This is a genomic window from Clavibacter sp. VKM Ac-2873, from assembly GCF_015351075.1.
GTDB lineage: Bacteria > Actinomycetota > Actinomycetes > Actinomycetales > Microbacteriaceae > Clavibacter.
Genome location: NZ_JADKRS010000006.1, coordinates 56,147 through 112,666 on the forward strand (window position 1 = coordinate 56,147; position 56,520 = coordinate 112,666).

A 56,520-nucleotide genomic window follows, 5' to 3' on the forward strand; every position below is an offset into this window, starting at 1 on the left:
GGCCCTGGATCGCGCGGGCCGCGATGAGCGCGGGCATGCTCCACGCGAACCCGCACAGCACGGATCCCACGAGGAACAGGCCGATGCCGACGAGGATGATCGGCTTGCGGCCGACGGTGTCGCTGAGCTTCGCGTAGAGCGGCACCGACACGGCCTGCGCGAGCAGGTAGATGGAGAACAGCCAGGGGAACGAGGCGAAGCCGCCGAGGTCGTCCACGATGGACGGCACCGCGGTGGCGAGGATGGTCGAGTCGATGGCCACGAGGCCCGTCGTCAGCATCAGGGCGATGAGGATGGGGCCGCGCTCGGATCGGAATCCGACGCCAGTGGTGTCAGTCATGAGCCTCCCGGGTCGAACGGTGAACGGCCGCAGGGCCGACGGCATTCCCGCGAGGCGAGGATCCCATGTGGTCGACTGGGGGCACTCCCATCGGAAGGACCCCCGTGACGTTCCGCGCGCCCGACGCATTCACCACCCGCCCCACGCTCCGCGGCACGTTCGGCATGAGCGCCTCCACGCACTGGCTCGCGTCCGGCACGGGCCAGGCCGTGCTGGAGCGCGGCGGCAACGCCTTCGACGCCGCGGTCGCGAGCGCGTTCGTGCTGCACGTCGTGGAGCCGCACCTCAACGGGCCGGGCGGCGACATGACCGCCGTCGTGCACGTCGCGGGGGAGGCGGCGCCGAAGCTGCTCATGGGGCAGGGATCCGCGCCCGCCGCCGCGACGCCCGAGCGATTCCGCGCCGAGGGCCTCGACCGCGTGCCCGGGGCGGGCGCGCTCGCCGCGGCCGTGCCCGCCGCCGTGGACGCGTGGTTGCTGCTGCTCCGCGACCACGGCACGTGGGAGCTCGCCGACGTGTGGGCGTTCGCCATCGGATACGCGCGTGACGGGCATCCCGTGCTCGAGAGCGTCCGCCGCACCATCGCGGGCGTCGGCGACCTGTTCCGCGAGCACTGGTCGGCATCGGCCGCGTTCTGGATGCCGGACGGCGAGGCGCCCGCCGCGGGGTCGCTCGTGCGGAACCCGGCGTGGGCGGCGGCCATGGAGCGGATCCTCGCCGAGGCGTCGGCCGCGGCCGGTGCGGACGCGACGCGCGAGGCCCGCATCGAGGCCGCGCGCACCGTGTGGGCCGAGGGCTTCGTCGCCGAGGAGATGGTCGCGAGCGTGCAGGATCCGCACCGGCACTCCACGGGCGCCGACCACGCGGGCCTGATCACCGCCGCGGACCTCGCCGGCTCCCGCGCCTCGTGGGAGGACGCGGTCTCCATCGGGTTCCGCGGGCTCCGGATCTGGAAGACGGGCGCCTGGGGCCAGGGCCCGGCGCTGCTGCAGGCGCTGATGATCCTCGACGGGTTCACGGACGACGAGATCGACCCGGCGACGGCCGCGGGGATCCACCGCATCATCGAGGCGCAGAAGCTCGCGCTGGCCGACCGGGAGGCCCACTACGGCGACGCCGTGCCGGGCGGCGCGCCCCTCGACGTGCTGCTGTCGCCCGGGTACGCGGCCGAGCGCCGCGCGCTCATCACGGACCAGGCGTCGCACGAGCTGCGGCCCGGCCGCATCGACGGCGTGGAGCCGTTCCTGCCGCCGCTCATGGTCGAGGGCGACGCGCCCGCGTCCGCCGGCGGCACGGGCGAGCCCACCGTCTCCCGCACGGGCGAGACCCGCGGCGACACCTGCCACCTCGACATCGTCGACCGGTGGGGCAACATGATCTCCGCCACCCCGTCCGGCGGCTGGCTCCAGTCGTCGCCGTTCATCCCGTCGCTCGGCTTCTGCCTCGGCACGCGCCTGCAGATGACGTGGCTCGAGCCCGGCGGCCCCTCGTCGCTCGTGCCCGGCCGTCGGCCGCGCACGACGCTGACGCCGACGCTGATCACGCGCGACGGCGAGCCCGTGGAGGCGCTCGGCTCGCCCGGCGGCGACCAGCAGGACCAGTGGCAGCTGCCCTACCTGCTGCGCACGATCGTCGGCGGGTTCTCGCCGCAGCAGGCCGTGGACGCGCCGACCTTCCACACGACGAGCGTCCCCGGATCCTTCTGGCCGCGCACCTGGACGCCCGGCGGCCTCGTGGTCGAGGGCCGCGTGGGCGACGACGTGATCGCCGACCTGCGGGCGCGCGGGCACGAGGTGGAGGTCGTCGGCGACTGGACGCTCGGCCGCCTCTCGGCCGTGACCCGGGATCCCGCGACCGGCCTCCTGGGCGCGGCGGCCAATCCCCGCGGTGCGCAGGGGTACGCGGTCGGACGATGACGCTCGACCGGCAGATCGCCTCGGCGCTCATCGCGGACCACGCCCGGCGACGCGTCGGCAGCGACGCGGCGCTGCGGGCCGCGTCGGCGCCCGGGCGGTTCGTGGCGGAGCCCGACGCCGCGACGCCCGCCGTCGGAGTCGTCCTCGGGACCTCGGAGCAGCGCAACGCGACCTGCGGCGACGTGGTCGACCTGCGGGTGCTCGCGGTGGATCCCGCGCATGCGCCCGTCGACCCGGGATCGCCCGTGGATCCCGCCGAGCCGATCGCCGTCCGCTGGCACGGCCGCGGCTGCACGGTCTCGCAGGCGTCCGCGTCCATGCTCGCCGAGCTCGTGGAGGGCCGGACGGCCGCGGAGGCGACGGCCCTCGTCGTCGAGCTGCGCGCCCTGATCCGCACGCACGAGCTGCGGCCCGGCGCCGAGGACCGGCTCGGCGACGCCATCGCCCTCGCGGACTCCGGCCGCTACCCGCTCCGCGGCACGTGCGCGCTGCTCGCCTGGCACGCGCTCGAGGAGGCGCTGGCCCGCTGAGGCGGGTCCGTCAGCCGTGCGCGCACGTCTCCTCGGCCGCGGTCTGGCCCGTGACGTCCTTCGGCAGCACGGTGCCGGCGTCGGGGGTCGGGCTCGCGGTGCCGGCGGACGGATCCGCGGAGGGCGCCGGCGTGGCCGTCGGCGCCTGCACGCCGCCCCCGATGGAGCCGGGTGCGAGGCTGAAGTCCGAGTCCGAGGTGACCGCGCTGATGAGCTGGGCGCCGGCCTGGGTGTCGGGGTCGACGCGCTGGTCCGCGCGTCGGATGCTCGGGTACTGCACGAAGGTGAAGCGGTCCGCGGGGATGTCCTTGACGGTGAGGGCGATGGAGGCGATGGCCGCCGGGCTGTCCATCGAGGTCGAGAGGCTCATGTTCTCCACGACGGCGCGGGCGATCTGGTAGACCTTCGCGGGGTTCGTCAGGGTGCCGCTGCTCGTGACCGAGCGGACGAGGGCTCCGAGGAACACCTGCTGGTTGCTGATGCGATCGATGTCGCTCGCATCGCCGACGCCATGGCGCGTGCGCAGGAACTCGGCGGCCTCCTTCCCGTGGATGACGTTGACCCCGGCGGGGAGGTCGAGGTCCGTGTTCTTGTCCTTGATGGGCTTGGCCAGGCACACGGGCACCCCGCCGACCGCATCGGAGACCGCCGCGACGCCGTTGAACTGCACGACGCCCGCGTAGGGGATGTCGATCCCCGTGATGCTCGAGATGGTGCGGACGACGCAGCCGAGCCCGCCGCGGCTCAGCGCGGTGTTGAGCATGACGTGCGTGGCCGCCGGGGAGTCCGCGCCGCCGTCGTCGCTCGCGCACGACGGGATGTCGACGAGCATGTCCCGGGGGAAGGAGATGGCGGTCGCCCGGCTGTGGTCCGCGCTGATGTGCACCAGGACGGTCGCGTCGTTGAGGCGGCCCGTGCCGACGATCTTCGGGTCGCCGTACCCGTCGCCCTGGCCCTCGCGGCTGTCGCTGCCCACGAGCAGGATGTCGGCGGCGCCGTCGAGCCCGGCCAGCGACGGCGGGAGGCCGCGGCCGTCCGAGATGTCGACGGAGTTGGCGGAGACGGTGCGGCTGAGGTCCCACGCGGCGATGGCGGTGATCGACCCGGCGCTGACCAGGACGACCGCGAGGATCGCGGCGAGGAAGCCGACGACCGGTCGGGCCGCACCGGGCCGGCGCAGTCGTCCGTGGCGGGCGATCCCGGCCCGCGGGGGTCGCGCCCCGCGGGGAGAGCGCCCTGCCGGAGGCTCGTCGTCGAAGGCCACGTTCGCTCCTGTGCTCGGGTCGTGTCGCGCGCGTGAGGGGGTGGGTCCGGTCGGCGGACCCGCGCGCGGGATCACCGTACTGCGCGGCGGTGCCGCCGAGAGCGGTCCGCCGCGGGTTCGCAGGGTGGGCGCGGCGGACGCGCCGGATGGCGCGGATCCATCGTCGGGTCAGGATCTCCGGTCGACGTCCACGCCCGTGCTGAGGTCCGCCGCGTCCACCCGCTGCGCGCCGCGCGCGGCGAGGTACGCGCGGGCCCCCGCGTCGCCGCGCACGCCGGCGGCGAGCGGCTCCCAATGGTCGCGGCCGAGGAGCGCGGGATGGCCGGGGCGTCCGCGGAAGACGGCCTGGCGCAGGGTCGCCGCGTCCACCGGCCCCGCCTGGAGCACGCGGCGGACGGTGGCGGCGTCGAGGTCGGGCACGTCCACCGGCACGACGGCGAGGGCGATGGGCGGCGGATCCAGGGCGGCGGCGGCCCGGAGCGCCGCGCGCAGGGAGGCGGACATGCCGTCGGCCCAGTCCTCGGCGCGCACCACGACCGCGCGCGCGGACTCCGGCAGCCCGCCGAGCAGCGCCGCGGCCTCGTCCGCCCGCGCGCCGAGGACGACGAGCACGGGGGAGCAGCCGGCGTCGGCGAGCGCCCGGATCGCGGTGGCGAGCCACGGCGTGCCGTCGGGATGCGCGGCGAGCGCCTTGGGAACGCCGAAGCGGGTGCCCGCGCCGGCGGCCAGCACGACGCCCGCGATCCGCGGTGCCGGTCGTCCGTCCGCGTCCGCGTCCCGTGATCCCGCCATCCGCCCATGCTAGGAGCGCGCTCGCCGTGCCCTCGCCCCGTTCCGCTGGGGTCGCTGGCGAGACGGCGCCCTCAGCCGGTCGGCTGCCGGTCAACCCGCCGACACCCGCCGCCCCTGCACGTGCACGCCCGCGATGGCCGGCTCGCGCAGCCCCATCAGGAGGGTGAACAGGATCTGGTCGGTGGCGCGCGCGTCGTCGTCCGCGCGGATCCCGTGGGCCAGCGTGAGCGCGAGCGGCTCCCAGAGGTCGGGGGTGATGGTCAGGAAGTCGGCGTCCTTGCCCACGTCGAGGTTGCCGTAGCGCTCCTCCATGTCGAGGGCGCGGGCCCCGGCGAGCGTGCCCGTGAAGAGCAGCTCCGCCGCATCGATCTCCACCCCCGCGTCGCCGGGCTCCGACAGGTGCACCTTGAACGCGTCGTTGAGCACGCGCGCGACGAGCCACTCGTCGCCGGCGCCCACGTCGGATCCGATCGCCACGTTCACGCCCGACGCCACCGTCCGCCGCCACGGCATGGTGCCCGAGCCGAGGAACTGCTGCGACGTCGGGCAGTGCGCGATGCTGCTGCCGGTCTCGGCGAGGCGCGCGAGCTCGGAGTCCTGGCAGTGCACCGCGTGGGCGAACACGCTGCGGCGGCCGAGGAGGCTGGATCCGCCGCGCTCCGACCCGGGCAGGAAGAGCCCGTCGTAGGTGTCGAGGTAGGTGTCGGTGCCGAAGACCTGCCGGACGGCGGCGATCTCGCCCGTGCCCGGCCGGTCGTTCTCGTTGAGGTGCGAGTGGAAGTGGACACCCTCGCCGCGGGCCACGTCGTAGAGCTCGCCGAGTCCCCGGAGCGTCGTGGGCGTCACCGACAGGCTGAACCGCGGCACGATCGCGACCTGCAGCGTCGCCGTCGTCGCGTCGCCCGTGTCGACGGCGTGCCAGCGGTCGATCTCCGCGCAGGAGAGCGCGATCGCGTCCTCCTCGGAGGTGAGCAGCGGGGTCGCGGGGCCGGAGCCGACCGTCTGGATCCCGCGGCCGCTCACGAGGCGCAGCCCCGCGTCGCGGGAGGCCTCGAACAGGGCGTCCTGCGCGTGCGGGAAGGCGGATCCGAACACGAGCGCGCTCGTCGTGCCCGCCATGATCCGGCGGCGCGTGAAGTCCGCCGCGATCGTGCGCGCGAAGCCCTCGTCCTCGAGCCGCGCCTCGGACGGGAACACGCACGTGTCGAGCCATTCGAGGAGCTGGCCGCCGCCGTGGGCGCTCGTCGTGTAGGTCTGCGGGAAGTGCACGTGCGCGTCGACGAAGCCGGGGATCAGGAAGTCGGAGGCGTCGCCGTGCACGGGGGCGTCGGCGAACGCGGGCGGGAGCTCGCGGAACGGGCCGACCCACGCGATCCGGCCGGCGTCGTCGACCGCGAGCGCGCCGTCGGGCACCGAGACGAGGTGGCGACGGGCGTCCTCGACGCGCGGGGAGCCCGTGATGTGGAGGACGTGCCCGCGGTGCACGGCGCGGCAGGCGGCGGCGCGGGCGGGCGGCGCGGGGTGGGTGGTCCGGGGTTCGCTCATGCGGGAGGATCCGTTCGCTCGGCTGGTGCGCGGCGGTGCTGGACGGCGGGAGCCCGGAGGGGATCACGCGGCGGGCCGGATCCTGCGGAGCCGCGGCGTCGCGGCGCGCGGGATCGGGAACCCGGTCGATCGTCGACCTCGGGGAGGGGCACGCGCTCCGACACGCCGCGAGCCTGGACGGCGCTCAGGAAGCGGTGACCCCTCGCGAGATCGTCAGGCGGGAGGTCGTCCGGCCGGTCCGGCGGCCGGGGACGGGTCGGGATCGGCGTCCACCGCGCTCCCCGTAGCGGCGTCCGCGTCGAGCCCTCCCGCCGTCTCCGCGTGGAGCAGCGGCTGGAGGAGCGCGTCGATGCGGGCGACCCGACGGCGCCGGACGACGGCGAGACCCGCGACGGCCGCGGCGATCAGCGCGGGCAGCGTCCACGCGAGGGGCGGCCCGCCGAGCACGCCCACGGCCACGGTGCCGCCGAGGAGCGCCGCGGCGACGAGCATCGCCCACGGTCCGCCGAGCTGGTCGTGGACCTCGCGCCGGCGGAGTAGCAGGAACCGCCACGAGTCGGCGTCGGCGTCCGCGGGGAGCCGACCGTCGTCGATCGCCTCGGAGACGTCGACCCAGCGCATCCGGGACCGGGTGCCGCGGCGCCGGATGGACAGGACCGCCGTGAGGATGAGGCCGACGACCACGCCGACCGTGAGCGTCCCGAGGATCCGCTCGGTGCCCACCTCCTGCCCGAGCGCGACCCGCCAGTAGGTCGTCATCGCCGGGTAGGCGAGGGCGATGCCCATCGCGGGGACGATCGCGGGGGCGTCGGCCAGCCTTCGGCGGGCGCGCCGCACCCGACCGTGCGCGGGGGCGGCTGAGCCCGTCATGGTCGGGCGCCCGTCACGAGACGGCGCTGCCTGCACGCCGCGTGCACGGCGGCGACGGACCCGCCCGCGGATGCGGCGACGGGGCGGGCGGGGTGGGTCATCGTCTCTCCTCGTGGGTGGTGCACGATGCGGCGGTGGCCGGTCGGGCACGCGGTCGGCGCGGCAGCGGGCCGAGCCTATCCAGCAGTCGGGGGAATGCGGTCGTCGGGCGACGGCGGCGCCCAACCGGCCCGCCTCTCCTCGTCGGCTCGCACCGACTCCTGCAGCCGGATCAGCAGGGCGTCGACGGCGTCGCGGCGGCGACCGCGGGAGACGATGAGCACGGCCGACCAGGAGACGAAGACCGCGAGGACGACGAGCCCGGCGATCGCCCGGTCGCCGCTCGCGCCGTTGAGGAGGGTCAGCGCGACGATGACGACCAGCCCGAGCGGCACGATCCATGACTCCTGCCGGATCTCCGCGCGCCGGCGCTCCAGCGCGGCGAGCCACGCGGCCGCATCCGCGCCCGGGCGGAGCTCCCCGTCCTCCGCGGCCTCGGACACCTCGACCCAGCTGGGCGCGCCGACCTGTCGCCGACCGCGGGAGCGGCGCACGCCGACGAAGAGCGCGCCGGCCAGCAGGCCGAGCCCCACGCGGAGGAGGAGCGCCCCGCCGGTCCCGTTCCACGCCCCGAAGTCGAGGAGCGTGAAGTAGCCGAAGTAGAGCGCGGCGACGGCGAGCGCCTGCACGGCCCAGGGCGCGTCGGCCCACGCCCGGCGGATCCGCCGGTGCAGCGGCTGCGGGCGGTCGGGTGCGGTCGATGCCATGGGTCCCCCTCGGATGGACGCGCGGCACCGGGGGAGGATCCCCCCGGCATCCGCGTCCCACCCTACGCAGGGGCCGTGCGAGGCTTGACGCGGGCGATACCATCGCGCGCCGTCCGGCCGCCGCCCTCCCGCCCGTCCCGCGCCCGCTCGCCGGCGCTCCCACCGGAGGTGCCGTGCTCGAGATCGCCGCCGGGGTGCTCGACGCCCTCGCCGACGGCCGCCGCCTCGCCGTCGCGTGCGTCACCGACGTGCTCGGCAGCGCCCCGCGCACGGCGGGCACCGCGATGGCGGTCGACGACCGGGGCCGGGTGATCGGATCCATCTCGGGCGGCTGCGTCGAGGGCGCGGTCGTCGCGGTCGCGGCGGGCGTGCTCGAGGACGGGGTGCCCGCGCTCACGTCCTTCGGCGTCAGCGACGACGACGCGTTCCAGGTCGGCCTCACCTGCGGCGGGCGGATCGGCGTGGTGGTCGTGGAGGTCGCGCCCGGCGACGACGCGCGATCGCCCGTCCCCGACGCCGTGCGCGGCGCCCTCGAGGACGCCCGCGCCGGCCGTGCCGCGTCGCTCGCGCTCGTGCTGGACGGCCCGGCCGTCGGCACGTGGATCACCAGCGCGGCCGACCCCACGGTGGATGCGGCCGTGGGCGTCGACGCCGCCCGCCGGATCCGCGCCGGGCTCGCGGCGCGCCTCGCCGCCGGCCGCTCGGGCACCACGGACGTCGACTGCGCCGACGGGCCGCTGCGCGTCCTCCACCTCGTCGCCGCGCCGCCGCCCCGGCTGCTGGTCTTCGGCGCCGTCGACTTCTCGGCCGCGCTCGCCGACGCGGCCGCGCTGCTCGGCTACCGCGTGACGGTGTGCGACGCCCGGCCCGCGTTCGCGACCCGCGCGCGCTTCCCGTCCGCGCACGAGGTCGTCGCCGAGTGGCCGGACGAGTACCTGGCGCGCACCGAGGTCGACGCCCGCACCGTGATCTGCGTGCTCACCCACGACGACCGCTTCGACGTGCCCCTGCTGGTGCAGGCGCTGCGCCTGCCGGTGGCCTTCGTCGGGGCGATGGGATCCCGCACCACCGACGTGCGCCGCCGCGCGCTGCTCGCGGACGAGGGCCTCGGCCCGGAGGAGCTCGCGCGGCTGCGGTCGCCCATCGGCCTCGACATCGGCGCGTCGACGCCCGAGGAGACGGCCGTCTCGATCCTCGCGGAGGTGCTCGCCGCGCGTGCCGGCACCGCGGGCGCGCCGCTGACGACGACCACGGGGCCGATCCACCGGGAGCGGCCGTGACCGCGGCGTCCCCGTCCGCGTCCGCGGGACCGACCCCGCCCGGCCTCGCCCGCCGCCTCGGCCTCCTCGACGCCACCGTGCTCGGCCTCGGCGCGATGATCGGCGCCGGGATCTTCGCCGTCATGCCCGCGGCGGCGCGCGCGGCGGGCGACGGCCTCCTCGTCGGCCTCGCGATCGCGGCGGTCGTCGCCTTCTGCAACGCCACGGCGTCCGCCCAGCTCGCCGCCCGGTACCCGTCTTCCGGCGGCTCGTACCTGTACGGCCGGGAGCGGCTCGGCGCGTGGCCGGGCTTCCTCGCCGGCTGGTCGTTCGTCATCGGCAAGACCGCGAGCTGCGCGGCCATGGCCCTCACGTTCGCCGCGTACGCGGTGCCCGCGGCGTGGCAGCGGCCGGTGGCGGCGCTCGCGGTCGTCGCGCTCGCCACGGTCGGCTGCCTCGGGGTGACCCGCACGGCCCGGCTCGCGCGCGTGATCATCACGGTGGTCCTCGCGGTGATCGCGCTCGTGCTGGTCGCGGGCCTCGTCGCGGGCGGGCCCGCCGCCGCGGGATCCGTCGCGGGCGTCGTCGACACCACCCCCTACGGCGTCCTCCAGTCGGCCGGCCTCCTGTTCTTCGCCTTCGCGGGGTACGCGCGCATCGCGACCATGGGGGAGGAGGTGCGCGATCCCGCCCGCACCATCCCGCGCGCGATCCTCCTCGCGCTCGGCGGCGCGCTCGTCGTCTACGCGCTCGTCGCCGTCACGCTCCTCGGGGTGCTCGGGGAGGCCCGGCTCGCCGGATCCCCCGCGCCGCTCGCCGAGGTCGTGCGCGACGCGGGCTGGGGGTGGGCGGTGCTGCTGGTCGGGGTGGGCGCGGCCGGCGCGTGCCTCGGCGCGCTCCTGGCGCTGCTCGCGGGGATCGGGCGCACGTCGCTCGCCATGGCGCGCGAGGGCGACCTGCCTCGCGCGCTCGCCGTCGTGCACCCGCGGTACCGGGTGCCGCAGCGGGCCGAGATCGCGGTGGCCGCGGTGGTCGTGGTCCTCGTGCTCACGGTGGACCTCCGCGGCGTCGTCGGCTTCTCGTCCTTCGGCGTGCTGCTGTACTACGTGGTCGCCAACGCCGCCGCGTTCACGCAGGCGCGCGCGGACCGGCGGTACCCGCGGGCCCTGCAGGTGCTCGGCGTCGTGGGCTGCCTGGTGCTCGTGGCGACGCTGCCGGGGTCGTCCATCGCCGTGGGAGTCGGCGTGCTGTCGGTCGGCGTGGTCGGGCGCGCGGTCGTGCTCGCGCGTCGTCGGCGCGCCGCGGCCCGCTGACCGCGTCCCGCGCCGCTACTCCCGCGTCCCGCGCTTCCCGAGCGTCGTTGGGCTGTCGAACCGCGGCTGCGGACCGCCGCCGTTGAGGAGCCGCCACACGCGGTCGCGCGACATCGGCAGGTCGTGCAGGCGGATCCCGATGGCGTCGCGCACCGCGTTCGCGAGCGCCGGCGCGACCGGGTTGTAGGGCGCCTCGCTCATCGACTTCGCGCCGTGCGGCCCGAGGTCGTCGTGCGTGTCGGCGAACAGCACCTCGGTCACGGGCAGGTCCGCGAGCTGGGGGATGTGGTAGTTCCGCAGCACGTCCGTGAGGATCCGCCCCGCGCCGTCGTGCACGACCTCCTCGAACAGGGCCGTGCCGATGGCCTGCGCCGTGCCGCCCTCGACCTGGCCCCGCAGCTGCGCGGGATTGAGGACGGTGCCGGCGTCCACCGCCTGCACGGAGCGGAGGATGCGCACCTCGCCGGTCGCGGGATCGACCGCCACCCGGAACGCGTGCACGTTGAACGCGAGGGAGCGTAGCGCGCCGTCCTCGTGCGCCTGGGCGGCGAGGCCGTCGGGGCCGACCAGCTCGGCGACGGGCACCGCGACGCCGTCGGCGACGAGCGCGTCCGGCGTGAGGGCGAAGGCCTCGGCGGCGATCCCCGTGCGTGCGGCGGCCGCCTCCCGCAGCATCCCGGCGAGCGCGGTCGCGGCCACGTGCACGGCCTTCCCCGCGACGACCGTGCCCGCGGATCCGAACGCGCCCGTGTCGTAGCGGGTGACGTCGGTGTCGGACTGGCGGATGCGGATCCGGTCGGGCGTCGTCCCCAGCGCGGTCGCGGCGAGCTGGGCGTGCACGGTGGTCGTGCCGTTGCCGAACTCGGCCGTGCCGACCGACACCGTCACGACGCCGTCGGCGGCCATCGCCACGGTCACGTCGGCGAAGTGCCCGCGCGGCGGCATGGTGGCGATCATCGCGGCGGCCATGCCCTCGCCCACGAGCCAGCGGTCGCCGTCCGGCACCGGATCCCCGCCGCCGTCGGCCAGCGCCCGCTCGGCGAGGTCGAGGCACTGGTCGAGACCGTAGCTGCCGCCGAAGCCGAGGTCGGGGCCCTCCGCGTGCGTGATGATCAGCGGGTCGCCCGGCACGACCGCGTTCCGCCGCCGGATCTCGAAGCCCGAGATGCCGAGCCGCCGCGCGAGCTCGTCGAGCGCGGACTCGATCGCGAAGATCACCTGGCCGAGGCCGTAGCCGCGGAACGCGCCCGACGGCAGGTTGTTCGTGTACACGCTCTGCGCGTCGACGCGCTTGGCCGGCGAGCGGTACAGGGCGATCGACTCGTTGCAGCCGTGGAACATCACGCCGGGGCCGTGGTTGCCGTACGCGCCCGTGTCGCTCAGCACGTCGACCGCGAGCGCCGTGAGCACGCCGTCGGCGGTCGCGCCGACCGTGACGCCCACGCGCATCGGGTGCCGCGCGGGCGAGAGCGTGAACTCGTCCGTCCGCGTGAACTCCAGCTGCACCGGGCGCCCGGTCGCGAGCACGGCGAGGGTGACGACGTCCTCGGTGAGGATCTCCTGCTTGCCGCCGAACCCGCCGCCGACGCGCGCCGTGAAGACGCGCACCTCGTCCGGCGAGAGCGCGAACAGCCGGCAGATCTCGCGCTGCACGAGGAAGGGCACCTGCGAGCTGGTGCGGAGCACGAGGCGGCCCTCCTCCATCCAGCCGACGGTCGCGTGCGTCTCCAGGTGCGTGTGGGCGACGCGCTGGGTGGACCACGTGCCGCTCACGACCTCGTCGGCGCGGGCGAGGCCCGCCGCCACGTCGCCGTGCTCGCCGTGCATCTCCGCGACGACGTTGCGCTGCGGGTCGGCGAGGCGCGAGACGGCCGGATCCTTGTCGCCGTGCACGAGGGGAGCGCCCGGCCGCCTGGCCTCCTCGGGGTCGAAGACGGCGGGGAGCACCTCGTAGTCGACCCGCACCAGGCGGACGGCCGCTTCCGCGATCCCGACGTCGTCGGCGATCACGGCCGCCACGCGCTGCCCGCGGAACCGCACGACGTCGTCGAACACGCGGCTGTCGTCGGGGTCGTCGAAGCGGTCCTCGTGGCGGGCGGACGAGTACAGCGTCGCGGGGGAGTCGTGGTGCGTGAGCACGGCGTGCACGCCCGGCAGCGCGAGCGCCGCCGACGCGTCGATGGAGCGGATGCGCGCGTGCGGGTGCGGGCTCCGCACGAGGCTCGCGTGCAGGAGGCCGGGGACGGCGACGTCGAGCGTGTACGGCTCGAGGCCGCTGACGACGCGCTCGCTCGCGGGCGCGTGCAGCGACGTGCCCACCCGGCCGGTCTGGGCGCGCTCGGCGGCGCGTGCGCCGTCGTGCGCCGCCGGGGATCCCGTCGCCCGCACCGGCCCCAGCCCCTCGGGTCGCGCCCCGCCGCAGCCGTCCGCGTGCGCGTGGTCGGGGCCGCCGTGCTCCCCGCGGATCGCCTCGTCGATCGCCCGGTACCCGGTGCACCGGCAGAGGCTGCTCTTCATCAGCCGCGGGAGGTCGTCGAGCTCGTCCTCGGCGAGGGACGCCGCCGTGACGACCATGCCGGGCGTGCAGAACCCGCACTGGAACCCGGCCGCCTCCACGAACCGCTCCTGCACCGGATGCAGGTCGCCCGGGGTCCCGAGCCCGGCCGCCGTCGTGACCTCCCGACCCGCCGCCCGGAACGCCGGCAGGATGCACGACTGCACGGCCTCGCCGTCGAGGAGCACCGAGCATGCTCCGCAGTCGCCTGAGTCGCAGCCCTTCTTGACGCTGAACACCTCGTGAGCGCGCAGCCAGGTGCGGAGGCTCTGGCCCGGCGCCGGCTCTCCCGGGATCTCGCGGCCGTCCACGGTCATGCTCACGGGCGGGCTCCTGCCGTCGTCGTGGCGGCGGCGGCGGAAGGGGTGCCGCGCTCGCCGGAGGGGGGTCCGTCGCCGGAGCCGGTCGCATCGCCGGCCAGCTCCGCGCGGATCTCCGCCGCGAGCAGCGCGCTGACCGCGCGGCGCCAGTCGGCCGCGCCATGCGCGTCGGTGAACCAGGATCCGATCGCCCGCACGTCGTCGGCGAGCGCCGCGGCGGGAGGGAGCGCGGGGTAGCGCAGCTGCTCCGGCCGGAGGGTGGCCCCGGTGACGGTGAGCGTGAACGCGCCGCCCTCGTCGAGCCGGCCGATCACCACCGACCCGGACCGCCCGATGGGCGACAGCGCGATCTTGCGGAACGCCGTGCGCGCGCGCAGCGACGCCGCCGGCACGTGGATCGACCGGAGCACGTCGCCCGGACGGAGGGCGGTGGTGCGGTCGCCGGTCACGAGCTCGGCGACGGGCATCCGCTCGTCCTGCGCGGGCGCGTCGGCGGTCGCCGCCCGCCAGATCAGCGCGTCCGCGTCGAGCGCGGACGCGAGCGCGGTCATCGGGCCGGCGGGCAGCGCCGAGCAGACGTTCCCGCCCACGGTCGCGACCCGCCAGACCTTCGTCGACCCGAACAGCGCCGTGCACGCCTGCAGGAAGAGGGGATGCGCCGCCCAGCCGTCCCGCGGCGCGATGCCGGCCACCTGGGCGATGGTGCACGTCGCGGCGATCTCCAGGCCGTCGTCCGTGACCACGAGCGGCTCCCAGCCGAGCCCCTGCAGGTCGACGAGCCCGGTGAGGTGCGGGTGCGGCTCGGCGAAGATGCCGGATCCGCCGGCGAGCGCGGCGACGCCCGGCCCGAGGGCGGCGAGGTCGTCGCGGGTCCGGGCGGGCACGACGGAGCGGACGGTCGGCTGGTCCATGGGTCTCCTCCCGGGCATCCGGGTCGACGGCCGCGGATCCGGGGAGCGCGGCCGTGCGTGGGGTGTGACAGCGATCCTCGCATCCGCCGCGCCCCGCCCCCGCCCGCGCGCCCCCGAGTTGCCCTCGTCGCGGCCGGGCTGCCACGCTGTCGAGGAGATCCGGGGAGACCATGAGGATGCGCACCACCGTCCACGCCGCCCGTCCGCGCCGCCGATCCGTCGAGCGCGGACGATGGTGACCGCGCCCCGTCGCGCGCGCCGCGAGCTCCGGGCCGCCGCGGTGCTCCTGCTCCTCCAGGGCGTGCTGATGGAGGGCCTCGTCGCCGTGGGGCTCGTCGTCCTGCTGGTGCTCGGGATCCCGCAGGCGGTCATCACGGACCACGCGGAGGTCTTCGCGCTGCCGTACCTCCAGGACCAGCTCTACCCGATGATGGCGATGAGCGGGATCTTCGCCGCCCTCCGCATCACCGCGGGGATCGGCCTCTGGCGCGACCGGCTCTGGGGCCTCGCGCTCGCGGGCGTCATGTGCGGGGTGACCCTCGTGCTGATGGTGTTCCTGCTGCCGGCCGGACTCCTCGACGGCGTGCTCTCCGGCACCGCGCTCGTCCTCCTCCTGCACGCGCGGCTCGGGAGCGACGCGGCGGGCACCGCGCGGCCGGCGATCGCCCCGACCGAGAGCCCGTGATCCGGTGATCGCCCCCGACCGGGGGCGCGCACCCCGGCTCGGTAGAATGGCGAGTCGCCACCCGTCGGGTCCGGCGCGCGCATCAGGCACACGAGAAGCACCAAGGGGATGATCCATGGCGGGCAGCGCACGGCAGTTCAACGTAGCGCTCGAGCCGACGGTCGATCCCGCCACCAGCGAGGAGGAGTACTCCCGCCAGGACGACGCGGTGGCGCCCGCGCCCGCCACGTGGCCCACCACGCACCACCGCCCGGACGTCGTCATCCGCAAGGGCCTGGCCACGCTCGTCAACCGCACGCTCACGCCGCACCAGGCGCTCGTGACCGACCTCCTCTTCATCCGGGACGCGCTGCTCGCGACCGGCATCGACTTCTGGCTCATCCGCGGCAACGACGAGCGTCCCGTCATCGCCATTGACGTGCAGAACCGCGACACCGTGGTCCGCGCCCTCGTCGCCGCGTGCGCCGACGAGCCCCTCTACGCGAAGACCGTCGACGGCCGCCGCCGCCCGCCGCTGCTCGTCGCCGACGGCCGCCTCACCGACAACCCCGACGCCGGGATCTTCCGCCTCTACCGCCCGCGGATCGAACCGGCTGGCCTCCTCGCCTACGGCGCGTCCACCGCGGTCGAGCTGCAGTTCTTCCGCTTCGAGGGCGAGAACATCGTGTGGCCGGTCGAGAACTCGCTCACGCGCGAGATCCTCCCCGCCGCCGAGGTCGTGCCCGCCACGGTCCAGATGTACGGCTACGAGTGGAAGACGCTCCGCGGCATGTTCGACGCGCAGGCGTCCGACATCACGTTCGACATCGACATGGTCTTCTCCTGGGTCGACGGCAACGACCCCGAGTTCCAGAAGCGCCGCGCCGAGCGCATGAAGGACGTCGTGGTCGGCGAGGGCGACGACTCCGAGGCCCGCTTCCGCCAGATCGACGAGCTCAAGTACGCCCTCCGCTCCGTGTACCTGTTCGCGCCGTGGGTGCGCCGGATCTTCATCGTCACCGACTCCCCGAAGCCGTCGTGGCTGGCCGACCACCCGGGCGTCACGTTCGTGCGCAGCGAGGAGTTCTTCACGGATCCCGCCGCCCTGCCCACGCACAACTCGCAGGCCGTCGAGTCGCAGCTCCAGCACATCCCCGGGCTCAGCGAGCACTTCCTCTACTCGAACGACGACATGTTCTTCGGCCGCCCCGTGCAGCCCGGCATGTTCTTCTCGCCCGGCGGGATCACGAAGTTCATCGAGGCGGCCACGCGCATCGGCCTCGGCGACAACGACTCGGACCGCAGCGGGTTCGAGAACTCCGCGCGCGTCAACCGGCGCCTGCTCATGGAGCGCTTCGACCGCCTCATCACCCGCCACCTCGAGCACGCCGCCACCCCGCTGCGCAAGAGCGTGCTGCTGGAGCTCGAGCAGGAGTTCGCGGAGGACTTCCACCGCACCCAGCTCAGCCGCTTCCGCTCGAGCACGGACATCTCGGTCACCAACTCGCTGTACCACTACTACGCGCAGATGACCGCGCGGGCGGTGCAGCAGGAGAGCGCCAAGGTCACCTACGTCGACACCACGTCGCGCGCCGGGCTGGATCTCCTCCCCGGCCTCCTCAAGCGCCGCTCGCAGGACTTCTTCTGCCTCAACGACGGCTCCTTCCCGGAGGTGCCGGCCGACGAGCGCCAGGCGCGCGTGCAGGACTTCCTCGAGCGGTACTACGGGATCCCGGCGCCGTGGGAGGCGGAGTTCCAGGACGCCGACGGCGCCCCGTCCGCCGGCGCCGTCGCCGCTCCCGCCTCGCCCGTCGAGTGAGCCGCGCGGGGAGCCCCGCCGACCGCACGCCGTACGAGGTGCTCGGCGTGGATCCCGCGGCCGACACCGCGACGCTCCGCGCCGCCTACCGCCGGCTCGTCCGGGCGACGCACCCGGACACGGGCGGCGAGGCGCACCTGTTCCACGCCGTCCAGCGCGCGTGGGAGCTCGTGGGGGATCCGGCCGATCGCGCCGCGTACGACCGCGGCCAGGGCCGGGCGAGCACCGCGGACGACGACCCGCTCGGCCCGGACGACGCCGGGTACGCGCCCGCGCCCGGATCCGGCACCCGCGTCGGTGCCGCCGTCCACGGCATCGCGGGCGCGCTCGCCCGCGCCCACTACCTCGACCGCGTGGCGTCATGGCAGGGCGTCGCGCCGGGCGCGGACCTCGGCGTGGATCCCTGGTCGCCCGAGCTGGTGCGCCGCGCCCCGCGCGACATCAGGTGGCTTCTCGCGAAGGCGCTGGCCGAGGAGGCGACCGCGCGCGCCGCGGCGTCGCTCGGCATGGGCGCCACGATCTTCCACGACGTCCGTCCGCTCGACGGCGCGGGCAAGGTCGACCACGTCGTGCTCGCGCCCGCCGGCCTGTTCGCGCTCAGCTCCGAGGACTGGGGCGCGGCCGTGCAGCTGGTGCGCGGCGAGCTGCAGCCGGTCGCGCCGGATCCCGACGGCGCGCTCGCGCCGGGCGACGCGCCCGTGACGTGGCTCGTCGGCGCCGCACGCGCCCTGGCGGCCTCGGCCGGCGTGCGGTTCGCCGCCGCGGTGGTCGTCGTCCCGGACGACGCGCTCGCCCAGCCCGTCGAGCGCGTCGAGCGGGGGCGCAACCGCGGCGCGCTCGTCGTCCGCCGATCCGTGCTGCCGCGCGTGCTCCGCGACGGCGTCTCGGAGGAGGGCCGGCTCAGCGTCGCGGATCCCTACGCCGTGCGCGCGCTGCTCCGCGAGCGGCTGACGCTCCTGGGGCCCGCCGCGGGCTGACGCCGGCTCAGGCCGGCAGGTCGGTGGGCGCGGCGGTCGACGCGCGCCCCGCTGCCCGGCCGCCCGCGGGCTCAGGCGGCGGGGGAGAGGGGGGAGTCGAGCTCGTCGACGCAGCAGGCGAAGGCGTCGGCGAGCGCCTCGAGCTCCCGGGCGTCGGGGCGCGGATCCGGGAAGAGCGCCCGCGCCTCTCCGGCGTCCCGGCCGGCGAACAGCAGGGCGCGCTCGTGCAGCCGCTTGTCCCCGGCGGCGACGCAGGCGTGGCCCATGATCCCCACGTGCTGCTCGACGCGCTCGTCGAGGCCCGCCGCGCGGGCGTGCGCCACCCGCCAGAGGATCGGGGTGCGCGGGTTGTGCAGCGTCGTGCTCGCGACGACGCGGTCGACGGCCGCGTCGAACTCCTCGACGGGGAGGAACTGCTGCCCGATCCGGGTCTGGGCCCGGATGAGGAGGCAGACCTCGACGGCCGTGGCGGGCGGTCGCGACCCCGGTCCGCCCTCGGCGGCCGGCGCGGCGTCGTCGAGCGCCACGGCGTAGTCCAGCGCCGCGTCGAGCAGCGGTCCGCCGCCCTCGCGGCTGTCCTCCGTCGAGCGCCGCGCGAGCTCGAGGGCCTCGCGCTCGTCGCCGACGGCGACGAGCGTCTTGAGCAGAGAGATCCTGCTGCGCAACCGCAGCATGAACATGGCGCCGCCGAGCACCGCCGGGCTCGCGTCGCGGCCGCGCACGAGATCGACCCCCAGGATCTCGTCGCGATCCGGCTGCCGGCCGCTGGACAGCTCGTGCACCTCCCGTAGGAGCGCGATCGCGGCGCGTGGCTGACCGGCGTACCGCAGGAGGTCGGCGTGGTTGATGACGCATTCGACGCCGTACCGGATCGCGTCGGCGTCCGTGCGCAGGAGCCGGTCGGCCGCGGCGATCCCGCGGTCCAGCAGCGCGGACGCCCGCTCCGCCTCGCCCGAGCGGGCCAGCACCAGCGTGAGCGTGTTCAGCGCGAGGAACAGGTGGTCGGGCGTGCGGTCGTCGACGCCGTCCACGTAGCGCCGGGCGTTGTCGACCAGCTCCGAGGTGCGCCACAGCTGGGGCGGCGTGTCGATGAGGGTCTCGTTGATCATGCGGTGCTCGACCTCTTCCCGTGGGGCGCCGGCTGCCCGGCGCGGGTGATGCGCCATGCCGGCGCGCCGCGTCCCGAGGCCGTGGGCAGGGCCGCTGGCCGGATCGAGACGGGAAGCCCACGTTAGGGCGCGCGCCACCCGGGGCGCTCATCCCGTCCACACCCGGCCCACGCACGAGCGCGCCGCCCGCGATGCGGACGGCGCGCTCGGAGACGGCGGATCAGTCGATGCGCTTCAGGCTCTCGAGGCGGCCGAGGAGGTCGCGGTCCTGCGCGTCGAGGTCGCCCTCGGCGGCGACGATGCGGATGGCGGCCTCGAAGTCGAGGTCCTGGTCGTCGGCGACGCCCGCGACGTCGGCCACGACCCAGAGGAAGCTGACGAGCTCGGGGAGGATCTCGGAGAGCACGGCGTCCGGGAAGATCGCCGCGGCCTGGCGGAACATGCGGTCGGTGGCCGGGCCGCCGAACGCGTGGTCGAGGTCGGCGACGATGCCGTCGTCCTCGTCGAGGTCGGTGGAGATCCAGTTGGCGACGTGCTCGCCGTCGAGGTGGATCGCGGAGATGAAGAGGGGCTCGCCACCCGACTCGCTCTCGACGATCTCGGTGATCGTGTAGCCGGCGACGCCGGGAGGCGTGAGAAGGGAGTCGTCATCCATGCGCTCATGCTATCCGTGGCGGGGCGTCCCCCGGGCCCCGAGTCCCGCGCTCCCGGGCGGATCCGCGCCCCTCCCGCGGGTAGCCTCGACGGATGACCTCCGCCGCCGACCCCGCGCCCTCCGCGGCGACGGCGGCGGCGACCGGGCAGCAGCCGCGCGCCCTGTCCGAGGTCCGGGATCCCGCTGCCTGGCGCGAGCGCGCCGCCCGCCACGCCGACAGGGCCGACGCCTTCTCCGCGGGCTTCCGCGCGCGCCGCCTCGCCGGCCGCACCCACGAGGTCGACGACTTCCTCTTCACCTACTACCCGCACAAGCCGTCGCTCCTCCGGCGGTGGCACCCGGGCGCGGGCGTGGTGCTCCCGGGCGCGGCCGGCGACGAGCGCGCGGCATGGCGCTGGTACGTCGCGGACGACGACCGCGCGGCCGGCGGCGTGCGCGTCGACGCGTCCGCGTACCTGGACGCGCGCGGGTCCACCGCGTCGTTCATCGAGCGGATCCTCGGCCGCACCGCCGCGCGCCCCGGCCGCTTCTCCTGCTTCGGCCTGCACGAGTGGGCGATGGTCTACCGGGTCGGCCCCGGCGAGCAGCGGCACGAGAAGCTGCCGCTGCGCCTCGGATCCGCCGCCACCGACGAGGTCGTGGAGACCCACAAGCTGGCGTGCACGCACATCGACGCGTTCCGCTTCTTCACGCCAGATGCCGTGCCGCGGAACGCGCTCGCGCCCACGCGTGAGACCCAGCCCGACCTCGAGCAGCCCGGCTGCTTGCACGCCGGGATGGACGTGTACAAGTGGGCCACGAAGCTCGGCCCGCTCGTGCCCGGCGAGCTGCTGCTCGACGCGTTCGAGCTGGCCCGTGACATCCGCTCGCTCGACATGCGCGCCAGCCCGTACGACGTGTCCGGGCTCGGGCTCGAGGCCGTCCGGATCGAGGAGCCCGCGGGCAAGGCGCGCTACGCGGCCGAGCAGCGCGGGTTCGCGGAGCGGTCGAACGCGCTGCGGGCGCGGATCCTCGACGAGCTCGCGCACGCCCGCCGCCTGGCCGCCGTCGGGCTCTAGCGCCCGCGCATCCCCTCGGGGTCGCGCAGCCGCTCGATGTCGCGCCGGTCGCGCTTCGTCGGGCGCCCCGCGCCGCGGTCGCGCACGATCGTGGCCGGCGCGGCGTCGCGCGGCGGCGGCGGGGGAGTGAGGTCGGTCATGGCCTCCGCGGCGATCACCGGCCCCACGCGCTTCACGAGGGTGCGGCGCACCACGAGGATCCGCTCGGCGCCGGCCACGCGCACGCGCACCTCGTCGCCCGGCCGCACCGACTGCGACGCCTTCGCGCGCTCGTCGCCGACCTTCACGTGCCCGGCCCGGCAGGCGGCGGTGGCCTGGGACCGGGTCTTGTAGACGCGCACGGCCCAGAGCCAGCTGTCGACCCGGACGGCCGCCTGCGCGGACGGCGCGGCGCCCACGGGAGGCGGGGCGGCGTCGGACGGCATGCTCCGACCCTAGGCGACGCCTCCCCGGTACGCTGGCCCGAGCATGTCGATCTCCCGCCGCACCCTCCTCACCGCGTCCGTGTCGGGGCTGTCGCTCCTCGGGCTCGCGGCGTGCACGCGGACTACGCCCCCGCCCGCCACCCCGACCGCCGTGCCCTCCGCGACGCCGTCCCCGACGCCCACCGCGGGCGCGGCCGGCCTCCCGGAGCCCGTCGCCTTCGCGCGCTCCGACTGGGCAGCCGACCCGTTCGCGCGCGGATCCGGCAGCTTCCTCCGTCCGGGCGCCACCACCGCGGACCGGGAGGCGCTCGCCCGGCCCATCGATGACCGCGTGTTCTTCGCCGGCGAGGCCACGAGCGCCGACCGCCCCGGCACGGTCGCGGGCGCCCACGCCTCGGGGCTCCGCGCGGCGGGGGAGGTGGATCGCGCCGGTGCCGGATCCGAGCGCGTTGCTGTCGTCGGCGCCGGCATCGCGGGCACGGCGGCGGCCCGCGCCCTCCGCGACGCCGGGCACGACGTCGTCCTCGTGGAGGCGCGCGCGGAGCTCGGCGGCCGGATCCGCGCGGCCGGCGGCACCAGCTTCCCGCATCCCGCCGAGCTCGGCGCCCTCTGGGTCGCCGCCGACCGCGACGACGTCCTGCGCGACGCGCTCGAGGCCGCCGGCATCACCCGGTACGGCCTCGCGCTCGTCGCCGAGGACCGCGGCCCCGACGGCCAGGTGCTGGCTCCGTCGAGCGCGGGATCCGACGCGGTCGCCGCCGCGCGCGCCTGGGCCCTCGCGCAGCCGGGCGCCGTGAGCCTCGCCGCCGCCCTGCGCGCGACCGGCGCCGACGCGCTCTCCACCGAGGGAGGGGCCGCCTCGCCGGCGGCTCGCCTCGCCTCGCTCCTCGCGACCGACGTCGCCATCGCCCACGGTGCCGCCCCCGACGAGCTCTCGGGGGCCCGCGGCCTCGACGAGCAGTCGCCCGTCGGCAACGTCGCCGTCACCGGCGGCTTCGCGGGCCTCGTGCAGCACCTGCTGCGCGACCAGGACATCGACGTGCTGCGGGAATCCACCGTGACCCGCATCGCGTACGGCAACGGCCGGGTGGGGCTGCGGCTCGGATCCGGCGAGTCGCTCTCGGTCGACCGCGTGGTCGTCACGGTGCCGCTCGGCGTGCTGCAGGAGGGCGCGATCGCGTTCGACCCGGCGCTGCCGTCCTCGCACGACGTCGCCATCCGCGCGCTCGGACCCGGCCGCGCCGACCGGATCTGGCTGCGCTTCGCCGAGCCGTTCTGGTCGACGACGGCGACGGTCTGGACCTCCCACGACGAGGACGGCCGGTCCACCCGCTGGTACAACCTCATGCCGATCTCCGGCGAGGCCGTGCTCATGGCCGAGGTGGGCGCGGCGGCGGCGGAGCGCATCGCGGCCATGGACGACGACGCGCTGCGGGAGTCCGCCCTGCGCAGCCTCGCGCCGTTCGCGGATCCGGCGCTCCTCGCGACGTCTTCCGCCACGCCGGCGCCCGACCCGAGCGCGACCTCGACGCCCTAGGCCGGATCCGGGCCCGGTGCGGATGCGCTCCGGAGCGCGTCCCGCCGCCGCACGGCGTCGGCGATCTCGCGGCGGGTGGCCTCCGCCGCGTACGGCAGGAGGTCCTGCAGCCGGGCGTCGAGGAGCAGCTGCGCGTGCTCCCCGTCCAGGTCGAGCAGCGCGCGGATCCGCGCCACGGCGTCGGCCCGTGAGGCGGCCCCGGCGAGCTCCGCGACGAGGGGCCCGAGCGCGTCGGCGGCCGCGACGCGCGTCCGCAGCCACGCGATGCGCCCGTCGTACGACCGGAGCAGGTCCGCGTCCGTCGGCGGCCGTCCCGACCGGGCGGCCGGGCGGCGGCGCGCGATCGCCTCGGCCGTGATGCCCACGCGCAGGGGACCGGCCGTGCGCGCGGACGGCCCGACGAGCGCGACGTGCAGGTCGTGCGGCCCCGGGCGGAGGGCTGCCCAGCCGCCGGCCGCGATCGCGACCGGGACGCGCGTGCGATCTCCCGGATCCAGCGCCACCGCGGCGCGCGGCCCGCCCGTGACGGCATAGGAGATCCCGGGCGCGGGCGCGCCCGGCTCCGTGAACGCGCCGAACGCGAGGAAGGCCTCGCCCTCGCGCGGGGCCCAGCGTTCGGCGCCCGCGTTCACCACGTCGACGACCGGGGCCTCCGGATCTCCGCCGTCGGTCATCACGGTCGGCCAGCGCAGCTCGAGGGCGGGAGGCGGCACGTCATCGGATGCGGTCATGCTCCAGGCTCGCACGTCCGTCGGCGCGCGTCCGGGCGCGGGGGCGTCAGCGCTCCGCGGCCGCCTTCTCGCGCCTGGAAGTCGGGAGCGTCGCGGTCGTCGTGGTCGGCGCGGTCGACGCGCGCTCGGGCCGTTCCGCGACGGCCGCCTCGTCCGCCTCGCCGCCGTCACGACGCACCCCCCGCCGGGTCCCGCCGCCCGCCGGCCGTACGCGGCTCAGGGCCACGACGAACGCGGACACGCCCGCGAAGACCCCGGCCACGAGCGCCAGCCATGCGGTGATCTCGAACGGGACCCCGACCTGCGCGGGGTCCAGGAAGAAGTAGGGGTACCAGCCGACGCGCGGCCCGCGGACCTCGGTGAAGGCGCACCAGGCGACCGGGAAGAGCATCGCCCACCCGACCGCCGTCCAGGTGACGCGCGGACGGCCGGGCGCGATGGCCCAGTCGAGGAGCGCGTACGCGGGGATCACGAAGTGCAGCAGCCGGCTCGACCACGGCACCTCGACGTAGTACGCCTGCGAGCTCGACTCGAGCACGATGAGGCCGAAGACCACGCCGGACACCACGACGTAGCTCAGCACCACGGCGCGCACGGCGGCCATGAGCGGGGGTTCGGCGCGGCCGCGCAGCGCGTGCAGGCCGGACGCCGCGAGGACGACGACGCCGGCCATCCCGCTCTGCGTCGTGAAGTAGCTGAACCAGTTCTCGGCCGCGAAGGACGTGAAGCCCTGCACGTAGTCGAAGTCGGCGACCAGCGCGGCGACCACGACGATCGCGGCGACCACGCGCACGCCACCGAGGATCCTCTGCACGTGTCTCCGATCGCAGCCGACTCCGGGCAGGTCCGCCGCGTCCAGTCTACGAACGAGGTCTCACGATCGGCTCCGTGCCCTCGCGCGTCGCGCGCGGGAGCGGCAGGATGACGCGCATGAGCCCTTCATCGCGATCCACCAGCCAGCAGGTGCAGTTCGCCTCCTTCGGCGGCGTCGACGTCCTCGAGGTCGTCGACGTCCCCCGGCCGTCGCCCGGCCCCGGCGAGGTGCTCGTCGAGGTCTTCGCGGCGGGCATCAACCACATCGAGGCCTACATCCGCCAGGGCAGGTTCCCCGACGAGGTGCCGACCGCCTTCCCGAACGGCCAGGGGAGCGACTTCGCCGGCTGCATCGCGGCCGTCGGCGAGGGCGTCACGCGCTTCAAGAAGGGCCAGGACGTCCTCGGCCACACCGTCATGGCCGCGCACGCGTCGCACGTGATCGTGCCCGCGGGCAACGTCGTCCTGAAGCCCGCGCAGCTCCCGTGGGAGGTCGCGGGGGGCCTGTTCCTCGCGGGCCTCGTCGCGCACGACGTGCTGCACGCGGTCACCGTGGGCGAGGGCGACACGCTCGTCGTCACCGCGGCGGCCGGCGGCGTCGGCAGCATCGAGGCGCAGCTCGCCATGCGGCGCGGCGCCCGGGTCATCGGCACGTGCGGCGAGCGGAACTTCGACTACCTGCGCCAGATCGGGGTCACGCCCGTGGTCTACGGCGACGGCCTGGCCGACCGGATCCGGAAGGCCGCCCCGAACGGCGTGCAGGGCTTCGTGGACAACTTCGGCGGCGGCGAGCACGTGGCCGAGGAGCTGGGCGTGTCGGGGAAGCGCTTCAGCTCGAGCGACGACCGGCGCGAGCTCGAGCTCGAGGCCGTCCTGCCGCCCGTGGAGGAGGACGACGTCCACCGCTCCCGCACGCTCGCGACCGTCGCGGACCTCGCGGCCAAGCGCGAGGTCGACGTGCTCGTCTCGGGCTTCTACCCGCTGGCCGAGGTGCAGGAGGCGTTCGACGACCTGGAGCGCAGGCACGCGCGCGGCAAGATCGTGCTCGGCATGCGGCCCGTGCACTACCCGGGCGACCGGCGCAGCACGGCGAAGGCGCGCGACGTGGCGGAGGGCCGCGCCTGACGCGGAGCGGGTGACGTCCGCCGGCGGGTTCCCCGCCGGCGTCAGCGCGCGACGACCTCGGCGGGCTCCGGCTCGGCCGGGGCCTCGATGTGCGCCTCGCGCCAGCGCAGCAGGTCGCGCACCGCGGGCGACTCGTCGCACTCGAGCATCGCGACGGCCGCGCGCGGCGTCCGGTCGTTGACGGCGAGCCAGGAGCGCACGCGCTCGGAGGTGTCGCCGACCAGCATCGTGAGCACGGCCGCCGGCGCCTGGGGGTTGCGGGCGAGGCACGCGCGGACGCCCTCGTCGGCGTCGCGCGCGAGCGCCCGCTGCACGTCGAGCGGCGCGTGCAGGCTGCTGGCCACGCTCTCCCGCACCTTCGGGTCGCGGTGCTCCGCGAGCAGGCGGAGCCGGCGGATCTTGCTGGGCGTGACCGCGGGGGCGGGATGCAGCGCGGCGGCCTGCTCCGCGGTGAGGACGGCGGGCGCGGTCCGATGCAGGGCCTCGAGCTGCGCGGCGGTGGTGAACCTGATGCACGACATGCCCCGACGCTATCGAAGGTGCCCGTGAGATGGTGGGTCCATGACCGCCGATCGCCCGCCCGAGCCCCCGCGCGGGGCGCATCGCGACAGCGGCGACGCGTGGGTCGAGAGCCCGGACGGCCAGCGGTTCTGGGGCGCGTTCGGCGCGGCGGGCCTGCTCGTCCACGACCCGGATCGCGGCGTCCTCCTCCAGCACCGCGTCGCCTGGAGCCACCACGGCGGCACGTGGGGCCTGCCCGGCGGCGCGCGGCACGCGGGCGAGTCCGCGGTCGACGGCGCCGCGCGCGAGGCGGCGGAGGAGGCCGGGGTGTCGCCCGCGGGGATCCGGCCCGTGCTCGCGACCGTGCTCGACCTCGGCTTCTGGAGCTACACGACCGTCACCGCGCGCACCATCCGCTCGTTCGAGCCCCGCGTCGCCGACGCCGAGAGCATCGAGCTGCGCTGGGTGCCGGTCGAGGAGGTCGACGGCCGCGAGCTGCACCCGGGCTTCGGGCGCGCCTGGCCGATGCTGCGCGACGAGCTCGCGCGCGAGGTCACGCTGGTCGTCGACACCGCGAACCTGCTCGGCTCCCGGCCGGACGGCTGGTGGCGCGACCGCGCCGGATCCACCTCCCGCCTCCTCGGCCAGCTCGACGCCCTCGCGCGCGACGGCCTCCCGGCCGCCGACCTCGGCCTGCCCGGCGACGTGCGGTGGCCGGACGTCGTGGCCGTCGTGGAGGGGCACGCGCGCGACGCGGTCCTGCCCGCGGAGCCCGCGGCGGATCCCTCCTCGCCGACGCTGCGGGCGCCCGGCGTCGCCGTGGTCGAGGCCGCGGCGGACGGCGACGGCGAGATCGTGCGCGTCGTCGGCGCCGCCCGGGATGCCGGTCGCGAGGTCGTGGTGGTCACGGCGGACCGGGGGCTCGTCGCCCGGGTCGAGGCGCTCGGCGCCCGGGTCGTGGGGCCCGGTCGGGTCCGCGCGCTGCTCGACGCGCGCGCGGACCGCGACGCGGGCTAGGCCGCGGGAGCCCGCTCGGCCGTCGTCGGCACGGGCGTCGCACCCGCCGGCAGGGCGGCGGACGCCGCGTCGACGATCGCCGACCGCCAGAGCGCGTGCAGCGCCTCCGCGGTCGGCCGGTCGCGGGCCGCGAGCACCCCGCCCGTCGCCGGGAACAGCGTGTCCTCGCCCTCCGCGTCGAGCACGACGCCGCCGGCCTCGCGCACGATGAGCGTGGCCGCGAGGTGGTCGACCGGCCCGAAGGAGCCGATCACCGCGCCGGCGCCGTGGCCGAGCGCGATGCCGGCGACCGTGAGGGTGCCGGATCCCATGACCCGCAGCGTGCACCAGCGCGCGGCGAGCGCGTCGAGCAGCGGCAGCATCCCCGGCCAGGGCGCGTGCCCGGCGAGCTCGGTGCTCACCATGCGGCCGCGGAGCGGATCCGCGTCCCTCGCGTGCACGCCGCCCGGCTCGGCCGTCAGGTCGAGGCGCGCGCCGGCGGACCAGGCGCCCTCTCCGGCGGCGGCCTCGACGACGGTGCCGCGCCACGGATCCGCGACGACGCCCACCACGGGCGCGCCGTCGACCACGAGGGCGAGCGAGAAGCTCGTCCACGGCACGCCGTTCGCGAGGTTCGCGGTGCCGTCGACCGGGTCGAGGTACCAGCACGGGCGACCCGGCACGGCCTCGCCGCCGTACTCCTCGCCGACGAGCACGTGGTGCGGGAACTGCGCGGCGACGACCGCGCGCACGTCGCGCTCGACGGCCCGGTCGATCTCGGTGACGTGGTCGGCGGGGTTCGCCTTCGTCGTGACGGCGCCGACCGCGTGGGAGCGGACGTGGTGCATGGCGCGCGCGGCGAGGTCCCGCGCGGCGGCGCGTGCCCGGGCGCGCTCGGTCGCGGGGGCGGACGCCCGCGCATCCGCGGCCGCCGGATCCACCTCCCGGCGCGCGAGCACGTCGAGCAGCGTCGCCAGCTCGTTCGTGGTGATCGCGTCCACGCCGATCGACGCGAGCCACTCCATCTGCGACGGGTCGTCGACGGTCCAGCAGCCCACGCCGGCCCCGAGCGCGTGGACGGCGTCCACCAGCGCGCGGCCGACGATCAGGTGCGGCATGTTGACGACCGCGGGCCGGAGCTCCGCGAGGTCGTCCGCGGTGGGCGGCTGCGGGTCGGCCCAGGGCAGCCAGATCACGGCGGTCGGGTCGAGCTCGCGGATCGCGCGCATGCCGTCGAGGTACCCGCACCAGGCGACGCGCGGCGAGCGCGGAGCGGCGGCCACGACCGCGTGGGCGGCGGCGGCCGGTTCGCCGGACGCCATGTCGATGACGAGCTCGACGTCCGTGCCGGCGAGGAGCTCGAGCGCGTCGACGAGGAGCGGGATCCGCAGCTCGCCGCCGCCGAGCGCGCGCACGTCGGCGAGGTCGAGGTCCCGCACCTGCGCGTCGACGCCCCAGAGGCGGTCGAGCGTGTCGTCGTGGAGGAGGACGACCTGGCCGTCGCGCGTGACGTGGACGTCGACCTCCACCGTCCGCGCGCCGGCCTCGGCCGCCGAGCGGAGGGCGGCGAGCGTGTTCTCGCGGTGCCGGGAGGAGTCGCCGCGGTGCGCGGTCGCGGCCGTCATCGCGCGTCGTCCGTCGCGATCGGCGCGGCGGACGCGGCGGCGGGCATGTGCGCGGCGGCCGGTGCCCGGTCGGGCACCAGGATCCCGTCGCGGTAGTGCCGCACCGCGCGGAGCGTCACGGGCCCTGCCTCCCCGACCGCGGGCGCGGATCCGGTGACGAGCGCCCGCACCTCCACGCCGCCCGCGTCGAGCACGAGCTCCTGGAAGTGGCCGTGCGGCAGCACGCGGCGGACGACCACGGACGTCGCGTCGGGCTCCGGCTGGGTGCCGCGCGGCGCGTAGGCCACGTCCTCGGGGCGGACGGCCCAGACGTCCGCGTCCGCGGAGGTCGGGACGAAGGCCGCGGGCGGGCCGGCCGTGAGCGTCTCGGGCGTCGTGCCCTGCAGGCGCGGCGCCGGCAGCAGGTTCATGCTGCCGATGAACGACGCGACCACGAGGGTCCGCGGCCGGGCGTACAGCTCGGTCGGCGCCGACACCTGCTCGATGCGGCCCTGGTGCATGACGGCGACGCGGTCGGAGATCGCGAGCGCCTCGTCCTGGTCGTGCGTCACCATCACGGTGGTGATGCCCAGCCGCTGCTGGATGTCCCGGATCTCCTCGCGCACCTTCACGCGCAGCTTCGCGTCGAGGTTCGACAGCGGCTCGTCGAGGAGCAGGAGGTCGGGCTCCTGCACGATCGCGCGGGCGAGCGCGGCGCGCTGCTGCTCGCCGCCGGAGATGTGCGCGGGACGCGAGTGCGCGTGGTGCGCGAGGTTCACCGTCTCCAGCGCCGCCATGACCCGGCGGGCGACCTCGTCCTTGGGCAGCTTCCGCAGCGTGAGCGGGAACGCCACGTTCTTGAACACCGTGAGGTGCGGCCAGAGCGCGTAGTTCTGGAACACCATCGCGCTCGGCCGCTTGTCGGGGCCGGACGCGGTGACGTCGCGGCCGCCGATGACCACGGATCCGCGGTCGGGCTCGAGGAAGCCCGCGATCATGCGGAGCGTCGTGGTCTTGCCGCAGCCCGACGGGCCGAGGAGCGCGACGAGCTCGCCGCGCGCGACGTCGAGGTGGAGGTCGTCGACGATGGTGCGGCCGCCGAGGTCCTTGGACAGGCCCTGGATGACGAGACCGGACGGCGAGATGCTCGCGGTGCCGTCGTCGTGCGCGCGCGGGGGAGCGACGGTCGTGGGGGATGGGGCGGATGCGGTCATGGCCGTCCTAACGGATCTGGAAGCCCTCGGCCAGACGCCCGCCCATGATGTAGCGGCGGGCGAGCAGGAGGAGGGCGACGGAGGGGATGGACAGCAGGATCGCGAACACGGCGGCCACCTGCTTCGGGTAGTTGAGGACGAGCGAGTACATCTCGGTCGGCATCGTCATGAAGACGGGCGCGCCCACGAGGTAGGTGCCCTGGGCCTCGTCGAACGCGGCGAGGAACGACATGAGCACCGCGACGAGGATGCCCGGCAGCGCGAGCGGCAGGGTCACGCGCAGGAACGTGCGCGTGCGTCCGGCGCCCGCGTCGCGCGCAGCCTCCTCGAGGGAGCGCGGCACGGCGCTGAACGCGGCGGCCGGGATCCAGGTCATGAAGACGACCGTGCCGATGAGCTGCACGATGACGATGCCCGCGACGGTGTTCATGAGGTGCAGCCCGTAGAAGAGCGACGCCATCGAGACGAAGAGGCCCATCTTGGGGAAGGCGTTCGTCGCGAACAGGCCGACCAGGAGGATCCGCCTGCCGGGGAACTCGTAGCGCGAGAACGCGTAGGCGGCGGGGAGGCACACGATCGCCGACACCAGCACCGTGAGCGGCGCGAAGTACAGCGAGTTCTTCACGGCCGCGGCGAGCTGGGCGTCCTCGAAGATCACCGACCACCAGTGCAGGGTGAGGCCGGCGGGAAGGAGGCTCGGGTAGTCCCACGACGTGGCGAACGCGTGCGCGGCCAGCCAGACGAGCGGTCCGAGGATGAACACGGCGACGAGCGCGAACAGCGCGGCGGTGGCCAGCGTGCGGGGGATGGCGAGTGCGCGCATCAGACGCGGCCCTCCTTCTTGGCGGAGCGGAAGTTGGCGCGCACGTAGAGGAACGCGATGCCGGAGGCCATCACGAACACCACGACGGCCATCACGATGGACTGCTGGGGCTGGTTGAACGACGTGAAGTACTTCGAGATGTCGACGCCGAGCATGCTCGGCGCGTTGGCGCCCGTGAAGTACGGCACCGTGAAGGATCCGAGCACGCCGATCGCCGTGAACGTCGTGGCGATCACGAGCGGGATGGCGGCGAGCGGCACGAGGATCCGCGTGATGATCGCGAGCGTGGAGGCGCCCGCGTCCTTCGCGGCCTCGATCATCGCGTCCGGGACGGCCTGGACGCCCGAGGTCGCCATGAGCGTGGCGAAGGGCAGGCTGGTCCACACGGATCCGATGACGACCGCCACCGTGGTGTACCCGTAGGTCGGCCCCTCGAGGCCCACGAGCGCGAACACCGTGCGCACGAACCCGTCGCCCGAGTAGAAGGTGAGGATCGCCCACGACGCGATGACCACCGGGATGAACAGCGGCACCACCGCGAGCCCCGCGAACAGGGTCGCGAGCCGGCCGCCGCGGAGGCGAAGGTTGATGGCGATCGCGACCGCCATGACCAGCACGATCACGGTGGAGAGCACCGTCACGCCGACGGTCATGCCGAGGTCGCGGAGGAAGCGCGGGTCGCGGAACACGTCCGCGTAGGCGTCGAACGTGCCCCACCACTCGGTCGCGGTGTGCGTGCCGAGGCCGATGGAGGCGATGGTGCTGTTGAGCCCGCCCGTGTGGCCGAGGCTGAAGCCGATGGCGAGCACGACGGGGATCCCGACGAACACCGCGAGCAGCAGGGCGGGCGGCAGCGCGAGCGCCAGGCCGATGCCGGCGCGGCGGGCCTCCGAGGAGACCCGCCGCGCTGCACCGGCCCGGGCGCGGAGCCCGGACCGGACGGCCGTCACTGGCCGGGGACCTTCTGGTCCCAGAGGTTCGACATGTCCTGGCCCATCTTGCTGTAGTAGCCGGGGCGCAGGGTCGACGGGTCGGCGGCGGCGAAGGTGTCCTTCAGATCGGCGGGCACGTCGTCGAGGGAGATGACGGGGTAGCCGGCGATCGTCGAGGCGATGACCGCCTGCCCCTCGGCGGAGAGCACGTAGTCGGCGAGCTTCTGCGCGACGTCCTGGTGCGTGGCGGTCTTCGGGATGCCGAGGTACGACGCGCTGCCCGTGAACGACGGGTTGGAGATCTGCGTGTACTTCACGGTCGACGGCAGCGTGCCCGTCTTCTGCGCGGTGATGACCTGGTCGCTCCACACCGGGGCCATCTCGATGGCGCCCGTGCCGAGGAGGTCGAGCACCTGGTTGTTGCCGTTGGGGTAGACGCCGTCCTGGTACATGGAGGAGCCGAGGCTCTTCAGCTCGTCGAAGCCCTTGTCCCACGCGCCCTCGAGCGACTGGTCGTAGCCCGTCGTCATCTTGTCGCGGGTGCCCTGGTCGACGTACTTGTCGAGGACGCTCGTGACGAAGGCGGCGCCGGATCCGCCGGTGGAGGGGGAGTTGTAGGCGAACTGGCCGGGGTTGTCGGTGATCCACTTCAGCAGCTCGTCGAGCGACTTCGGCGGCGTGCTCACCTTGGTGGAGTCGTAGGCGAGGAGCACGGATGAGGCGCGGTAGGGGATCCCGAAGCCGTTGCCCGCCTTCACGGTGGCGTCCGGCACGGTCGCGAGGTTGGGGATCGTGGAGGAGGAGACCGGGGCGAGCAGGTCGGCCGAGCCGGCCGCCTGGATGAAGCCCGCGTCGATGAGGTCGTAGCCGGGGTCGGATCCGCCCTGCACCGAGCTCGTGAGCGTGGCCATGGTCTGCGCGTCGTGCTCGCCGTGGAGGTCGAGCGTCGTGGTGACGGACGCGCCGGGGTTCGCCTTCTCGAACGCGGGGATGATCCCGTCGTTCCAGAGGCTCTGGATGTTGGTGTCGCCGGAGATGAAGACGCGGGCAGTGCCCGATGCGTCGGTGACGGCGTGGTTCTGGGCCTGGGCCTGCGTGCTCGTGGTGGGAGCGCAGCCCGCGAGCGCGACCGCGGCGGACGCGGCGGCGGCGAGGGCGAGGAGGGAACGGCGGGGGATCACGGGTCGGGTGTCCTTCTGCTGGGGGAGCGATGCGGATCGCATCGTTTCGATGGTGCGGTGCCGCGGTGGCCCCGGGGTGAACGGGACGTGGCGATCCAGGTCCCCGGCGGCGAACGCGCGCGGTGGCCGCCCGGGCCTCAATAGGGTGAGGCGCATGAGGAGGAACTCACCGCGCACCTCCGTGACCTTGGCCGACGTGGCCGCCCTGGCGGGCGTCTCCACCTCCACGGCGTCGCTCGCGTACCGCAGCACCGGCTCGATCACGCCCGCCACCCGCGCCCGGATCCTCCGCGCCGCGGCCAGCATCGGCTACGCGGGGCCGGATCCCACGGCGCGGTCCCTGAAGAGCGGCCGCACCGGCATCGTGGGGGTCGTGGTCGCCGGGAGCATCCGCCGCGCGTTCCAGAACCCGGTCGCGCTCGCGACCATGGCGGGCCTCAGCGAGGCGCTCGACGAGCTCGACGTGGGCCAGCTGCTGCTGCCGGGCCGGCGGGAGCCGCGCGAGGGATCCGCGCCCCTGCTCGAGGGCATGCCCGTCGACGCGGTGGTGTTCCTCACGCGCGGCGAGGAGGTGGACGCGCTGCTGCCCGGGCTGCGCGCGCGGCGGATCCCCATGGTCGGCGTCGAGGGTCCCCACGGCGAGGGCGTCGCCGTGGTCGACATCGACGACGCCCGCGGCATGGGCGAGCTCGCCCGCCACGTGCGCGCGCTCGGCCACCGCCGCGTCGCCGTGCTGATGCGCACCACGCGGATCGAGGAGGACGGCCCGCCCGGCCCCGTGATCCCCGTGGGCCGCGGCCTCGAGGAGATCGTCAACCGCACGATCCGCGAGCGGCTCCGCGCCGCGCGCAGCGTCTTCCCCGACGCCGTCCGCGTCGAGGCGGGCGGGCGCGACCTGGAGGCGGGGGAGCGCGCCGCGGGCGTGCTGCTCGACCTGCCGTCGCGGCCGACGGCGATCCTCGCCCAGAACGACATGCTCGCCGCGAGCGCCATCCGCGCCGCCGCCGCCCGCGGGCTGCGCGTGCCGGAGGACATCACGGTCACGGGCTTCGACGGCGCGCACCTGCCGTGGCTCGAGCACCGCCTCACGACCGTGGAGCAGCCGCTGCACGACCGCGGGGTGCGCGCGGGGCGCATGGTGGGCGACCTGCTGGCGGGCCGGGCGCCGGCGGACGTCGTGCTGCCGGTCCGCGTGCGGATCGGCGACACGGCCGCGGCGCCCGCCTGACGCGCCGCGGCGCCCGCCACCCGTCGGGCGCTACCGTCCCGCGGGGTCCGTCACGAAGTCGATGAGCTGCTCGACCCGGCCGAGCAGCGCCGGCTCGAGGTCCTGGTACGAGCGCACCTGCCCGAGGATCCGCTGCCACGCCCGCGCGATGTCCGCCTGCTCGTCGTGCGGCCAGCCGAGGGCCGCGCAGATGCCGTGCTTCCACTCGACGTTCCGCGGGATGACCGGCCACTCGCGGAGCCCGAGCCGCCCGGGCTTCACCGACTGCCAGACGTCGACGTACGGGTGGCCGACGACGAGCGCGTGCGCGCGGTGCGGCCCGCGCGCGACGGCCTCGGCGATCCTGCTCTCCTTCGATCCCGGCACGAGGTGGTCGACGAGCACGCCCACGCGACGCCCGCGGCCGGGGCGGAAGCGATCGAGCTCCTCGTCGAGGTGGTCGACGCCCTCGAGGTACTCCACGACGACGCCCTCGATGCGGAGGTCCTCGCCCCACACCTTCTCCACGAGCTCCGCGTCGTGCCGTCCCTCCACGAAGATCCGGCTGGGGAGCGCCACGCGGGCCTGCCGGTCGGCGACCGCGAGCGAGCCGGAGGCCGTCCGCGCGGGGCCGGCGGGCGCGGCGCGGGGCACGCGCAGGGCGACGGGCTCGCCCTCGAGGAGGAAGGACCCGCCGAGCGGGAACGTGCGCTGCTTCCGCCTGAAGTCCTCGAGCACGACCATGCCGGACTCGACGCGCACGATCGCGCCGCAGAACCCGGTGGACAGCTCCTCGACCACGAGGTCGCGCGTCGCGTCCTGCGGCCGTGGCGCCTTCTTCGCGGGACCGCGCCAGCCGGGGGCGAGCACGTCCTGTCCGTAGCGGTCGTCGGCGGGGGGAGGCGGCGTCATCCTCCGAGGCTCTCACGGGACGCGTCGCGCACCCGGTCGACGAGCCGACGCCACGGGCCGTCGACCGCAGCCTCGCCGAGGCGCGCCTCGCGGTCGCCCGCGCGCACGAGGTAGACGAAGCGGTCGGCGCCCGGCGCGGGCACGGCGGGCTCGTCCCACGGGCAGGCGTCCACGAGGTCGCCCCACTCGGCCGCGCCGTCGTCCACGCGCACCGACCAGGTGCGGGTCATGCCCGCCACCCCGCCCGTGCGCGACACGGCGATCTCCACCTAGACCTCGATCCCGACGCCCTCCCACGCCGCCTGGACCGCGGCGACCTCGGACGCGCCCTCACCGTACCGCGCCGACGCGGCGTCGACCGTGGCCCGGGCGAAGGCCGGGAAGTCGGCGTCCGCGCGCACGGCGCCGGCCTCGATCACGTCGTACCAGACACGGCCGGCGCCCTCCCAGGCCTCGCCGCCGATGGCCGTGGCCGCGAGGAAGAACGCGCGGTTCGGGATCCCCGAGTTGATGTGCACGCCGCCGTTGTCCTCCCGGGTCTCCACGTAGTCGTCCATGTGCGCCGGCTGCGGGTCCTTCCCGAGCACGTCGTCGTCGTACGCGGTCCCGGGCGCGCGCATCGAGCGGAGCGCGATCCCCGTCGACCGGTCGAGGAACAGCTCCGCGCCGACGAGCCAGGTGGCCTGGTCAGCGGTCTGCCCGAGCGCGTGCTGCTCCACGAGCACGCCGAACACGTCCGAGATGGACTCGTTGAGCGCGCCCGACTGCCCCTGGTAGACGAGGCCGAGCGTGAGCTCGGTGACCCCGTGCGCCAGCTCGTGGCCGATGACCGTGAGCGAGCGCGTGAAGGGCGCGAACACCTCGCCGTCCCCGTCGCCGAACACCATGCGCGTGCCGTCCCAGAACGCGTTGTCGTACTCCTCGCCGTAGTGCACGGTGGCGAGCAGCGGCAGGCCGCGGTCGTCGAGCGACTCCCGCTCGTAGACCTCGGAGAAGAGGGAGTAGGTGGCACCCAGCCCCGCGTAGGCCTCGTCGACCTGGGCGTCGCCCGTGTCGGGCGCGCCCTCGACGCGCACCGTGCGACCCGGCAGCTCCTCGCGGTTCCCCGCGTCGGAGATGGTGCGGTGGATCCCCGACGGGTCCCGCTCGGCGAGCACCGCCGCGTCCGGCGCCGCGCCCGGCCCGCGCCGGTCGTGGATGAGCGGCCCCTGGTCGCGGAGGGCGCGCCGGGCCGCCTGGCGGGCGGCGGACATGCGGTCGGGGTCGGCCTCGGCGAGGCGGGTCAGCAGGTACGGCGGGAGGATGGTGCGTCTCATGGTCCGAGACTCGCACGGGGTGGCGACATCGTCGCGGGCGGCAGCGGATCCGGCGCGGGGGTCGCGCGACCGGGCCCCGTCGCGTACGGTGCGTCAGCTCGTCCAGCGGTACCCGAGCTCGGGCCGGCCGGGCGTCCCGTAGCGCGGCACCCGCTCCACCTGGCCCACGTCGGCCAGGTACTCGAGGTACCGGCGCGCGGTCACGCGCGACACGTCGAGCGCGCCCGACACCTCCGCCGCGGAGACGCCCTCGGCGGCGGCGGTCGCGGGCCCGTCGCCGCGCGCGATCCCGCGCACGAGGTCGAGCGTCTCCGCCGACATGCCCTTCGGCAGCCGGGTGTCGGACGCGGGGGAGCGCAGCGCCGCGAGCGCGCGGTCCACCTGCAGCTGGGTGGTGCTGCCGCCGCCCGCGCCGAGGCCCTCGCGGTAGCCGACGTACGCCGCCATCTTCTCGGCGAAGGCCGCGAACGTGAACGGCTTGATGAGGTACTGCACGATGCCCGCCGTCACCGAGCTGCGCACGACGGCCTGGTCCCGCACCGCGGTCACCGCGACGACGTCGGTCGCGCGCCCGGCGGCCCGCAGGCGGCGGCACACCTCGAGGCCGTGCATGTCGGGCAGCGTCATGTCGAGCAGCACCAGGTCGATCCCGTCCTGCCCGGCCTCCGCCACGAGCCGCAGCGCCTCGCCGCCCGTGTGCGCGACGCCCGCCACCTGGAAGCCGTCGAGACGGCCGACGTAGAGCGCGTGGGCCTCGGCGGTCAGCGCGTCGTCGTCGACGACCAGCACGCGGATCACGCGGGCACCCCGCCGTCGCGGGTCCCGGCGTCGTCGCGGAGGGCAGCCGGGTCGGCCGCACGGGCGCCGTCGGGATCCGCGGGCAGCACGACCCGCACGCGCGCCCCGCCCAGCCGGGCGTCGGCGTCGCCGACCTCCACGCGCCCGCCGAGCCGCGCGGCGGAGCGCGCCACGAGCGCGAGCCCCACCCCGCGCGGTCCGGCGTCGCCCTGCTTGGTCGTGACCCCGAACTCCAGCACGCGCGGCCGCACCGCGGGATCCACGCCCGGACCGTCGTCCGCCACCTCGACGACGAGGCCGCCCGCGTCCGTCCGCGACAGCGACAGCTCCACCCGTCCGCGGTCGTCCCCGCGCGCCGTCGCCACGGACGGGTCGGCGGCCGCGTCGATCGCGTTGTCCACGAGGTTCCCGACGATCGTGACGAGCTCGGTCGCCGGCACGCCCGGGTCGCCCGTGCCGGCGGCCACGCGCACGGACAGCTCCACGCCGCGCTCGGCCGCCTGCGCCGTCTTGCCGCGCACGAGCGCCCGCACGACGGGATCCGCCTCCGCCGCCAGCCCGCCCTCCGATGCCCGCCGATCCGTCTCGAGCTCCGCGGCCGCGAGCGCGAGCGCCTCGCGCGGCCGCTCCAGCTCGATGAGCGACACGATCGTGTGCAGCCGGTTGGCGAACTCGTGGGTCTGCGCGCGCATGGCGTCGGAGAGCGTCCGCAGCGTCGCGAGCTCGCCCGAGAGGCGCTGGATCTCGGTCCGGTCGCGCAGCGTCGTCACCGTGCCGAGCCGCGCGGCGCTCCCGGTGCGGCCCGTGGGCAGCGCGGGCCGCTGCGTCACGACGAGGACGCGCCCGCCGGGCAGGTGCACGACCTCGTCGGCCGTGGTCCCCTCGACGAGCAGCCGCTCGATCGCGGGCGGGAGCCCCAGCGCGCGGACCTCGACGGGACCGGTGGCGGGATCGAGCTCCAGGTCGAGCAGCTCGGCCGCCTGGTCGTTGTGGAGCACGAGCCGCCGGTCGCGGTCGACGAGCACGATGCCCTCGCCGACGGAGTGCAGCACCGACTCGTAGTAGGCGAGCATGCGCGCCATCTCCTCGGGCCCCAGCCCCCACGTCGTCCGCTCGAGCGAGCGGCTGAGGAGCACGGCCCCGGCCGCGAGGAGGAGCGCGAGCGCCCCGACCGTGCCGACGAGCCCGGGCAGGCGCGCGCCGAGCACCTCGGTGACGCGGTCGACGGTGACGCCGGCGGCGACCAGCCCGACGATGCCCCCGTCCGCGTCGCGCACGGGCACGACCGCGCGCACGCTCGGCCCGAGCGTCCCCGTGAAGGTCTCGGTCATCGATCGCCCGGCGAGCGCGGGCCCCGTCGTGCCGAGGTACCTCCGGCCGATCTCGTCGGGGTCCGGGTGGGTCACGCGGACGGTGTCGCGGTCCATGATCGTGACGAAGTCGACGCCGGTGTCGCGCGTCACGTCGAGCGAGTAGTCGAGCAGGGCGCCGGTGGGATCCGCGGACGCGAGCCCGTCCGCCACCCGCGGCGAGTCGGCCACGGTCGTCGCGACGGCCAGGCTCCTGTCCGCCGCGGCCTGCTCGGCGCGCTGCCGCGAGTCCGCCCAGAGCGCCGCGGTCGCGACGACGGCGACGAGGAGGAGGACCGCGAGCTGGACGACGAGCAGCCGGGCGGCGATGCCGCGGGGGAGGCCCACCCGGAGGCGGCCCGTCCGCGGGAGGCGGGGCCGGTCGGCGACCGCGCGTCGCGCCATGCTGCCCCCTCGCGTCCGCGGCCGGCACCCGGCAGGAACATTATGAACACAACCCCGGAGCGCCCCCGCGCGTGGGCCATCCTGACGAGGACCGCCTGGCCCACCCGTGCGCCGGCGCCGCTCACGAGACAAGGACGTCCCATGACCCACCCCTTCGCCGCGCTCCGTCGCCTGGACCGCCAGCACTACCTCTACATCGCCGTCATCGTCGCGGTGGTCCTCGGCGTCACGGTCGGGCTCGTCGCCCCCGAGACGGGTGTGGCCCTCAAGCCCATCGGCGACGCGTTCGTGGCCCTGATCAAGATGATGATCGCCCCCATCATCTTCTGCACCATCGTGCTCGGCGTCGGCTCGGTGGCGAAGGCGGCCACGGTGGGCCGCGTCGGCGGCCTCGCGCTCCTCTACTTCATCGTCATGTCGACGTTCGCGCTCGCGATCGGCCTCGTCGTCGGCAACGTCATCCACCCGGGCGACGGCCTCGACCTGAGCGGCCTGCGCGCCCCGGCCGGCTCGACGGAGGCGACCGGCGAGACGGACTTCCTCCTCTCGATCATCCCCACGTCGCTGCTCTCGTCGCTCACCTCGGGCAGCATCCTGCAGACCCTCTTCGTGGCGCTCCTCGTCGGCTTCGCGCTGCAGCAGCTCGGGAAGCGCGGCGAGCCTGTGCTCGAGGGGATCCGCGACATCCAGGTCCTGGTGTTCCGCATCCTCAGCATGGTGATGTGGGTGGCCCCGGTCGGCGCGTTCGGCGCCATCGCGGCGGTCGTCGGCGCCACCGGGTTCCAGGCCGTCATCAGCCTCGCGACCCTCATGATCGGCTTCTACATCACGTGCGCGCTGTTCATCGTGGTGATCCTCGGCACGCTCCTCTGGCTCGTCGCCCGCGTCAGCATCTTCAAGCTGATGCGGTACCTCGGCCGCGAGTACCTCCTCATCGTCTCGACGTCGTCGTCGGAGGTCGCGCTGCCCCGCCTCATCGCGAAGATGGAGCACGTGGGCGTCTCCAAGCCCGTCGTCGGCATCACCGTCCCCACGGGCTACTCGTTCAACCTCGACGGCACGGCCATCTACCTCACGATGGCGTCGCTCTTCATCGCGCGCGCGCTCGGCAGCCCGCTGGCCCTCGGCGAGCAGGTGTCGCTCCTCGTCTTCATGATCATCGCCTCCAAGGGCGCGGCGGGCGTCACGGGCGCCGGCCTCGCGACCCTCGCGGGCGGCCTGCAGTCGCACCGGCCCGACCTGGTGGACGGCGTCGGGCTCATCGTCGGCATCGACCGCTTCATGTCCGAGGCGCGCGCCCTCACGAACTTCACCGGCAACGCCGTCGCGACGGTCCTCATCGGCACCTGGACCCGCGGCATCGACGCCGACCGGGTCGCGCTCGTCCTCGCCGGCGGCGACCCCTTCGACGAGAAGAGCATGGGCACCGAGCACGGGGCCGGGCTGAAGGCCCCGGCCCAGGCCCTCGAGGCGGATGTCACGCGGTCGGGCGAGCTCGGCGACGAGCCCCGCGCCTCCTCGCGCTGACGCGGACGGGGGCCACGCCCGGGTGCCGCCCACCGTGGTCCCGGCCGTGTCCGATCCGTTACGCTGTCAGGTCACAGGAGGTACCACCATGGATGGACGCGAAGAGGGTCACGGCGCCACGCGCGTGCCCGAGCAGTACACGAGCACGGACACCACGGCCACCTTCCGCGATGAGCTCGGGGCGGCGCTCGCGGGCCTCGACGGCGCCATCTCCGCCGAGGAGAAGGACGCCGTCACGGCGCTCCCCTCGGGATCCGCCCTCCTCGTCGTCCGCCGAGGTCCGAACCAGGGTGCGCGCTTCCTCCTCGACGCCGACGTCACGGTCGCCGGCCGCCACCCCGACGCCGACATCTTCCTGGACGACGTCACGGTCTCCCGCCGTCATGCGGAGTTCGTCCGCCAGGGCACGTCGTTCCAGGTCAAGGACCTCGGATCGCTCAACGGCACCTACTTCGACGGCGTGCGGATCGACACCGCGCTCCTCCAGGACGGCGCGGAGGTGCAGGTGGGCAAGTTCCGCCTCACGTTCTACGCATCCCGGACCGACCTCGTCGGCCGGACGACCGAGTAGTGCCGGCGTCCGCCGCCCGGTCGACGCCAGCCCGCACCCCCGGTCTCCTCAGCATCGGGCAGGTGCTGGCGCGCCTCACGCCGGAGTTCCCCGACCTCACCAACAGCAAGCTCCGCTTCCTCGAGGAGCAGGGGCTCGTGCAGCCGTCCCGCACCGAGTCCGGCTACCGCAAGTTCAGCCCCGCCGACGTCGAGCGCCTCCGCACCGTCCTCGGGATGCAGCGCGACCACTACCTCCCGCTCAAGGTCATCCGCTCCTACCTGCACGACCTCGACGCCGGGCTCTCGCCTGCGCTCCCCGGCGGCACGCCCGTCCCGACGGTCTCGATGCTCGACCAGGAGCGTCGCTACAGCCGCGCGGAGCTCGTGCGTGAGTCCGGCGCCACCGCGCCGCTCCTCGGCGACGCCATCACGGCCGGCGTGCTCATGCCGGCGGAGGTCTACGGGGAGGAGGCCGTGCAGGTCATGCGCGCGCTCGTCGAGCTGCAGCGCACCGGCATCGAGCCCCGCCACCTCCGCGGATTCCGCCAGGCGGCGGAGCGGGAGCTGAGCCTCATCGAGTCGGCCCTGGTGCCCGTGTCGCGCCGCCGCGACGCGTCGAGCCGTGCGCACGCCGCGGAGCTCGCCCGTGAGATCGCCACGCAGCTCGAGGTCGTGCGGGGGAGCCTCATCCGCTCCGCGCTCGGTCGCCTCTCGTCCTGACCTCGCTCGCGCCGATGGGCGGGGCCGGTAGGCTGACGTGTCCGCACGGGGCCGTCCGCACGCAGGAGGGGCCCGTCGGGACCGGTCGATGCGCACCCCCGACGGGGGCGCCGTGGAGGGCCGGGACGACACGCCGGGCGCTTCCGCCGGATGTCGTTGATCGGGCCCGCGGGCCCCGCTACCGTGAGAACACGATCCCGACGAACCGACCCGAGCAGCGCGCGAACCCCACCGGGGCGAACGCTGAGGGGTGGAAGGCAGAACGATGAGCGACTCCACCCCGGACTCCGGGCGCTACGACCTCGGTCTGCTCTTCACCGACGGCCTCCCCGAGATGGATGCGAGCGCCGGATACCGCGGCGCCGTCGCCGCCCGCGCCGCGGGGATCACCTACCGTCAGCTCGACTACTGGGCCCGCACCGGCCTCGTCGAGCCCACCGTCCGCGGGGCGTCCGGCTCCGGCACCCAGCGCCTCTACGGCTTCCGCGACATCCTCGTCCTCAAGCTCGTCAAGCGCCTCCTCGACACCGGCATCTCCCTGCAGCAGATCCGCACCGCGGTCAACCAGCTCCGCGAGTCCGGCGTGGTCGACCTCGCGCAGACCACGCTGATGAGCGACGGCGCCAGCGTCTACCTCTGCACCAGCAACGACGAGGTCATCGACCTCGTGAGCCGCGGCCAGGGCGTCTTCGGGATCGCCGTCGGCAAGGTCCTCCGCGAGGTCGAGCACTCCCTCGTCGAGATCGACACGCAGACCGTGGATCCCACCGACGAGCTCGCCGCCCGCCGCGCCGTCAAGGCGTCCTAGGTCCCAGCGCCCGCTCGATCCCCCCGGCTGGCCCGCGCGGTCGTCGTCGTCGTGCTCACGCATCGCGCCCGGCATCGCCGATCGCCGACACCTGCGTGGTGGCATCTCGTCCCGCGTCCCGCAGACGACGATCGCCCCCCCTCGAGGAGGAGCGGCGATCGGGGAGCCGGCGGTCAGCGCGCGGCGTTCTCCGCGTAGTCGCCGATCTTCGCCGTGCGCATGATGCGCTCGAGCAGCTGGTCGAAGTTGCGGGCCATCTCCTGCGCGCTCTCGCCCGGCCACACGTGCAGCGGCTTCGCGGCGCCCTGCGCCTGCTGGAGCGACGTGCGCTCGGGCAGCTGCGGGCTGAGCACGAGCGGACCGAACATGTCGCGGAGCTCCTTGATGCGGAACTGGTGCTCGAGCGACTGGACGCGCGCGCGGTTGACGATGATGCCGAGGGGCTGCAGGCGCGGCGACAGGCCGCGGCGGATCTCCTCGATGGCGCGGAGCGCGCGGTCGGCGGCGGCGACGGAGAAGAGGCCGGGCTCGGTGACGACCGTGACGCGGTCGCTGGCCGCCCACGCGGTGCGCGTGAGGGCGTTGAGGGAGGGCGCGCAGTCGATGAGCACGAGGTCGTAGTCGGCCTCGACGTTGGCCAGGGCCTCCTCGAGCTTCCAGATGTCGCGGATGCTGGGGTGCGGGCCGTCGAAGTTGATGGCGGACGGGCTGCCGATCATGACGTCGATGGTGCCGGTGCGGCCCTTGGTCCAGCCGCTCGGCGCGATGGCCGCGCGGACGATCTTCTCCTTGGGGGAGGCCAGCACGTCGGCGACGTTGAGGTGGCCGGCGACCTGGATGTCCATGCCCGTGGACACGTCGGCCTGCGGGTCGAGGTCGACCACGAGGGTCCTCAAGCCGCGGGAGAAGGCGGCGGACGCCAGTCCCAGGGTCACTGTGGTCTTTCCCACGCCCCCCTTGAGGGAGCTGACGCTCAGTACATGCACGTGGGAGAGGCTACCGTCGATACTCTGGGAAGACCTAAACGCGGGGGTCCCGAAGCCCCTCTCGACGGAAGGCCCCGCCATGTTCGAGAAGATCCTCGTCGCCAACCGTGGGGAGATCGCGATCCGCGCGTTCCGTGCCGCGGTCGAGCTGGGCGCCCGCACGGTCGCCGTCTACCCGCACGAGGACCGGCATTCGCTGCATCGCCTCAAGGCGGACGAGGCGTACCTGATCGGCGAGGAGGGCCACCCCGTCCGCGCGTACCTCGACGTCGACGAGATCATCCGCGTGGCGCTCGAGTGCGGCGCGGACGCCATCTACCCGGGCTACGGGTTCCTCTCGGAGAACCCGGGCCTGGCGCGCGCGGCCGCGGCCAACGGCATCGTCTTCATCGGCCCCGACGCCGGCGTGCTCGAGATGGCCGGCAACAAGGTCACGGCCAAGGAGCACGCGACCGCGGCGGGCGTGCCCGTCCTCGCCTCGACGCCGCCGTCGACCGACGTGGATCTCCTGCTCGAGCGGGCCCAGGGGATCGGGTTCCCGATCTTCGCCAAGGCCGTCGCGGGCGGCGGCGGCCGGGGCATGCGCCGCGTCGAGCGCGCGGAGGACCTGGAGGACGCGCTCCGGGCCGCGATGCGCGAGGCGGACAGCGCCTTCGGCGACCCGACCATGTTCCTCGAGCAGGCCGTGCTCCGGCCCCGGCACATCGAGGTGCAGATCCTCGCCGACGCCACCGGGGAGACCGTGCACCTCTTCGAGCGCGACTGCTCGGTGCAGCGCCGGCACCAGAAGGTCGTCGAGATCGCGCCCGCGCCGAACCTGGATCCCGCGATCCGCGACGCCATGCACGCGCACGCCGTCGCGTTCGCGCGCAGCATCGGCTACGTCAACGCCGGCACGGTCGAGTTCCTGCTCGACACGGACGGGCCGCGGGCGGGCCAGCACGTCTTCATCGAGATGAACCCGCGCATCCAGGTGGAGCACACGGTCACCGAGGAGGTCACCGACGTCGACCTCGTGCAGTCGCAGATGCGCATCGCGGCGGGGGAGACCCTCGCGGGGCTCGGCCTCCGCCAGGACGCGATCGTGCTGCGCGGCGCGGCGCTCCAGTGCCGCATCACGACGGAGGACCCCGCCCAGGGGTTCCGCCCGGACACGGGCAAGATCACGACGTACCGGTCGCCGGGCGGCGGCGGGATCCGCATCGACGGCGGCACGGTCGCGACCGGCGCGCAGATCAGCCCCCACTTCGACTCGATGCTCGCGAAGCTCACCTGCCGCGGGCGCGACTTCCCGGCCGCCGTCACGCGGGCCAAGCGCGCCCTCGCCGAGTTCCGGATCCGCGGCGTCTCCACGAACATCCCGTTCCTGCAGGGCGTGCTCGACGACCCCGACTTCCAGGCGGGCGACATCAGCACGTCCTTCATCGACGAGCGTCCCGGCCTCGTCCGCAGCAACGTGTCCAAGGACCGCGGCACGAAGATCCTCAACTGGCTCGCCGACGTCACCGTCAACCAGCCGAACGGGCCGCGCACCGCGGTCGTCCGGCCCGCCGACAAGCTGCCCGACGTCGACCTCCGGCAGCCGGCGCCCGCGGGATCCCGCCAGCGGCTCCTCGAGCTCGGACCGCGCGGCTTCGCCGAGGCCCTCCGCGCGCAGACCGCCCTCGCGGTCACGGAGACGACGTTCCGCGACGCGCACCAGTCGCTGCTCGCCACGCGCGTCCGCACGCGCGACCTCGTGGCGGTCGCGCCGTACGTCGCGCGCACGACGCCCGAGCTGCTCTCCGTCGAGGCCTGGGGCGGAGCCACCTACGACGTTGCGCTGCGCTTCCTCGGCGAGGACCCGTGGGAACGGCTCGCGTCGCTGCGCGAGGCGCTCCCGAACGTCGCGATCCAGATGCTGCTGCGCGGCGCCAACACCGTCGGCTACACGCCGTACCCCACCGAGGTCACCGACGCCTTCGTGCAGGAGGCGGCGGCCACCGGCGTCGACGTCTTCCGCATCTTCGACGCGCTCAACGACGTCGAGCGGATGCGGCCCGCCATCGACTCCGTGCTCGCGACCGGCACCACCGTCGCCGAGGTCGCCCTCTGCTACACGGGCAACCTGCTGGATCCGGCCGAGGACCTCTACACGCTCGACTACTACCTGCGGCTGGCCGAGCGCAGCGTGGCGGCGGGCGCGCACATCCTCGCGATCAAGGACATGGCCGGGCTCCTGCGTCCGGCCGCGGCCGAGCGCCTCGTCACCGCGCTCCGCCGCGAGTTCGACCTCCCCGTGCACGTGCACACGCACGACACCGCGGGCGGCCAGCTCGCGACCCTGCTCGCGGCCAGCCGCGCCGGCGCCGACGCGGTGGACGTCGCGAGCGCGCCCATGTCGGGCACCACGAGCCAGCCGTCGGCGTCCGCGCTCGTCGCCGCCCTCGCGGACACCGAGCGCGACACGGGCCTCTCGCTCGACGCGGTGAGCGACCTCGAGCCCTACTGGGAGGCCGTGCGCCGCCTGTACCGGCCGTTCGAGTCCGGGCTCGCCGGGCCGACCGGGCGCGTGTACCGGCACGAGATCCCGGGCGGCCAGCTCTCGAACCTCCGGCAGCAGGCCATCGCGCTCGGCCTCGCCGACGACTTCGAGCTCATCGAGGACATGTACGCCGCCGCCGACCGGATCCTCGGTCGCATCCCCAAGGTCACGCCGTCGTCGAAGGTGGTCGGCGACCTCGCCCTCCAGCTCGCGGCGGCGAAGGCCGACCCGGCCGACTTCGAGCGGAACCCCCAGGACTACGACATCCCCGACTCGGTGGTCGGGTTCATGGCGGGGGAGCTGGGCGACCTGCCCGGCGGCTGGCCGGAGCCCTTCCGCACCCGCGTGCTCCAGGGCCGCGACGTGCGCATCGGCGTCACGCCGCTGTCCGCCGAGGACCGCGAGGCGCTCCAGGTGCCGGGCGCGGCGCGACGCCGCACGCTGAACCACCTCCTCTTCCCGCAGCCGACCGAGCAGTTCGAGACCATCCGCGAGCTGTTCGGCGACCTCTCCGTGCTCGACACCGACGACTACCTGCACGGCCTCCGCCCGGGTCAGGAGCACGCGGTGCGGATCAGCAGGGGCGTCGAGGTCCTCATCGGCCTGGAGGCCGTGGGCGACGCCGACGAGTCCGGCATGCGCACCGTCATGGTCGTCATGAACGGGCAGCTCCGCCCGGTGTTCGTGCGCGACCGCGGCATCGCCGTCACGACGACAGCAGCCGAGCGCGGCGACCCCGCGAAGCCCGGCCACGTGTCGGCGCCGTTCTCCGGCGTCGTCACGCTGAAGGTCGAGGAGGGCCAGGTGGTCGCCGCCGGCCAGCCGGTCGCGTCCATCGAGGCGATGAAGATGGAGGCGGCCATCACGTCGCCCGTCGCGGGACGCGTCACGCGCCTCGCGGTCCCGACCACCCAGCAGGTCGACGCGGGCGACCTGCTCGTGGTCGTCGAGCAGTAGGAGATGAGCCACGCATGACGGACCACGAACCGCAGCAGGATGCGCGCTACGACCTCGTGATCGTGGGGGCCGGATCCGGCAACTCGATCGTCGACGAGCGCTTCGCCGACCAGCGCGTGCTGCTCGTCGACGACGGCGAGCACTTCGGCGGAACCTGCCTCAACGCGGGCTGCATCCCGACGAAGATGCTCGTGCACGTCGCGGACGTCGCCGCCCAGACGCGCGACGGCGCCGCCCTCGGCATCCGCGCCTCGGTGGACGCCGTCGACTGGCCCGCGATCAGCGCGCGCGTCTTCGGCCGCATCGACGCCATCAGCGAGGGCGGCCGCGAGTGGCGCGAGAGCGGGATGGAGAACGTCACGCTGCTGCGCGAGAGCGTCGGCTTCGAGGCTCCCGGCGTGCTCGTCTCGGCGAGCGGGCAGCGGATCGTCGCGGACCGCATCGTGCTCGCGGCGGGGTCCCGTCCCCGTCCGCTGCAGGCGGTCTACGCGCCCGACCCGGACATCCACGACTCCGACTCGATCATGCGGATCGCCGAGCTGCCCGCCTCGCTCCTCATCATCGGCGGCGGCTACGTCGCGGCCGAGTTCGCGCACGTCTTCAGCCACCTCGGCGTCCACGTGACCCAGGTCGCCCGGTCCGCGCACCTGCTCGGCAACCTCGACGCCGACGTCTCGACGCGCTTCACCACGCTCGCCCGCACGCAGTGGGACGTCATCACCGACTGCGAGGTCGAGGAGATCGAGCGCGACGGCGACGTGCTCCGCTCGCGCCTCGCCTCCGGCCACCTGGTCGAGACGGAGGCGGTGCTCGTCGCCCTCGGACGCGTCCCCAACACCGACACGCTCGCGGTCCGGAACGCGGGCTACGACCTGCACGACGACGGCCGCATCGTGGTCGACGACCGGCAGCGCGTGCTCGCCGGCGGCACGCCCGTGCCCGGCGTCTTCGCGCTCGGCGACATCAGCGCCGACCACCAGCTCAAGCACGTCGCCAACCACCAGGCCCGCGTCGTGCAGCACAACCTGCTGCACCCGGACGACCTCATCGGGGGAGCTCCCGGGCCCGTGCCGCAGGCGGTCTTCTCACGCCCGCAGATCGGGTCGTTCGGCCTGACGGAGGCGGAGGCGCGCGCGGCGGGACCCGTCGTCACGATCGAGCAGCCCTACTCGTCGACGGCCTGGGGCTGGGCCCTCGAGGACACGACGTCGTTCTGCAAGCTCGTGGTCGACCCGCGCGACGGCGGCACCCTCCTCGGCGCGCACATCATCGGATCCGACTCGGCGGCGCTCATCCAGCCGCTGCTCATGGCCGCGAGCCTCGGCCACCGGGTCACCGGTCTCGCACGGGCGCAGTACTGGCCGCACCCGGCCGTGACGGAGATCGTCGAGAACGCGCTGCTCGCCGCCGAGTCCGCGGTGGCCGACTGGGCACGGGAGAATGGGGGAGGCGACGCGCCCGCGGGGGCCGGTCGATCCTGACCCGCCACCGGACAAGGACCCACGGAAGCAGAGAATGACTGAACGACAGATCCGCCTGTTCGGCGATCCGGTGCTGAAGACCGTCTCCTCGGAGATCCACGAGATCGACGAGGGCGTGCGCGCCCTGGTCGAGGACCTCCTCGACAGCGTGCGGCCCGACGGCCGCGCCGGGGTGGCCGCCGCGCAGATCGGCGTCAACCTCCGGGCCTTCAGCTACAACGTCGGGCCGGCGTTCGGGTACGTGCTCAACCCCGTCATCGAGGAGCTGCGCGGCGAGGCCGTCCTCGTCGACGAGGGCTGCCTCTCGGTGCCGGGCCTCTGGTTCCCCACCATGCGCCACCCCGAGGCCGTCATCAGCGGCATCGACCTCGACGGGAAGCCCGTCCGCATCGAGGGCACGGGCGTGCTCGCCCAGGCCTTCCAGCACGAGGTCGACCACCTCGACGGCCTCGTCTACCTCGACCGGCTCGACAAGCAGCGCCGCCGCGAGGCCATGAAGCAGGTCCGCGAGTCCGACTGGTTCTGACCCGCCCGGCCCGTCGACCTTGGCGCTCGCCCGGGTCGACGCCGTCGGTCAGTGGACCAGCGAGTGCCCCTCGGTGGTCGGCGCCGCCTCGTAGATCCGGGTGATCACGTCGGAGAAGGCGTCGAGCACCACCTGGCGCTTGATGCTGAGCTTCGGCGTGAGGTGCCCGTCGGCCTCCGTCAGCTCCACCGGCAGCACGACGAACTTCCGGATGGACTCCGCGCGCGACACCGTCGCGTTCGCCGCGTCGACCGCGCGCTGCACCTCGGCGAGCACGGCCGGGTTCTGCGAGGCCTGCTCGAGCGTCATGGCCGGGTCCTGGCCGGCGTTCCCGAGCCAGACCCTGAGCATCTCCGGATCCAGCGTGACGAGCGCCGAGATGAACGGCCGCCGGTCGCCCGCCACCACGACCTGCCCGACGAGCGGGTTCGCCCGGATGGGGTCCTCGAGCGCGGCCGGGGCGACGTTCTTGCCGCCGGCGGTGACGATGATCTCCTTCTTCCGTCCGGTGATCGTGAGGTACCCGTCGGCGTCGTAGCTGCCGAGGTCGCCCGTGCGGAACCAGCCGTCGTCGAAGGCCGCGGCGGTCGCCTCCTCGTCCTGCCAGTAGCCGTCGAAGACGTTGACGCCCTTGACCTGGATCTCGCCCTCGTCGGTGATGCGCGTGGCCACGCCGGGCATGGCCGGGCCCACCGTGCCGATCCGGAATGCCTTCACGAGGTTGACGCTCACCGGCGCCGTCGTCTCGGTGAGGCCGTAGCCCTCGAGGATGGTGAGGCCGAGCGACCGGTAGAAGTGCCCGAGCCGGAGGCCGAGGGGCGCGGATCCGCTGACGGCGAAGCGCACGCGCCCGCCCATCGCCTGGCGGATCTTCGAGTACACGAGGGCGTCGAACAGCCTGTACTGCAGCTTCAGCGCGAGCGGCACGGATCCGGCGTCGACCGCGACCGAGTGCGCGTGCGCGACGTCGGCCGCTCGGCGGAAGATCCTGCCGCGGCCCGCGCCCTCGGCCTTCTGCTCCGAGGAGTTGTAGACCTTCTCGAACACGCGCGGGACCGCGAGCAGGAACGTCGGACGGAAGGACGCGAGCGCGGGCAGCAGCTGGGTCGTGTCGGCCTGGTGCCCGGTCTTCACGCCCGCCTGCACGTTGAGGATGGAGATGAAGCGCGCGAAGACGTGCGCCGTCGTGATGAACAGCAGCGTCGACGCGCCGACCTGCACGACCTCCTCCATCGCGACCTCGGCGTTCCGCGCGAGCTCCACGAAGTTCGCGTGCGTCAGGATGCAGCCCCTCGGCCGGCCGGTGGTCCCGGACGTGTAGATGAGCGTCGCCATGTCCGAGCCGACCGCGAGGTTCCGGCGACGCTCGATCTCGGCGTCCGGCACGTCGGCGCCCTGCTCGGCGAGCTTGTCCAGGTCGCCGAGGTCGATCTGCCAGACGCGGCGCACCGCCGGCAGCTCCGGGTGCACCTCGTCGAAGCGGGAGAAGTGCTCGGCCGACTCGAGGATCATGGCGACGCTGCCCGAGTCCTGCATGTTCCAGTGCACCTGGCCGGGGGAGGAGGTCTCGTAGACCGGGACGAGGACGGCCCCGGCGAAGAAGACGGCGAAGTCCACGAGCGTCCACTCGTAGCGCGTCCGGCACATCATCCCGATGCGCTCGCCCGGCTCGATCCCCGCGGCGACGAGGCCCTTCGCGAGGGCGACGACCTGGCGGTGGAACTCGGACGCCGAGACGTCGCGCCACCCGCCCGACCCGTCCGGCAGCGCGAACAACGGAGCGTCGGGGCTCGTCCTCACGCGATGCACCAGGACGTCGGTGATGTTGTCGTCGGGTCTCGCCTCGACGACGGCGGGCATGGTGTGCTGTTCCACGGCAACTCCCTCGGTACCGGAAATGGATGTGATCAGACTACGGGCCGGGCCGGGGCGGCGCTCGTCCCCGGTCGGGGGCGTCCGGCGCGTCAGTAGGATCGACTGGCGAGACGACGAGGAAGGGCCCGCGGAGTGCATGCAGTAGGGATCGACATCGGCGGGACCAAGATCGCGGGAGCCGTGGTCGACGAGCTCGGCGTCATCGCGGCGGAGGAGCGCACGCCCACCGAGGCGAGCAGCCCGGACGCCATCGTCGAGGCCGTCGTCGGGATGGTCGCGCGGCTCCGCGCCCAGCACCCCGACGTGGTCGCGGTCGGCGTGGCCGCGGCCGGCTTCATCGACGCCGCGCAGTCCACCGTCTACTACGCCCCCAACATCAACTGGCGCAACGAGCCGGTGCGCGAGAAGCTGCGTGGCCGCATCGACCTCCCCATCGTCATCGAGAACGACGCGAACGCCGCCGGATGGGCCGAGTTCCGCTACGGCGCGGGCCGCCTGGTCAGCGACATGGTGACCCTGACGATCGGCACGGGCGTCGGCGGCGCGATCGTGGCCGACGACCGGCTCTTCCGCGGCGGCTTCGGCGCGGGCGCCGAGCTCGGCCACATGCGCGTCGTGCCCGACGGCCTGCCGTGCGGCTGCGGCGCCCGCGGCTGCATCGAGCAGTACGGATCCGGCCGCGCCCTCCTGCGCACCGCCGACGAGCTGGCCGACCTCGGCGGCACCCACGGCGAGGGCCTGGCCGCCCGGCGCCGCGAGGTGGGCACGCTCACCGGCCACGACGTCAGCGACCTCATCCAGGCGGGCGACCCCGGCGCTCTGCTCGCCCTCCGCCGGCTCGGCGGCTGGCTCGGCGAGGCCGCCGCGAGCATCGGCGCGATCCTCGACCCGCAGATGTTCGTGATCGGCGGCGGCGTCGCGCAGGCGGGCGACCTGCTGCTCGACCCGATCCGCGAGGCCTACCTCGCCCACCTCCCGGCGCGCGGCTACCACCCGGAACCGGAGTTCCGCATCGCGGAGCTCGTCAACGACGCCGGCGTCGTCGGCGCGGCCGACCTCGCCCGACGTCACGCCGCCGCGCTGCGCCACGGGGCCTGAGCGCGGGCAGGTCGGCCTGCGGCGTCGCGCGCCCCCGTCCGCCTATGCTGGATGCGACCCCACCCGGAAGGTGACCGACGATGTTCTACTGGTTCATGAAGAACCTGGTCGCCGGACCCCTCCTCCGGAGCACGTTCCGGCCGTGGGTCTCCGGGCTCGAGAACATCCCCGCCAAGGGCGGCGTGATCCTCGCCAGCAACCACCTCTCCTTCATCGACTCGGTGTTCCTGCCGCTCCTGGTCGACCGCAACCTCGTCTTCCTGGCGAAGAGCGACTACTTCACGGGCACCGGCCTCAAGGGCTGGGCCACGAAGATGTTCTTCACGGCCACGGGCATGCTCCCCATCGACCGCTCCGGCGGCAAGGCATCCGAGGCGTCGCTCAACACCGGTCTCCGCGTGCTCGCCGAGGGCCGCATGCTCGGCATCTACCCGGAGGGCACCCGCAGCCCCGACGGCCGGATGTACCGCGGCCGCACCGGGGTGGCGCGCATGATCCTCGAGGGCGACGTCCCGGTCGTCCCGATCGCGATGATCGACACCGAGAAGGTCATGCCCATCGGCACCCGGATCCCGAAGGTCCGCCGGATTGGTGTGGTCATCGGCGAGCCGCTAGATTTCAGTAGGTTCGCCGGCCTCGAGGGAGACCGCTTCATCCTCCGCTCCATCACCGACGAGATCATGTACGAGCTCTCGAGGCTGAGCGGCCAGGAGTACGTCGACGTCTATGCGACCTCGGTCAAGGAGAAGCGCGCGAGCGCGGCCCGCTGACCGACGCCCGCCTGACTCCACCGCGCATCACGCGCATGACACGAACCGGGATCCCACCGTGGCCTCTGAGCACCTCGTCCCCGCCCATCCCGACGTCCTCGCCGGCCTCGACCACTGGCGCACGCTCGAGGTCAAGCAGCAGCCGCAGTGGCCGGACGCCGCGGCCGTGCACGCCGCGTCCGCCGAGATCGCCCTGCTGCCGCCCCTGGTGTTCGCCGGCGAGGTCGACCTCCTCCGGTCGCGCCTGGCCGCCGCCGCCGACGGCCGCGCGTTCCTCCTCCAGGGCGGCGACTGCGCCGAGACCTTCGCGGGGGCGACGGCCGACGCCATCCGCAACCGCGTCAAGACCGTGCTCCAGATGGCCGTGGTCCTCACCTACGGCGCGGCCATGCCCGTCGTCAAGATGGGCCGCATGGCCGGGCAGTTCGCCAAGCCCCGGTCGAGCGACTCCGAGACGCGCGGCGACCTGACGCTGCCCGCGTACCGCGGCGACATCGTCAACGGCTACGACTTCACGCCCGAGTCGCGCGCGGCGGATCCCGCGCGCCTCGTGAAGGGGTACCACACGGCCGCCTCCACGCTGAACCTCATCCGGGCGTTCACGCAGGGCGGCTTCGCCGACCTGCGCGAGGTCCACAGCTGGAACAAGGGCTTCGCCGCGAACCCGGCCAACCAGCGCTACGAGCAGCTCGCGCGCGACATCGACCGCGCGATCAAGTTCATGGAGGCCGCGGGCGCCGACTTCGACGACCTCAAGCGCGTCGAGTTCTACACGGGCCACGAGGGGCTCCTCATGGACTACGAGCGCCCCATGACGCGCATCGACTCGCGCACGGGCACGCCGTACAACACGTCGGCGCACTTCATCTGGATCGGGGAGCGCACGCGCGACCTGGACGGCGCGCACGTCGACTTCCTCTCGCGCGTCCGCAACCCGCTGGGCGTCAAGCTCGGACCGTCCACCACGCCGGAGACGGTCCACGAGCTCATCGAGAAGCTCGATCCGGACCGCGAGCCGGGCCGGCTGACCTTCATCACGCGCATGGGCGCGGGGAAGATCCGCGACGCCCTCCCGCCCCTGCTGGAGGCCGTCAAGGCGTCGGACGCGAACCCGCTCTGGGTCACCGACCCCATGCACGGCAACGGCCTCACCACGCCCACCGGCTACAAGACCCGGCGCTTCGACGACGTCGTGGACGAGGTGCAGGGCTTCTTCCAGGCGCACCGGGCGGCGGGCACGCACCCCGGCGGCATCCACATCGAGCTCACCGGCGACGACGTCACCGAGTGCCTCGGGGGATCCGAGCACATCGACGAGGCGACCCTCGCGACGCGCTACGAGTCCCTGTGCGACCCCCGGCTCAACCACATGCAGAGCCTGGAGCTCGCCTTCCTCGTCGCGGAGGAGCTGGCCGCCGCGCGCAGCTGACCCGTCCGCACGAGATGAGCCCCGCCGCCCCGCAGGCGACGGGGCTCACCGCGTGCCGCGGCTCGGCGGCCGCGCGTCGGATCAGCCGGATGCGGTGATGCCGAGGTTGATCGTCGACCCGCGGCGGACCATGGCCCCCGCATCTGGGCTCGCCGACGCCACCTTGGTGATGCTGTCGGGCAGGGCGTCCCAGAACGCGGAGTACGCGTACTTGAAGCCCGCCTTGTCGAGCTCGGCTTTCGCTCCATCGCGCGTGAGGCCGACGACCTTCGGCACCGCGACGAGGTCCGGGCCCTTGGAGATCTCGAGCCCCACCTTGCTGCCGGGGGCGTCGCCGAGTCCGGAGCGCACCGGGTTCTGGTCGAGCGGGTAGACCGAAATGACCTCGCCCGCGTCGACGTCGTCGCTGAAGCTCTGCTTCCCCGCCTCGCCGACGAGCCCCGCCTGGGCGAGCGTCGCCACGGCCTGGTCGACGGAGCGGCCGTTCACCTGGGGGATCTTCCCGGCGGCGACCACCAGGGTCACGGGCTGCTGTTCCGGGTACTGGGCCCCGAGCGGGGCTCCGGATGTGTCGAGGACCTGCACGACGGTGCCCTGGGGGGCGTCGCCGTACTGCTTGATCGTCGCCTCCTGCACCACGAAGGGCACGCCCTCCAGGCGCGTGCGGGCATCCGCCTCGGCCGCCCCGGCCACGTCGGGCACGTCCAGCAGCCTCGGTCCGGTCGAGGCGTACACGGTCACGGTGGAGCCCTGGTCGACGGGTGTCCCCGATGCCGGGACGCTGCGGGTCACGTGCCCCACCTCGACGTCCACGCTCGGCTCCTCGGCGCGCGCCACGACGAAGCCCTGGCCCTGGAGCGTCCCCGCCGCGTCGTCGACGGCCATGGCGGCGACCTGCGGCACGGGCACGCGGGCGCCGGGGCCCTGGCCGTAGTACCACCCGGTGCCGCCCGCGAGGGCGGCGAGCATCACGACGAGCAGCGCGAGCATCCAGCCGCGCGAACGTCGGCGCGATCCGGCGGCGGCGAGCGCGACGACGGATTCCGGCTCGGTGCGCTCCGTCTCCTGCCGCGTCATCAGGGGCGGACCGCCCACGACCTGGGTCTCACCGGTCGTGACGGAGGGGAGCGCCGGCGCGCTCGGGAAGACGACCGTGCGCTGCAGCGGTGCCGGGTCTCCCGACCGGGCGTCGAGGCGGTTCTGCACCGCGTAGAGCTCGTCGAGGAGCGCCCGGGCATCGCGGGGCCGCTGCTCCGGGTCCCGGGCGGTCGCCCAGAGCACCAGCTCGTCGAGCTCGACCGGCACGGATGCGTTGGCCGTGCTGGGGGTGGGCACCTGGTCGTTCGCGTGCTGGTACGCGATCTGCATGGGCTGCTCGCCCTTGAACGGCTGCTCGCCCGCGAGCATCTCGTACATCATGATCCCGACCGCGTAGATGTCGCTGCGGGTGTCGGCGATGCCCCGGGTGACGAGCTCGGGGGAGAGGTACGCGATGGTCCCGAGGAGCGCCTGCCCGGTGGCCGTGTTCGCGCTGACGGCGCGGGCCAGGCCGAAGTCGCCGATCTTGATGCGCCCGTCGTCGGCGAGCAGCACGTTCTCGGGCTTGAGGTCGCGGTGCACGATGCCGGCCTTGTGCGCGGCGGCGAGACCAGAGAGCACGGCCTCGAGGATGTCGAGGGTCTGCTCGGGCGTCAGGCGCTCGTACTCCTGCAGCAGCTCGCGAAGCGTCATGCCGGGGAGGTACTCCATGACGAGGTACGCCATGTCGGAGTCCTGGCCCTGGTCGAAGACGTTCACGACGTTGGGATGCGCCAGGCGGGCGGCCGAGCGCGCCTCCTGGATGAAGCGGTCGCGGAACGCGCTGTCGTCAGCGAGGTGCCCGTGCATCACCTTGACGGCGACGCGTCGTTCCAGCCGCAGGTCGGTGGCGACGTAGACCGTCGCCATCCCACCCCGTGCGATGCGGGACCTGACCTGGTATCGACCGTCGAGGAGACGGCCGATCATGGGGTCGGTCGGGCTGGAGGTCACTGGATGATTCTAGGGATCGCCGGTGCCGGGACCTCCCCGGCACACCGGTGCGCCGCCCTGCGGGTGCGCCTGCGGATCGGCGTCAGCCGATCTCGTCGAGCCAGGCCCAGGCGGAGGGCTCCCACTTGGCGTAGGCGTCGGGGTACGCGGAGTACTGCACGGCCTGGGCGGCCTGCGTGACGGTCATGGACTTCCAGCCGGCGATGTCGAGGAGGCCCGCCGTGAGGCCGGGATTGGGGTTGAGGGGGCCGCCGAAGAACGCACGCGCCGCGTAGCGGGTGTCATGCAGCTGGTCGGGCGTGCCCCACCCCTGGCTCGGGCGCTGCTGGAACAGGCCGATGGAGTCGCGGTCGCCCCAGTCGAGGTTGCGGAGCGTCGACTCCTGCGCCGCGGTCGCCAGCGCGATGACGAGCCCGTAGTCGCTCACGCCGGCGGAGCGCCCGACCTCGACGATGATGCGCGCGTTGCGCCGCATCTCGTCGGTCATGATCGTCGTCCCGTTGAGCGACGCCACCTGCACGACGGAGGCCGATGCGTGGGGGATCGTCAGGGTCCTGCCCGCGTAGATGATGCTCGACCAGTTGAGCCCGTTGGCGTTGAGGATGTCCTGCACGGTGACGCCGGACTCCTTGGCGATGCTGTGCAGCGTGTCGCCGGTCTCGATC

50 protein-coding genes (2 of these 50 only partly in view) are annotated in these 56,520 nt (G+C 74.6%); 22 read left to right on the forward strand and 28 right to left on the reverse strand.

Annotated features, from left to right (window positions below; translation table 11 throughout):
- Positions 1–340 carry the start of an MFS transporter gene (locus ITJ44_RS14985; protein WP_194636344.1) on the reverse strand. Its footprint begins 1,100 nt before the window's first position, so the window shows 340 of its 1,440 coding nt (coding positions 1–340); the start codon lies at positions 338–340; the stop codon falls past the left edge of the window.
- A 104-nt stretch (positions 341–444) separates the two neighbouring features.
- Between ITJ44_RS14985 and ITJ44_RS14990 the strand changes: the two genes are divergently transcribed.
- Positions 445–2,256 carry a gamma-glutamyltransferase gene (locus ITJ44_RS14990; protein WP_194636345.1) on the forward strand — a complete coding sequence of 604 codons (1,812 nt, stop codon included), beginning with the start codon at positions 445–447 and terminating at the stop codon, positions 2,254–2,256.
- Positions 2,253–2,786 (forward strand): iron-sulfur cluster assembly scaffold protein, encoded by a 534-nt coding sequence (locus ITJ44_RS14995; protein WP_194636346.1) that lies wholly within the window; start codon positions 2,253–2,255, stop codon positions 2,784–2,786. Before ITJ44_RS14990 ends, ITJ44_RS14995 begins: the two co-directional genes overlap by 4 nt.
- A 10-nt stretch (positions 2,787–2,796) precedes the next feature.
- Here the strand turns inward: ITJ44_RS14995 and ITJ44_RS15000 are convergent, their stop codons facing one another.
- From ITJ44_RS15000 to ITJ44_RS15020, 5 genes are all read right to left on the reverse strand, one after another.
- Positions 2,797–4,050 (reverse strand): LCP family protein, encoded by a 1,254-nt coding sequence (locus ITJ44_RS15000; RefSeq protein WP_194636347.1) that lies wholly within the window; start codon positions 4,048–4,050, stop codon positions 2,797–2,799.
- Positions 4,051–4,218: 168 nt separating this feature from the next.
- Complete coding sequence (locus ITJ44_RS15005; RefSeq protein ID WP_194636348.1) at positions 4,219–4,842, reverse strand: NTP transferase domain-containing protein; 624 nt, start codon at positions 4,840–4,842, stop codon at positions 4,219–4,221.
- A gap of 90 nt (positions 4,843–4,932) precedes the next feature.
- The gene (locus tag ITJ44_RS15010) at positions 4,933–6,387 is read right to left on the reverse strand and encodes an amidohydrolase family protein (protein ID WP_194636349.1); all 1,455 of its coding nucleotides are present in this window, start codon (positions 6,385–6,387) and stop codon (positions 4,933–4,935) included.
- Between the two features lie 213 nt (positions 6,388–6,600).
- Positions 6,601–7,173: a hypothetical protein gene (locus ITJ44_RS15015; RefSeq protein WP_228495191.1), complete on the reverse strand. Its 573-nt coding sequence runs from the start codon at positions 7,171–7,173 to the stop codon at positions 6,601–6,603.
- Between the two features lie 260 nt (positions 7,174–7,433).
- Positions 7,434–8,063 carry a hypothetical protein gene (locus ITJ44_RS15020; RefSeq protein WP_194636351.1) on the reverse strand — a complete coding sequence of 210 codons (630 nt, stop codon included), beginning with the start codon at positions 8,061–8,063 and terminating at the stop codon, positions 7,434–7,436.
- Between the two features lie 173 nt (positions 8,064–8,236).
- Here ITJ44_RS15020 and ITJ44_RS15025 point away from each other — a divergent pair, with 173 nt between their 5' ends.
- A complete protein-coding gene (locus tag ITJ44_RS15025; protein WP_194636352.1) occupies positions 8,237–9,343 on the forward strand; it encodes an XdhC/CoxI family protein in 1,107 nt (368 codons plus the stop codon).
- Positions 9,340–10,635: an APC family permease gene (locus ITJ44_RS15030; protein WP_194636353.1), complete on the forward strand. Its 1,296-nt coding sequence runs from the start codon at positions 9,340–9,342 to the stop codon at positions 10,633–10,635. Before ITJ44_RS15025 ends, ITJ44_RS15030 begins: the two co-directional genes overlap by 4 nt.
- A gap of 15 nt (positions 10,636–10,650) precedes the next feature.
- Here the strand turns inward: ITJ44_RS15030 and ITJ44_RS15035 are convergent, their stop codons facing one another.
- Together ITJ44_RS15035 and ITJ44_RS15040 are read right to left on the reverse strand one after the other, a co-directional pair.
- Positions 10,651–13,512: a molybdopterin cofactor-binding domain-containing protein gene (locus ITJ44_RS15035; protein ID WP_194636354.1), complete on the reverse strand. Its 2,862-nt coding sequence runs from the start codon at positions 13,510–13,512 to the stop codon at positions 10,651–10,653.
- Positions 13,509–14,420, reverse strand: a complete 912-nt coding sequence (locus ITJ44_RS15040) for an FAD binding domain-containing protein (protein ID WP_194636355.1) — start codon at positions 14,418–14,420, stop codon at positions 13,509–13,511. The genes ITJ44_RS15035 and ITJ44_RS15040 overlap by 4 nt, the downstream gene beginning before the upstream one ends.
- A 235-nt stretch (positions 14,421–14,655) precedes the next feature.
- Between ITJ44_RS15040 and ITJ44_RS15045 the strand changes: the two genes are divergently transcribed.
- From ITJ44_RS15045 to ITJ44_RS15055, 3 genes are all read left to right on the forward strand, one after another.
- Positions 14,656–15,105 carry a hypothetical protein gene (locus tag ITJ44_RS15045; RefSeq protein WP_228495193.1) on the forward strand — a complete coding sequence of 150 codons (450 nt, stop codon included), beginning with the start codon at positions 14,656–14,658 and terminating at the stop codon, positions 15,103–15,105.
- Between the two features lie 115 nt (positions 15,106–15,220).
- Positions 15,221–16,903 carry a stealth family protein gene (locus ITJ44_RS15050; RefSeq protein WP_194636357.1) on the forward strand — a complete coding sequence of 561 codons (1,683 nt, stop codon included), beginning with the start codon at positions 15,221–15,223 and terminating at the stop codon, positions 16,901–16,903.
- Positions 16,900–17,880 (forward strand): J domain-containing protein, encoded by a 981-nt coding sequence (locus ITJ44_RS15055; RefSeq protein WP_194636358.1) that lies wholly within the window; start codon positions 16,900–16,902, stop codon positions 17,878–17,880. Before ITJ44_RS15050 ends, ITJ44_RS15055 begins: the two co-directional genes overlap by 4 nt.
- A 71-nt stretch (positions 17,881–17,951) precedes the next feature.
- Here the strand turns inward: ITJ44_RS15055 and ITJ44_RS15060 are convergent, their stop codons facing one another.
- Together ITJ44_RS15060 and ITJ44_RS15065 are read right to left on the reverse strand one after the other, a co-directional pair.
- On the reverse strand, positions 17,952–18,989 hold the full coding sequence (locus ITJ44_RS15060) for a hypothetical protein (protein ID WP_194636359.1): 1,038 nt from the start codon (positions 18,987–18,989) through the stop codon (positions 17,952–17,954).
- 220 nt (positions 18,990–19,209) lie between these two features.
- Positions 19,210–19,644 carry a hypothetical protein gene (locus ITJ44_RS15065; protein ID WP_194636360.1) on the reverse strand — a complete coding sequence of 145 codons (435 nt, stop codon included), beginning with the start codon at positions 19,642–19,644 and terminating at the stop codon, positions 19,210–19,212.
- A 92-nt stretch (positions 19,645–19,736) separates the two neighbouring features.
- Between ITJ44_RS15065 and ITJ44_RS15070 the strand changes: the two genes are divergently transcribed.
- The gene (locus tag ITJ44_RS15070) at positions 19,737–20,702 is read left to right on the forward strand and encodes a 3-methyladenine DNA glycosylase (RefSeq protein ID WP_194636361.1); all 966 of its coding nucleotides are present in this window, start codon (positions 19,737–19,739) and stop codon (positions 20,700–20,702) included.
- Here the strand turns inward: ITJ44_RS15070 and ITJ44_RS15075 are convergent.
- Positions 20,699–21,127 carry an RNA-binding S4 domain-containing protein gene (locus tag ITJ44_RS15075; RefSeq protein ID WP_194636362.1) on the reverse strand — a complete coding sequence of 143 codons (429 nt, stop codon included), beginning with the start codon at positions 21,125–21,127 and terminating at the stop codon, positions 20,699–20,701. The genes ITJ44_RS15070 and ITJ44_RS15075 overlap by 4 nt on opposite strands.
- Positions 21,128–21,170: 43 nt before the next feature.
- On the opposite strand from ITJ44_RS15075, the gene ITJ44_RS15080 reads away from it, so the two are divergent.
- Positions 21,171–22,664 (forward strand): FAD-dependent oxidoreductase, encoded by a 1,494-nt coding sequence (locus ITJ44_RS15080; RefSeq protein ID WP_194636363.1) that lies wholly within the window; start codon positions 21,171–21,173, stop codon positions 22,662–22,664.
- On the opposite strand, the gene ITJ44_RS15085 is transcribed toward ITJ44_RS15080, so the two are convergent.
- Positions 22,661–23,395: a hypothetical protein gene (locus tag ITJ44_RS15085; RefSeq protein ID WP_194636364.1), complete on the reverse strand. Its 735-nt coding sequence runs from the start codon at positions 23,393–23,395 to the stop codon at positions 22,661–22,663. The two genes, ITJ44_RS15080 and ITJ44_RS15085, sit on opposite strands and share 4 nt — an antisense overlap.
- A gap of 46 nt (positions 23,396–23,441) precedes the next feature.
- Positions 23,442–24,209, reverse strand: coding sequence for a Pr6Pr family membrane protein (locus tag ITJ44_RS15090; RefSeq protein WP_370551712.1), 768 nt, complete (start codon positions 24,207–24,209; stop codon positions 23,442–23,444).
- Positions 24,210–24,325: 116 nt separating this feature from the next.
- On the opposite strand from ITJ44_RS15090, the gene ITJ44_RS15095 reads away from it, so the two are divergent.
- Complete coding sequence (locus ITJ44_RS15095; RefSeq protein ID WP_228495194.1) at positions 24,326–25,333, forward strand: NADP-dependent oxidoreductase; 1,008 nt, start codon at positions 24,326–24,328, stop codon at positions 25,331–25,333.
- A 41-nt stretch (positions 25,334–25,374) separates the two neighbouring features.
- Here ITJ44_RS15095 and ITJ44_RS15100 read toward each other — a convergent pair whose 3' ends face one another.
- Positions 25,375–25,854 (reverse strand): hypothetical protein, encoded by a 480-nt coding sequence (locus ITJ44_RS15100; RefSeq protein ID WP_194636366.1) that lies wholly within the window; start codon positions 25,852–25,854, stop codon positions 25,375–25,377.
- A gap of 40 nt (positions 25,855–25,894) precedes the next feature.
- Here ITJ44_RS15100 and ITJ44_RS15105 point away from each other — a divergent pair, with 40 nt between their 5' ends.
- A complete protein-coding gene (locus ITJ44_RS15105; protein WP_194636367.1) occupies positions 25,895–26,851 on the forward strand; it encodes an NUDIX domain-containing protein in 957 nt (318 codons plus the stop codon).
- Here the strand turns inward: ITJ44_RS15105 and ITJ44_RS15110 are convergent.
- The 5 genes from ITJ44_RS15110 to ITJ44_RS15130 are packed head-to-tail and all read right to left on the reverse strand — an operon-like array spanning position 26,848 to position 32,626.
- Positions 26,848–28,455 carry an inositol monophosphatase family protein gene (locus ITJ44_RS15110; RefSeq protein ID WP_194636368.1) on the reverse strand — a complete coding sequence of 536 codons (1,608 nt, stop codon included), beginning with the start codon at positions 28,453–28,455 and terminating at the stop codon, positions 26,848–26,850. The genes ITJ44_RS15105 and ITJ44_RS15110 overlap by 4 nt on opposite strands.
- The gene (locus tag ITJ44_RS15115; protein WP_194636369.1) at positions 28,452–29,648 is read right to left on the reverse strand and encodes an ABC transporter ATP-binding protein; all 1,197 of its coding nucleotides are present in this window, start codon (positions 29,646–29,648) and stop codon (positions 28,452–28,454) included. Before ITJ44_RS15115 ends, ITJ44_RS15110 begins: the two co-directional genes overlap by 4 nt.
- Positions 29,649–29,655: 7 nt before the next feature.
- A complete protein-coding gene (locus ITJ44_RS15120) occupies positions 29,656–30,471 on the reverse strand; it encodes an ABC transporter permease (RefSeq protein ID WP_194636370.1) in 816 nt (271 codons plus the stop codon).
- Positions 30,471–31,421 carry an ABC transporter permease subunit gene (locus tag ITJ44_RS15125; protein WP_194636371.1) on the reverse strand — a complete coding sequence of 317 codons (951 nt, stop codon included), beginning with the start codon at positions 31,419–31,421 and terminating at the stop codon, positions 30,471–30,473. Before ITJ44_RS15125 ends, ITJ44_RS15120 begins: the two co-directional genes overlap by 1 nt.
- Positions 31,418–32,626, reverse strand: a complete 1,209-nt coding sequence (locus ITJ44_RS15130; RefSeq protein ID WP_228495195.1) for an extracellular solute-binding protein — start codon at positions 32,624–32,626, stop codon at positions 31,418–31,420. Before ITJ44_RS15130 ends, ITJ44_RS15125 begins: the two co-directional genes overlap by 4 nt.
- Positions 32,627–32,738: 112 nt before the next feature.
- On the opposite strand from ITJ44_RS15130, the gene ITJ44_RS15135 reads away from it, so the two are divergent.
- A complete protein-coding gene (locus tag ITJ44_RS15135) occupies positions 32,739–33,812 on the forward strand; it encodes a LacI family DNA-binding transcriptional regulator (RefSeq protein ID WP_194636372.1) in 1,074 nt (357 codons plus the stop codon).
- A 30-nt stretch (positions 33,813–33,842) separates the two neighbouring features.
- On the opposite strand, the gene ITJ44_RS15140 is transcribed toward ITJ44_RS15135, so the two are convergent.
- The 5 genes from ITJ44_RS15140 to ITJ44_RS15160 all read right to left on the reverse strand — a co-directional run bounded on the left by ITJ44_RS15140 (position 33,843) and on the right by ITJ44_RS15160 (position 38,571).
- The gene (locus ITJ44_RS15140; RefSeq protein ID WP_194636373.1) at positions 33,843–34,703 is read right to left on the reverse strand and encodes a DUF3097 domain-containing protein; all 861 of its coding nucleotides are present in this window, start codon (positions 34,701–34,703) and stop codon (positions 33,843–33,845) included.
- Positions 34,700–34,972 (reverse strand): protealysin inhibitor emfourin, encoded by a 273-nt coding sequence (locus tag ITJ44_RS15145; protein WP_194636374.1) that lies wholly within the window; start codon positions 34,970–34,972, stop codon positions 34,700–34,702. The genes ITJ44_RS15140 and ITJ44_RS15145 overlap by 4 nt, the downstream gene beginning before the upstream one ends.
- Positions 34,973–36,019, reverse strand: coding sequence for a M4 family metallopeptidase (locus tag ITJ44_RS15150; RefSeq protein ID WP_194636375.1), 1,047 nt, complete (start codon positions 36,017–36,019; stop codon positions 34,973–34,975).
- A gap of 93 nt (positions 36,020–36,112) precedes the next feature.
- Positions 36,113–36,817 carry a response regulator gene (locus tag ITJ44_RS15155; protein WP_194636376.1) on the reverse strand — a complete coding sequence of 235 codons (705 nt, stop codon included), beginning with the start codon at positions 36,815–36,817 and terminating at the stop codon, positions 36,113–36,115.
- A complete protein-coding gene (locus tag ITJ44_RS15160) occupies positions 36,814–38,571 on the reverse strand; it encodes an ATP-binding protein (protein WP_228495196.1) in 1,758 nt (585 codons plus the stop codon). The genes ITJ44_RS15155 and ITJ44_RS15160 overlap by 4 nt, the downstream gene beginning before the upstream one ends.
- 141 nt (positions 38,572–38,712) lie before the next feature.
- Between ITJ44_RS15160 and ITJ44_RS15165 the strand changes: the two genes are divergently transcribed.
- The 4 genes from ITJ44_RS15165 to ITJ44_RS15180 all read left to right on the forward strand — a co-directional run bounded on the left by ITJ44_RS15165 (position 38,713) and on the right by ITJ44_RS15180 (position 42,178).
- Positions 38,713–40,098, forward strand: a complete 1,386-nt coding sequence (locus ITJ44_RS15165) for a cation:dicarboxylate symporter family transporter (RefSeq protein ID WP_194636377.1) — start codon at positions 38,713–38,715, stop codon at positions 40,096–40,098.
- 88 nt (positions 40,099–40,186) lie between these two features.
- On the forward strand, positions 40,187–40,669 hold the full coding sequence (locus tag ITJ44_RS15170) for an FHA domain-containing protein (protein ID WP_194636378.1): 483 nt from the start codon (positions 40,187–40,189) through the stop codon (positions 40,667–40,669).
- Positions 40,669–41,370, forward strand: a complete 702-nt coding sequence (locus ITJ44_RS15175) for a MerR family transcriptional regulator (RefSeq protein ID WP_012038570.1) — start codon at positions 40,669–40,671, stop codon at positions 41,368–41,370. The genes ITJ44_RS15170 and ITJ44_RS15175 overlap by 1 nt, the downstream gene beginning before the upstream one ends.
- Before the next feature lie 265 nt (positions 41,371–41,635).
- Positions 41,636–42,178 (forward strand): MerR family transcriptional regulator, encoded by a 543-nt coding sequence (locus ITJ44_RS15180; protein ID WP_012038569.1) that lies wholly within the window; start codon positions 41,636–41,638, stop codon positions 42,176–42,178.
- Positions 42,179–42,351: 173 nt separating this feature from the next.
- Here the strand turns inward: ITJ44_RS15180 and ITJ44_RS15185 are convergent, their stop codons facing one another.
- On the reverse strand, positions 42,352–43,164 hold the full coding sequence (locus ITJ44_RS15185; protein WP_045528295.1) for a ParA family protein: 813 nt from the start codon (positions 43,162–43,164) through the stop codon (positions 42,352–42,354).
- Between the two features lie 79 nt (positions 43,165–43,243).
- On the opposite strand from ITJ44_RS15185, the gene ITJ44_RS15190 reads away from it, so the two are divergent.
- Genes ITJ44_RS15190 through ITJ44_RS15200 form a run of 3 tightly spaced genes read left to right on the forward strand, consistent with a single transcriptional unit; the run spans position 43,244 to position 48,652 of the window.
- Positions 43,244–46,645 (forward strand): pyruvate carboxylase, encoded by a 3,402-nt coding sequence (locus tag ITJ44_RS15190; RefSeq protein WP_194636379.1) that lies wholly within the window; start codon positions 43,244–43,246, stop codon positions 46,643–46,645.
- Between the two features lie 14 nt (positions 46,646–46,659).
- Positions 46,660–48,126: a mycothione reductase gene (locus tag ITJ44_RS15195; protein WP_194636380.1), complete on the forward strand. Its 1,467-nt coding sequence runs from the start codon at positions 46,660–46,662 to the stop codon at positions 48,124–48,126.
- A 34-nt stretch (positions 48,127–48,160) separates the two neighbouring features.
- Positions 48,161–48,652 (forward strand): peptide deformylase, encoded by a 492-nt coding sequence (locus ITJ44_RS15200; RefSeq protein ID WP_194636381.1) that lies wholly within the window; start codon positions 48,161–48,163, stop codon positions 48,650–48,652.
- Between the two features lie 48 nt (positions 48,653–48,700).
- Here the strand turns inward: ITJ44_RS15200 and ITJ44_RS15205 are convergent, their stop codons facing one another.
- Positions 48,701–50,527 (reverse strand): AMP-dependent synthetase/ligase, encoded by a 1,827-nt coding sequence (locus ITJ44_RS15205; protein ID WP_194636382.1) that lies wholly within the window; start codon positions 50,525–50,527, stop codon positions 48,701–48,703.
- A 132-nt stretch (positions 50,528–50,659) separates the two neighbouring features.
- Here ITJ44_RS15205 and ITJ44_RS15210 point away from each other — a divergent pair, with 132 nt between their 5' ends.
- From ITJ44_RS15210 to ITJ44_RS15220, 3 genes are all read left to right on the forward strand, one after another.
- Positions 50,660–51,625, forward strand: a complete 966-nt coding sequence (locus ITJ44_RS15210; RefSeq protein WP_194636383.1) for an ROK family glucokinase — start codon at positions 50,660–50,662, stop codon at positions 51,623–51,625.
- An 80-nt stretch (positions 51,626–51,705) separates the two neighbouring features.
- The gene (locus ITJ44_RS15215; protein ID WP_194636384.1) at positions 51,706–52,395 is read left to right on the forward strand and encodes a 1-acyl-sn-glycerol-3-phosphate acyltransferase; all 690 of its coding nucleotides are present in this window, start codon (positions 51,706–51,708) and stop codon (positions 52,393–52,395) included.
- 58 nt (positions 52,396–52,453) lie between these two features.
- The gene (locus ITJ44_RS15220) at positions 52,454–53,824 is read left to right on the forward strand and encodes a class II 3-deoxy-7-phosphoheptulonate synthase (RefSeq protein WP_012038561.1); all 1,371 of its coding nucleotides are present in this window, start codon (positions 52,454–52,456) and stop codon (positions 53,822–53,824) included.
- Between the two features lie 81 nt (positions 53,825–53,905).
- Here the strand turns inward: ITJ44_RS15220 and pknB are convergent, their stop codons facing one another.
- The gene (gene pknB / locus ITJ44_RS15225) at positions 53,906–55,855 is read right to left on the reverse strand and encodes a Stk1 family PASTA domain-containing Ser/Thr kinase (protein WP_194636385.1); all 1,950 of its coding nucleotides are present in this window, start codon (positions 55,853–55,855) and stop codon (positions 53,906–53,908) included.
- A gap of 82 nt (positions 55,856–55,937) precedes the next feature.
- On the reverse strand, positions 55,938–56,520 hold the final stretch of the coding sequence (locus ITJ44_RS15230; RefSeq protein WP_194636386.1) for a LysM peptidoglycan-binding domain-containing protein. Its footprint extends 692 nt past the window's final position; 583 of the gene's 1,275 nt are visible here — the last part of the coding sequence; the start codon falls outside the window, past its right edge — the gene reads right to left on this strand; the stop codon is at positions 55,938–55,940.

Coding starts and splice junctions, on each gene's coding strand:
- ITJ44_RS14995 (WP_194636346.1), top strand. CDS start 2,253: ATGACGCTCGACCGGCAGATCGCCTCGGCGCTCATCGCGGACCACGCC.
- ITJ44_RS15005 (WP_194636348.1), bottom strand. CDS start 4,842: ATGGCGGGATCACGGGACGCGGACGCGGACGGACGACCGGCACCGCGG.
- ITJ44_RS15010 (WP_194636349.1), bottom strand. CDS start 6,387: ATGAGCGAACCCCGGACCACCCACCCCGCGCCGCCCGCCCGCGCCGCC.
- ITJ44_RS15015 (WP_228495191.1), bottom strand. CDS start 7,173: ATGGGCATCGCCCTCGCCTACCCGGCGATGACGACCTACTGGCGGGTC.
- ITJ44_RS15020 (WP_194636351.1), bottom strand. CDS start 8,063: ATGGCATCGACCGCACCCGACCGCCCGCAGCCGCTGCACCGGCGGATC.
- ITJ44_RS15040 (WP_194636355.1), bottom strand. CDS start 14,420: ATGGACCAGCCGACCGTCCGCTCCGTCGTGCCCGCCCGGACCCGCGAC.
- ITJ44_RS15050 (WP_194636357.1), top strand. CDS start 15,221: ATGGCGGGCAGCGCACGGCAGTTCAACGTAGCGCTCGAGCCGACGGTC.
- ITJ44_RS15060 (WP_194636359.1), bottom strand. CDS start 18,989: ATGATCAACGAGACCCTCATCGACACGCCGCCCCAGCTGTGGCGCACC.
- ITJ44_RS15065 (WP_194636360.1), bottom strand. CDS start 19,644: ATGGATGACGACTCCCTTCTCACGCCTCCCGGCGTCGCCGGCTACACG.
- ITJ44_RS15070 (WP_194636361.1), top strand. CDS start 19,737: ATGACCTCCGCCGCCGACCCCGCGCCCTCCGCGGCGACGGCGGCGGCG.
- ITJ44_RS15075 (WP_194636362.1), bottom strand. CDS start 21,127: ATGCCGTCCGACGCCGCCCCGCCTCCCGTGGGCGCCGCGCCGTCCGCG.
- ITJ44_RS15080 (WP_194636363.1), top strand. CDS start 21,171: ATGTCGATCTCCCGCCGCACCCTCCTCACCGCGTCCGTGTCGGGGCTG.
- ITJ44_RS15085 (WP_194636364.1), bottom strand. CDS start 23,395: ATGACCGCATCCGATGACGTGCCGCCTCCCGCCCTCGAGCTGCGCTGG.
- ITJ44_RS15095 (WP_228495194.1), top strand. CDS start 24,326: ATGAGCCCTTCATCGCGATCCACCAGCCAGCAGGTGCAGTTCGCCTCC.
- ITJ44_RS15100 (WP_194636366.1), bottom strand. CDS start 25,854: ATGTCGTGCATCAGGTTCACCACCGCCGCGCAGCTCGAGGCCCTGCAT.
- ITJ44_RS15105 (WP_194636367.1), top strand. CDS start 25,895: ATGACCGCCGATCGCCCGCCCGAGCCCCCGCGCGGGGCGCATCGCGAC.
- ITJ44_RS15110 (WP_194636368.1), bottom strand. CDS start 28,455: ATGACGGCCGCGACCGCGCACCGCGGCGACTCCTCCCGGCACCGCGAG.
- ITJ44_RS15115 (WP_194636369.1), bottom strand. CDS start 29,648: ATGACCGCATCCGCCCCATCCCCCACGACCGTCGCTCCCCCGCGCGCG.
- ITJ44_RS15120 (WP_194636370.1), bottom strand. CDS start 30,471: ATGCGCGCACTCGCCATCCCCCGCACGCTGGCCACCGCCGCGCTGTTC.
- ITJ44_RS15130 (WP_228495195.1), bottom strand. CDS start 32,626: ATGCGATCCGCATCGCTCCCCCAGCAGAAGGACACCCGACCCGTGATC.
- ITJ44_RS15135 (WP_194636372.1), top strand. CDS start 32,739: ATGAGGAGGAACTCACCGCGCACCTCCGTGACCTTGGCCGACGTGGCC.
- ITJ44_RS15140 (WP_194636373.1), bottom strand. CDS start 34,703: ATGACGCCGCCTCCCCCCGCCGACGACCGCTACGGACAGGACGTGCTC.
- ITJ44_RS15150 (WP_194636375.1), bottom strand. CDS start 36,019: ATGAGACGCACCATCCTCCCGCCGTACCTGCTGACCCGCCTCGCCGAG.
- ITJ44_RS15160 (WP_228495196.1), bottom strand. CDS start 38,571: ATGGCGCGACGCGCGGTCGCCGACCGGCCCCGCCTCCCGCGGACGGGC.
- ITJ44_RS15165 (WP_194636377.1), top strand. CDS start 38,713: ATGACCCACCCCTTCGCCGCGCTCCGTCGCCTGGACCGCCAGCACTAC.
- ITJ44_RS15170 (WP_194636378.1), top strand. CDS start 40,187: ATGGATGGACGCGAAGAGGGTCACGGCGCCACGCGCGTGCCCGAGCAG.
- ITJ44_RS15180 (WP_012038569.1), top strand. CDS start 41,636: ATGAGCGACTCCACCCCGGACTCCGGGCGCTACGACCTCGGTCTGCTC.
- ITJ44_RS15190 (WP_194636379.1), top strand. CDS start 43,244: ATGTTCGAGAAGATCCTCGTCGCCAACCGTGGGGAGATCGCGATCCGC.
- ITJ44_RS15195 (WP_194636380.1), top strand. CDS start 46,660: ATGACGGACCACGAACCGCAGCAGGATGCGCGCTACGACCTCGTGATC.
- ITJ44_RS15200 (WP_194636381.1), top strand. CDS start 48,161: ATGACTGAACGACAGATCCGCCTGTTCGGCGATCCGGTGCTGAAGACC.
- ITJ44_RS15215 (WP_194636384.1), top strand. CDS start 51,706: ATGTTCTACTGGTTCATGAAGAACCTGGTCGCCGGACCCCTCCTCCGG.